Source organism: Mumia sp. ZJ430 (assembly GCF_011751845.1).
In the GTDB taxonomy this organism is placed as follows: domain Bacteria; phylum Actinomycetota; class Actinomycetes; order Propionibacteriales; family Nocardioidaceae; genus Mumia.
This window is the reverse complement of record NZ_JAAHFK010000001.1, coordinates 1-56433: the sequence shown is the minus strand read 5'-3', so window position 1 is coordinate 56433 and position 56433 is coordinate 1. Positions and strand designations below refer to the sequence as shown.

Genomic DNA, 56433 nt, shown 5'->3' with positions numbered 1-56433 from the left:
ACGTGGCAGAACTTCGGGTCGTGGATCTCGAACGGGTACGCCTCCTGTGCAGCCCGAAGTTCAGCCCCTGTCCGCGCGACCGCATCGGTCGTGACGCCCATCTGGTCGGCGATCCCCTTCGCCAGCGCGGTGCCGAAGTCGTCTGCGTCCCCGGGCGGGACGCAGACGAGGTTGCCGCTGTTCACGTACGTCGCGACGTCTTCGGCGCCGAGGTCGGACGCGAGCGTACGGAGCTCGGCCATCGGGACCTTGTTGCCGCCGACGTTCACGGCTCTGAGGAGGTAGGCGACCTTCTCAGAAGTCGAAGCCGCCACCGAAGTCGAACCCTCCGCCGTCACCGCCGCCGCCGAAGTCGAACCCGCCGCCGTCTCCGCCAGCATCTCCACCCGCGTCTCCACCGCCGTCGCCACCGGCATCTCCGCCGCCGTCGCCGCCGCTCTCGCTGCCGTCGCCGTACTCGGCCGCGTCGAGGCCCGCGTCCGAGGCGAACATGCCGCCGAGCATGGTGCCCATGAACAGTGCGGGCATGAACGCGAAGGCCGAGAAGTAGCCGGCGGCGTACGGCGCGTAGGCCGGGCCGGCCTGCCAGTAGGGGAGGCGCTGCGGGCCGACCATCACCTTGCGGGTGTCGGGCTCAGCGCCGGCCTTGACGCGCTCGGCGTCGAGGGCGCAGGCAGGGACCTCGCGAACGGTGCCGCCGTCGGGGGAGAACTGGACGTCCTCCACGGACAGGCCGTGCCGCGGGTCGAAGAAGCACATCGCCCGCTTCGCAGGAAGCGGGCTGTTGGTCACACGGGCCTCGACGCACGCGATGGCGTAGCGCCCGTCTTCGAGGATCTCGGTAACGTGCCGGACGTCCTCGGGCTTCTGGAGGGCGTCGACCGCGGACTTCGCGGACTCGTACGCGTCGAGCGCCCGTTGGTAGTCGGCCTGCGCGCCCTCGTCGAGGGGGGCACCGACCAGGTCTGCGTCGAGCTTCTGGAGCTCCTCGCCGAGGGCGGTGACGTCCTCGAACGCGGTCTTGCGAACCGCCTGCACCTGGTCAGCGAGCTCAGACTGCTCGCGTGCCTTCGTCTTGCGACGGTCGCTGACCAGGTACAGGGCAATCGCGGCGATGACGACGAGGATCACGAGCTCCATGCCGCCAGCCTACGGGTTCTTTGGTTAGCCGAACACGCTCACGCCGCCCGGGCCGACAAGAAGGCCGACGACGATGAGGACGATGCCCCAGAGCATCTGCTTGCGAACAAGGGCGACAATTCCCGACACCACGAGGATGACGGCAAGGATCCAGAGCAAGAACGTCATTGCTTCACTCCGTTCTCCGGGCGGGGGGCCCGGCTCATGTGCAACACACAGTCGTCACACGTTTGTGACCGTAGTACAGGTGCCCTGCGTCAGCGGGTTCAAACGCCGTTTAGCGACCTATTGCGATGACTGGTTGCCTGTCGGGCCGTAGACGTTTCAGGACGTATCGGATGAAGCGGGAGGGAGCGGACACACATCCGGCGGTCGCGCCCTTGCCGTTCGCGTGCAAGAAGATGCCCGAGCCGCGATAGCGGACCGCGCGGGGCGGGCGGTTGAAATCGACGACGACCGACCACACGTACTGCTTGCGGTAGTCGCGCAGTCGCTCCGAGGCGTTGCGGTGCGACGCCGGCAGCCACCAGCGGAAGCCGCCGGACGCCTTGTTGCGCAGCGTGTTGTAGTACGCCGAGCGGTTGTCCTGCACCCAGTAGTCACCGCGACGCACCTTCCGGTACGGCAGCCGGCTACCGGTCGGCTTCGCCCGGAGACCGAACGCCTCCGTCATCGTGAAGGTCCCGAGGGGCGTCGTCCCGGTCGACTGCTTGCGCTTCGACGCGGCGACCAGCCCGCCGTACCCGATCCGACCGTTGGTCGACCGGCGCTTGGCGACCCACTGGCTGTCACGGCGGACCCAGTACGTGACGCGTGCGCGGTACGAGCGCGTGCGGTTGACGGTCACGACCTGCGTCGTGCCCGCGCGAAGGTGGACGGTGACGCCGTCGAGGCGCACGGTGTCCGCGGCACGGGCGGTGCTCGCCGCGGCGGTCGTGGCCGGGACCGCCGCAAAGAGGGCGGTGACGGCGACGAGCGTGACGGCGCGGGGGGTCATCACCCCACGATGCGCCCGTCGGGCGAGCCGCGCCACCCCTCTCCAGGACGGGCCACCAGCACCCGGGCGTCGCCGACGAGGCGCCACGGGCCGAAGGCGGCGGGGACGACGAGCGACTGGCCGCCGCCGACCGGGAGGGAGCCGGCGCCCTCGATCACCCCGGTCCCCGAGAGCACGACCAGCGCAGCGAAGCCGGCAGCGATCTGAGAAGACTCGCCCGGGGGTGGGGCGAGAAGGTGGAGCCGGAAGTACGGGTCGCCCGCCTCCGGCAGCAGCGGGACGGGAGCTCCCGTACGGGCGGTGAGGTCGTGACGGACGGTGAGTCGCGCCAGGTCGTCTGCCCCGAGCGCGGTCGTCGACACCGCGTCCATCGCGAGGTCGAAGCCGAGCCCGAGGTGCGACTCGTCGCGCGTCGAGGTCGTGATCGACCACTCCAGCAGGATCGAGAAGTCGGTCGGCTCCTGCACCTCGGCGACGAACACGCCGGCGCCGATCGCGTGCGGGGTGCCCGCCGGGACCACGAAGCCGTCGCCGGGTCGTACGGGGATGCGGTTGAGGTGGCTCAGCAGCCAGTCTCCGTCCTGCGCGTCGCGGCGCGCGGCGAGCTCGTCAGGATCGACGTCGCCGCTCCAGCCGAGGTAGACCACCGCGTCGTCGGCGGTCTCGAGCACGAGCCACGCCTCGGTCTTGCCGTACGGGCAGTCGAGGTGCTGGGCCGCGAACGCGCGGTCGGGGTGGACGTGGACGGGGAGCCGCTGGCCGGCGTCGAGGAGCTTGAGGAGGATGCCGGTGTCGCCGCCCCGTACGGAGTCGGTGCCGACCCAGCCGACGGGATCGGCTTCGACGAGGTCGCTGAAGAGCGCACCGGCAGCCGTACGGGCGAGTCCGACCGTCGGGGAGTCCGCACGCGACACGGTCGCGCCGACCCACTCCTCAGGGCAACGCTCGACCGGCGGGAGCCCGCGGAGGGCGGCGATGCGTGCGCCGCCTGCATAGAAGTGGTGCACGAGGTTCGGCTGGAGGAGCTGGGGGGTCGCGGTCACGGCACCGGCTTATCACGCGCGGCGGTCCACAGGGACCACCACTGGCGGCGGGTCATCGCGTCGGCGACCTGCTCCGCGTCGGCGCACGCGCGGATGCGGCCGGGGTCGGTCGTGCCGATCACCGCGACGATGTCGGCCGGGTGCTTGAGGAGCCAGCCGAGGACGACGGCCTCCGGAGTGGTGCCGAGCGCGTCGGCGTACCGGCGCACCAGCACCGCCGTCGCCTCGTCCTCCGGGCCGCGCGGACGTCCGGTGTAGCGGCCCTGGGCGAGTGCGCCGTACGCCTGGACCGTGATGCCGAGGTCGATGCAGCGCTCGAGCGTCCCGGCGACCGGCGTGTACGACGTCGCGTCCGGGTGGTTCACGAGGACGCCGGCCTCGATCAGGTCGCGGTGGTGCAGCCCGAGCTCGAGCTGGTTCACGTCGAGCGGCTGTCGTACGGCCGTGCGCAGGTGTCCGATCTGGGTCGCGTCCATGTTGGAGACGCCGAACGCCGCGACCTTGCCTTCGGCGACGAGCGTGTCGAAGGCGTCCGCGATCTCGGCAGGACGGGCGAGCGGGTCCGGTCGATGGAGGAGGAGGCGGTCGACATGGTCGGTGCCGAGGCGCGCGAGGCTGTCGTCGACGGAGCGCAGGAGGTGCTCGCGCGAGAGGTCGTACGCGTTGCCGCCCTCCGCGCCGCCGAGCACGATCCCGCACTTCGTCTGGATCTCGATCTCGTCGCGCAGCCCGGGGTGGCGGGCGAGCACCTCCCCGAACACCGACTCGGACGTGCCGCCGCCGTAGATGTCGGCGTGGTCGAACAGCCGGATGCCGATCTCGTACGCCGTCGTCACCGCCGCGTCGGCACGCTCGAGGTCGGCGAGCCCCATGCAGCCGTACGCGAGTCTCATGCCCCCATCTTCACCGCTTGGGGCCCGCTGCGCGCAGCGCCACGTCACTCAGGGATGTTGCCGTCCCCGCCGAGGTTCGTGACGACGCGGCGCAGCACGTTGATCATCGTCACGTAGTCCTCCTCCGAGATGCCGTCGAGCGTCTGTTCATGGACCCGCGCGTTGCGCTCGCGGGCGCGTTCGAGTCCGGCCACGCCGGCGTCGGTCAGCGTCATGGCGCCGCCGTCCTCGCGGAGCCATCCGCGCGCGACCAGGTCGTCGTACACCTCGTCGAAGTCGATCCCGAGGTCCTCGTACGGCGTGAGCCGCTCGGTCAGGGTGGGGCGCGTCCAGCGGCCGGGGTCGCCGGCGGCGTGGTTGAGCGTCCACCAGTGCGGCTGCGTCAGGTCCTCGGTCGCGAGGGCGTCGCGAAGCCCGCCGACGACGCGGCGGTACGCGTCACCGGTCCAGGCGCCGATCGGCTGCTTCGCGATCACGTCGGCGGGGTAGTCCCGCAGGTCGTCTTGCGTGCTCGTCGTCATGCCGTCAACGTAGAACCTCAAGCGCACTTGAGATCAATTCAGAGTCGCGCGGCGAGTTCCGTGGCCTGGCGGATCGCGCGTTTGGCGTCGAGCTCGGCCGCGACGTCGGCGCCCCCGATCACGTGCACGCTCACGCCGGCTGCACGCAGCGGCTCCGCGAGATCGGTCACCGACTCCTGCCCCGCGCACACGACGACCGTGTCGACCTCGAGGACGTGCGCGGTGCCGTGCTCGTCGCGGATGTGCAGCCCGGCGTCGTCGACGAAGTCGTACGTGATGCCGCCGAGCATGTGCACGCCGGAGTCCTTGAGCGTGGCGCGGTGCACCCAGCCTGAGGTCTTGCCGAGGCCCTTGCCGAGCGGTGCGGGCTTGCGCTGGAGCAGCCACACCTCGCGCGGCGGGACGGGCGTGACCTTCGTGCCGACGCCGCCCGGCTCGAGCGCCGGATCAGTGACGCCCCAGCGGGCCATCCACGCGTCGAGCGGCTCGTCCGCCTGATGGAGCAGGAACTCCGCGACGTCGAACCCGATGCCGCCGGCGCCGATGATCGCGACCTTCGCGCCGGCCTCGACGCGGCCGTCGATGACGTCGGCGTACGAGGCGACGCTGGCGTGGTCCATGCCCTTGATCTCCGGCACCCGCGGTACGACGCCGGTGGCGATCACGACGTCGTCGTACGCGCGCAGGTCGTCGGCGGTCGCCCGCGCCCCGAGCCGCACGTCGACGCCGGTGACCTCGAGGCGTCGCGCGTAGTAGCGCAGCGTCTCCGCGAACTCCTCCTTGCCCGGGATCAGACGTGCCAGCCGGAACTGGCCGCCGATCTGGCCGTCGGCCTCGTACAGCGTGACGCCATGTCCGCGCCCGGCGAGCTCGGTCGCGGCGGCGAGGCCCGCGGGGCCGGCACCGACGACGGCGATCTGCTTGCGGCGCAGCCGGGGGACGGGCAGCAGTCGCAGCTCTGTCTCGTACCCGGCACGGGGGTTCACCAGGCAGGTGCAGCGCTGGTTCTTGAACGTGTGGTCGAGGCAGGCCTGGTTGCAGCCGATGCAGGTGTTGATCTCGTCGGCGCGGCCCTGCGCGGCCTTGGTGACGAACTCGGGGTCGGCAAGCATCGGGCGTGCGAGCGAGACCATGTCGGCCTGGCCCTCGGCGAGGATCTGCTCGGCGATTTCCGGGGTGTTGATCCGGTTCGAGGCGATGACGGGGATGCCGACCTGGGGGCGCAGCTTGCCGGTCACCCACGCGAACGCGCCGCGCGGGACGGACGTGACGATCGTCGGAATGCGCGCCTCGTGCCAGCCGATGCCGGTGTTGAGCAGCGAGGCGCCCGCCGCCTCGATCCTGTGGGCGAGCTCGAGCGTCTCGTCCCAGGTCTGGGAGTCGTCGACGAGGTCGAGCAGCGAGATGCGGTACTGGACGATGAAGTGCGCGCCGACCTCCTCGCGGATGCGGCGCACGACCTCGACGGGGAAGCGCATCCGCTTCTCTGCGCTGCCTCCCCAGGCGTCCGTACGGTCGTTGGTGCGGGCCGCGAGGAACTGGTTGATGAGGTAGCCCTCGGACCCCATCACCTCGACACCGTCGTACCCGGCACGCTGCGCCAGCTTGGCCGCGCGCACGAAGTCGTCGACGGTCCCCTCGACCTCGCGGGTGCTCATCGCGCTCGGCTTGAACGGGGTGATCGGCGACTGCTTCGACGAGACACCCTTGGAGAACGGCGAGTAGCCGTACCGGCCGGCGTGCAGCACCTGCATGAGGATGCGGCTGTCGTGCTCGTGCACCGCCTCGGTGACCGTACGGTGCTTGTCGGCCATCCGCCGGCTCGCCATGGTCGAGCCCATCGGCGACAGCCAGCCGCGCCAGCTCGGGGCGTACCCGCCGGTGACGAGGAGCGCGGCGCCGCCCTTGGCGCGCTCGGCGAAGAACGCGGCGAGCTTGGGGATGTCACTGGCTCGGTCCTCGAGCTTGGTGTGCATCGAGCCCATCATCACGCGGTTGCGCAGCGTGAACCCGGCGACCTCGAGGGGGCGCAGGAGGTGCGGGTACGGGGTGGTCGGCTGCTCAGGGCTGCGTTCAATCATCGGGGACCTCTGGTGTCTACTGGAGGGGTGATCTCTCGACGCGCTGCGTGGTTCCTGGTGCTCGCCGGGCTGTTCAACATCGTGATCTGGCCGCGGTTCGGCATGGCCATCTGGAACGACGAGCGGGCGTGGGAAGGCGCGATCGGTGACAGCACACCGACCGGGTTCTTGTGGGTGCACGCGGTGCTCATCGTCGCGGCGGTCTCGATCGCGGTCGGCGTGCTGTGGGTCGCGGTCACGGCGCTGCGCTCCCGCCGCCGGTAGCCCCGCCCTCCGCTGCTTCCGCCGGTCGAGCCGCCTCCGCCGGTCGAGCCGCCTCCGCCGGTCGAGCCTGTCGAGACCCCGCAGCCTGTCGAGACCCCAGCAGCTCCGCGACCTCCTCGCACCACGCGAGCCCGGCCTCCTCGAGAAGGATGCCGCCGCGCAGCACCGCGTACTGCGCCCGCTGCCCCTCGTCGAGCGCCGCGACGTCGGGGAACGTGCGAGCCGCGTCGGCGCGGTAGAAGGCCAGCCGCTCGCGATGCGCGTCGGCGCGGCGGGCGATGTCGGCGAGAATCGCGTCGCGGTCGCCGAACGGGAGCCCGCGCAGCTTGACCGCGAAGTCGCTGCGCGCGGTCTCGATCGGGCTCGGCTCGCGTGACCACTCGCGCAGGGCGTCGCGCCCCTCGTCGGTGATCACGTAGATCTTCTTGTCAGGGCGGCCCTCCTGCGGCACCGCCGTCGAGGCGACCAGGCCGCCGGTCTCCATGCGACCGAGCACCTTGTAGATCTGCTGGTGGCTCGCCCTCCAGAAGTGGCCGATCGACTTGTCGAAGCGGCGCGTCAGGTCGTACCCGCTCGCCCAACGCTCGGCGAGCGAGACGAGGATCGCGTGCTCCAGGGCCATGGCGAGGAGTATATGCATCTCGATGCACTGCGTCGAGATGCACCCATGTCACATCCCCCGACCGGCAAACTCAGGCGGCGGCCCGGGCGCTCACCGTACGGAGGGCGGCGCGGGCGGCGACGCGTCCGGCACGGTTGGCGCCGATGGTCGACGCCGACGGTCCGTACCCGACGAGCTGCACCCGGTGGTCGCGCGCCGCTGTCGTCGGGGTGTGGGCGTCCACACGGGCGACGAGCCGCACGCCGCCCGTGTCCTCGCGCAGGTGCAACGGCGCGAGGTGCCCGAGCACGGCACGGAATCCCGTCGCCCACACGATCACGTCGGCGCGCTGGAGCGATCCGTCGGCCATCCGGACGCCGTCGGGCTCGATCCGCGTGAACATCGGGTGGCGCTCGTACGCCCCGAAGGTGGCGGCCCGCTGCTCCTGCGGACGAAGCAACAGCCCGGTCACGCTCACGACGCTCTGCGGCGGCAGGCCGCGTGTCACCCGGTCCTCGACGAGCGCGACCGCCGCCCGCCCGGCCTCGGGGTCGAAGTCGTCGCCACGCCAGATCGGCTCCCGCCGGGTCACCCAGGTCGTCGATGCGGCGAGCGGCGCGACCTCCCCGAGGATCTGCACCGCCGACGCGCCACCCCCGACCACCACGATGTCGAGGTCGGCCAGGTCCTCCGGCCCCGCGTAGTCGACGGTGTGCAGCTGTCGCCCGCGGAAGGTCCCGGCCCCCGGATAGCTCGGCCAGAACGGTCGCTCCCAGGTCCCGGTCGCGTTGACGAGCGCACGCGTACGCCACGTGCCCGCATCGGTGACGACGAGGAGGTCGCCGTGGGAGTCGCCGGGGACGGCGTCGCGGACGGAGCGGACCCGCACCGGTCTGACCACGGGCAGCGCGAACCGTTCCTCGTACGCCGCGTAGTACGCCGGGACGAACGCCTGCGCCGGCGCCTCGCCGTCGGCGTCCGGGACGTCGAGCCCGGGAAGCATCGCGATCCCGTGGACGTCGCGCATCGTCAGGGTGCGCCACCGGTGCTGCCAGGCGCCTCCCGGCGCAGCGTTCGCGTCGAGGACGACGAAGCGGGCTCCGAAGCGGGCTAGGTGGTACGCCGCGGACAGTCCCGCCTGTCCCGCCCCCACGACCACGACGTCGACCGTACGGGCGTCACCGGGTCGAGACGGTACGACGGCAGCGGGGGAGGTGGTCACGTACGGGTCAACCGCGACACGGCGGCCGGTGTTCCGAGGCCCCCGTCACGGCTAGCGTGGACCGCATGACGGACCCCCACTCCGACCCGGACCACCTCGCGTTCGTCCACCTCCACCACGTCCAGCTGGCGATCCCGCGAGGCGGGGAGGCGGAGTGCCGGGCGTTCTGGCGCGACGTGCTCGGCATGCACGAGCTCGAGAAGCCGCCGGTCCTTGCCGCGCGTGGCGGCTGCTGGTTCCGTTTGGGCGGCGTCGAGGTCCACCTCGGGGTCGAGGACGACTTCGAGCCGGCACGCAAGGCCCACCCTGGCATCCTCGTCGCGCGCATCGACGACGTCGCGGCCCGACTGGTCGCCTCCGGCACCGACGTGACGTGGGACGACGGGTTCCCGGGGCACCGGCGCTTCTATGCCGCGGACCCCTTCGGCAACCGGCTCGAGTTCTTGCAGCCCGACGCCTGAAGCCCGCGTGCTCAGCGGTCGCGCGCGGCGATGCCCTGGGCAGCGAGCCGGACGACCTCGGCGATGCGCGCCTCGCGCGTGGCCGCACGCTTGGCGTCGACGAGCCAACGGAGGATCTCCTTGCGCCGCCCGGGCGTGAACGCGTCGAACTGACGCCGCGCCTCGGGGTCGGCGTCGAGCGCAGCGGCAAGGTCGTCAGGGACCTCCATCGCCTCCACGCTGTCGAGGTGCGACCACGACCCGTCCGCCTTTGCGCGGTCGATCGCCGCCTGACCCGCCGGGGTCATGCGTCCGGAGGCGACGACGCGGTCGACACGCTCCTTGGACAGGCGGCTCCACACCGAGCCCGGCCGCCGGCGGGTCATCCACAGCATCGAGTGGTCGTCGTCGAGCCCTTTGGCCTGGCCGTCGATCCAGCCGAACGCCAGCGCCTCCTCGACCAGCGCCTCGTACGACAGCTCCGGCCGCTCGGTCTCGCGCCGTCGCCAGACGATCCACACGCCGGGGTCGGGGTCGTCGTGGTGCTCGGACAGCCAGGAGCGCCACTCCTCTGCGGAGTCCATCGGCAGCCGGGGTGCGTCGCTGAAGCTGCTCATCTCTGCGGCAGCTCTGCGAGGAAGGCCAGCACCCGCTCGCGCAGGAGCGCAGCCGCATCGGCGTCGTGGTCGACGTTGCCGACCTCGGCGAACACGTGCCCCGAGCCGGGATAGCGGAACACCTCGGCGCCCGACGCGGCAGCGAACGGCGCGACCTCCGCGTCCCAGTCCATCCACGGGTCGTCGGCCATGCCGTGCACCTGGACAGGGAGTCCGTCGGGCCACGGCGTTTCGAACGCCTCGACCGGCAGCGCTGCGTACAAGAGGAGCGCGCCTCGTGCGCCCGGTCGGGTCTGTGCGTACTCCTGGGCGAACACGACACCGAGGGACGCGCCGGCCCAGACCACGTCGGGCGGCAGCCCGGCGACCCCCTCCGCGGCACGCCGGCGCAACTCGGGACGTCCGACCTCGTCACCGTGCGCCACTCCCTCGTCGACCGTCGGGAACGTCCGGCCGGCGAAGACGTCAGGAGTGTGCACGAGCGAGCCAGTCGCGCGAAGATCGTCGGCGAACGCGAGAAAGCCGTCGGTCTGCCCCAGGGCGTGGTGGAAGAGCACGATCTCGGTCATGCCGTCACGCTAGACCTCCGCACCGACAACTGTCAGCGCTCGTCCGTAGCCTCGAACACATGTCCACCGCGCCTCGTCTGGCTCCCGTGAAGAGCCGTCCCGCTCCCCGCACGCCCGACGCGCTCGGTGCCGAGCTCGTCGACCGCCTGCACGCCCGCGACGTCGACGGTCTGGTCGCCCTGTACGAGCCGTCGGCCGTCCTCGAGCTGCCCGACGGCTCGGTGGCGACGGGTCACGACGAGATCCGGGCGTTCTACGAGCGGACGCTCTCGAGGCACGCGGCCGTACGGGCGGGGGTTCAGCGCCGTCCCCTCGTGCAGGGCGACCTCGCGCTCACGACCACCGTGCTCCCGCGCAGCGCCGGGGCCGGTGGTGCGACGTGCGAGGTCGCACGCCGGCAGCCCGACGGCACGTGGCGGTGGATCATCGACCGCCCGAGCGTGCGGTGAGGCTCACCCGACGAAGCGATAGCCGAGACCGGGCTCGGTGATGAAGTACGCCGGGTGTGCCGGGTCGTCCTCGAGCTTGCGGCGGATCTGCGCGAGATACACCCGCAGATAGTGAGTCTCGCGCTCGTACGCGGGTCCCCACACCTCACGGAGCAGCTCGGCCTGCCGGACGAGTCGGCCCCTCCGGCGCAGCAGCGCAGCCACGATCCGCCACTCGGTGGGCGTGAGGTGAACCTCGACGCCGTCCTTCGTGGCGGTCCCGTCGTCGACATCCAGGACGAGGTCACCGACCGCGACACGTTCGGTCGACGACGGCGTGGGCGCGCCCCGGCGGACCGCGGCGCGCAGCCGCGCCAGCAGCTCCTCCATCCCGAACGGCTTCGTGACGTAGTCGTCGGCTCCGGCGTCGAGCGCCTCGACCTTGTCGTCGGACTCGTGCCGTGCCGACAGGACGACGATCGGGACCGCGCTGGCCGCACGGATCCGGCGGATCACCGCCACGCCGCCGAGGTCGGGGAGCCCGAGGTCCAGCAGCACGACGTCGGGCTCGCGCTCGGCCGCGATCTGCAGCGCGGACCGTCCGTCCCCGGCCGTCTCGACCTCGTAGTCGCGGGCACGCAGGTTGATCCGCAGGGTGCGCAGGATCGCGGGGTCGTCGTCGACCGCCAGCACGAACGTCATCGCGTCTCCTCCTCGGGGGTCGCCGGGCTGCGCACCACGGCCTGGGGGAGCGTCAGGACGAACGTGAGTCCACCGCCCGGTGTCTCCTCCGCCTCCAACCTTCCCGACATCGCCTCGGTGAGGCCACGCGCCACAGCGAGCCCGAGGCCGACGCCGTCGCCCTGCGGGACGTCGCCGAGTCGCTGGAAGGGAGCGAAGAGGCGATCGAGGTCGGAGTCGTCCACGCCCGGGCCGTGGTCGACGACGCGGATACAGGTGCGCGGTGCGCCGTCGGACTCGACGTAGCCCGAGACCTGGACCAGGACACGGCTCGTGGTGTGCTTCAGCGCGTTCTCGCAGAGGTTGGCCAGCACCCGCTCGAGGAGCCCGGGGTCGGCGTAGGCGGGCGGGACGCCCTGCTCGCCCCGCACCTCCACGCGGTCGGCGTCGGCCAACGGGGCGACGGCGATCCGGGCCAGCTCGACCACGTCGACGTCGGTCGCGAGCACGGTGAGCGCGCCGGTGCGCAAGCGGCTCATGTCGAGGAGGTTCGCGACCAGCGCGTCGAGACGGTCCGCGGACTCCTCGATCGTCATCAACAGGTCTGCCTCGTCCTGCTCCGACCACGTGATGTCGTCGTTGCGCAGGCTCGTCACGGCTGCCTTGATCGCGGCCAGCGGACTCCGAAGGTCGTGGGAGACGGCGGCCAGCAGCGCCGTACGGGTCCGGTCCGCCTCGGCCAGCTCGTGGGCCCGCGCGTGCTCCTCGGCGGCGTGGGTGCGCTCGATCACGACGCCGGCGTGCGCCGCGTACGCCGTGACGAGCCGCCGGTCGGAGGCGTCGAGCGTGCGTCCCCGCAGGACGAGGAACGTCGACTCGTCGATCGGCACGTCCACGTCGGCGTCGGCCACACTCTCGGGGGCGTCGCCGTGCGCGACCGTCGTCGCCCAGCCGTCGCCGGTACGGGTGAGGATCGCCGCACCCCTCATCCCGAACACCTCGGTCGCCTGGGCGAGGAGGGCGGGCAGGCTCTCGCCGGCGCGCAGGAGGCTGTGCGAGAGCACCGAGAGGGCGTCGGCCTCCGCGGACGCGCGCCGCGCCTGCGCCGCACGGCCGGCGGCGAGGTCGACCACGGAGGCGACCGCGACCCCGACGACGACGAAGACCGCGATCACGGCGACGTACTGTCCCTGCGCGATCGTGAGCGTGTGGACGGGGGCGACGAAGAACCAGTTGAGAAGGATCGCCGACAGCACCGCCGCCAGCATGGCCGGGACCAGCCCGCCGACCAGCGCCACCACGACGACGACGCTCAGCATGAGCATCGACTCCAGCGTGAGGTCGTGGAGATCGTTGGTCGTGTAGAGCAGGAGGGCGGTCAGCGCCGGCGCGACCAGCCCGAGGACGTAGCCGAGGATCGTGCGCCCCCGCCCGAGGTCGGGGCGCCGGTCACGGTCGCGGGCACCACGCCGTGCCTCATCGTGGCTCACGATGTGCACGTCGATGTCGCCCGATCCCGCGATGACCCGCTCGCCGACACCGGGGCGGAACGCCGCCGACCACCGGGGTCGTCGGGACGCGCCTATGAGGATCTGGGAGGCGTTCTCGGCGCGGGCGAACTCGAGGAGACCGCCCGCGACGTCGTCCGCGACCACCGTGTGGAAGCTGCCTCCCATGTCGTGCACCATCGCGTGCTGGCGTGCGAGCTGGTCGGGGGACGTCCCCGAGAGGCCGTCGCGGCGGGTCACGTAGACCGCCATCCACTCGCCGCGGGTCGTCCGGCCGGCGATGAGCGCTGCTCGACGCAGGAGCGTCGGTGACTCGGGCCCGCCGGTCACGGCCACGACGATGCGTTCACGGGTGGGCCAGGTCGCGTCGATCCGGTGCTGCTGGCGATAGCGCGCCAGCCCCTCGTCGACCTGGTCGGCGACCCAGAGCAGGGCGAGCTCGCGCAGCGCCGACAGGTTGCCCTCGCGGAAGTAGCGGGAGAGCGCCGCGTCGACCTTGTCGGCGGCGTATACGTTGCCGTGGGCCAGACGTCGTCGCAGCGCCTGCGGGCTCATGTCGACGAGCTCGACCGCGTCGGCGCTGCGGACGACCTGGTCGGGGACGGTCTCGCGCTGGCGGATGCCGGTGATCGACTCGACGACGTCGTTGAGCGACTCGAGGTGCTGCACGTTGACGGTCGTCACGACGTCGATGCCGGCGTCGAGGAGCGCCTCGACGTCCTCCCACCGCTTGACGTGGCCGGCGCCGGCGACGTTGGTGTGCGCGAGCTCGTCGACCAGCGCGACCTCGGGGCGGCGGGCGAGCACCGCAGCGAGGTCCATCTCCTCGTACGTGGAGCCGCCGTAGGCGAGACGTTGTCGGGGGACGACCTCGAGGCCGTCGAGCTGCTCGGCTGTGTGTACCCGCCCGTGCGTGTCGACGTAGCCGACCACGACGTCGGTGCCGCGGGCGGCGCGGCGCTGTCCTTCGTCGAGCATCTTGTAGGTCTTGCCCACGCCAGGAGCGGCTCCGAGATAGACCCGGAGCCGCCCGCGGCGCGTGGGCGGGTGGTCCATGCCCGCCATCCTGTCAGCCCTTCGCGGCGTCGAGGATCGCAAGGTTGAGCAGCAGGACGTTGACGCCCTCCTCGCCGAGGAAGCCGAGCGTGCGCCCGGCGGTGTGCTCGGCGACGAGGTCACGCACGGTCGACGGCTCGAGGCCGTGGGCCTCGGCGACGCGCGCCACCTGGAGGTCGGCGTACGCGGTCGAGATGTGCGGGTCGAGCCCGGAGCCTGAGGCGGTGAGGGCGTCGGGCGGGACGTCGGACGGCGCGACACCCTCCTCCTCGGCGACGGCGGCCCTCCGCTCCTCGATCAGGGCGAGGAGGTCCGGGTTCGACGGGCCGAGGTTGCTGGCGGCGCTGGCGAGCCCGTCGTACTCGGTGGCCGACGGGCGGGTGTGGAACAGCGTCGGGTCGTCGAACGTCTGCCCGATGATCGCGGAGCCGACAGGGCTGCCATCGACCTCGACGATCTGCCCGTTCGCCTGGTCATGAGCGACGACCAGGCCCACGGCCCAGACGGCGGCGGGATAGCCGATCCCGAGGATCACCGTGAGGACGAGCAGGATGCGCAACCCGGTGGCGGTCTGGCGCAGGAGTCCGGTGCCGAGCGGGACGCGGGCGGGTGCTGGGTCGGAGTCGCGGTCCGGGGAGGTGGTGGTCGTGGTGGTGGTCATGCGTGTGTCCTTCTATGGGCTCAGTCGTACGGGCTCAGAGTGCGGAGCCGAAGAGGCTCGCGAGGAGGAGGTCGATGATCTTGATCCCGAGGAAGGGCGCGATCAGGCCGCCGAGTCCGTAGACCAGGAGGTTGCGGCGCAGCAGCCCGGCCGCCGTGGTCACGCGGTACTTCACGCCCTTGAGCGACAGCGGGATCAGCGCGACGATGATGAGCGCGTTGAAGACGACCGCCGAGAGGATCGCCGACTCGGGGCTGTGCAGCCGCATGATGTCGAGACTCTCGAGGCTCGGGTACGCCGCGACGAACATCGCAGGGATGATCGCGAAGTACTTGGCGACGTCATTCGCGACCGAGAAGGTCGTGAGCGCACCGCGCGTGATGAGCAGCTGCTTGCCGATCTCGACGATGTCGATGAGCTTCGTCGGGTCGGAGTCGAGGTCGACCATGTTGCCGGCCTCTTTGGCGGCCGACGTACCCGAGCTCATCGCGACGCCGACGTCGGCTGCGGCCAGCGCGGGGGCGTCGTTCGTGCCGTCACCCGTCATCGCGACCAGGCGGCCGCCGGCCTGCTCCTGACGGATGAAGGCCATCTTCTCCTCGGGCGTCGCCTCGGCGAGGACGTCGTCCACACCGGCCTCCGCGGCGATCGCCTTCGCGGTGATCGCGTTGTCGCCGGTCACCATGACCGTACGGATGCCCATCCGGCGCAGCTCGGCGAACCGTTCGGCCATGCCGGGCTTCACGATGTCCTTGAGGTGGACCACACCGAGGACCTGTCCCGCACCGTGCGGGGGACGGACGGCGACGACCAGCGGCGTGCCGCCGTCCGCGCTGATCCGCTCGACGGCCGACTCGACGCTGGGCGGCAGTGCGGTCTGGTCGAGCCAGGCGAGGACGGCCGACGCGGCGCCCTTGCGGACCACCGTCCTGTCGGCGAGGTCGACCCCGGACATGCGGGTCGATGCGGAGAACTCGACGACCTGCGCCCCGGCCGGGAGCGGCACGTCAGGAGCACCCTGCGTGAGGGCGAGCTCCACGATCGAACGACCTTCGGGCGTGGGGTCGGCGAGGCTCGAGAGCCGTGCCGTGTCCCGCAGGACCTCGCGGTCCAGACCCGCCTGCGGGACGAAGGACGTCGCGCGCCGGTTGCCGTACGTGATCGTGCCGGTCTTGTCGAGCAGCAGCGTGCCGACGTCGCCCGCGGCCTCGACCGCACGCCCCGACATCGCGAGGACGTTGACGCGGACGAGCCGGTCCATGCCGGCGATGCCGATCGCCGAGAGCAGCGCCCCGATCGTGGTCGGGATCAGGCAGACGAGCAGCGCGACGAGGACGAGCGTGCGTTGCGGCGCACCGGCGTAGTCGGCCATCGGCGCCAGCGTCGCCACGGCGAGCAGGAAGACGATCGTGAGGCTGGAGAGGAGGATCGTCAGCGCGTTCTCGTTGGGGGTCTTGCGCCGCGATGTGCCCTCCACAAGCGCGATCATCGTGTCGAGGAACGTGCTGCCGGGGGCCGCGGTGATCTTCACGACGATCCGGTCGGACAGCACGGTGGTGCCGCCGGTCACCGCAGATCGGTCTCCGCCGGCCTCGCGGATCACGGGTGCGGACTCGCCGGTGATCGCGGACTCGTCGACCGACGCGATGCCCTCGACGACGTCGCCGTCGCCGGGGATGACCTCGCCGGCCTCGACGACCACCCGGTCGCCGATCTTGAGGTCGGTGCCGGGCACCTCGGTCTCGATGCCGTCGCGCTCGAGGCGGCGCGCGACGGTGTCCTTGCGGGCAGCGCGCAGCGACGCGGCCTGCGCCTTGCCGCGCCCCTCGGCGACGGCCTCGGCGAGGTTGCCGAAGATCACCGTCAACCACAGCCAGACCGCGATCGCGATCGTGAAGAAGTCGGGGTCGGCGAGCGCGAGGACGGTGGTGAGGACGGACCCGACGAGCACCACGAACATCACCGGGTTGCGCCACATGTGGCGCGGGTCGAGCTTGGCCAGGGCCGTGGGCACCTGGCTCACGAGCTGGGAGAGGGTCATGCGAGGGCCTCCGCGATCGGACCGAGGGCGAGCGCGGGGAAGTAGGTCAGTCCGGTCATCACGAGGATGACCCCGACCAGCAGGCCCGCGAACAGGGGAGTGTGGGTGGGAAGGGTGCCGGCGGTCGCGGGGACCTTTCCCTGGCGCGCGAGCGAGCCGGCCAGGGCGAGGACGAACAGGATGGGCACGAACCGGCCGAGCAGCATCGCCGCGGCGAGCATCAGCTGGAAGAACGTGGACGTGACCGTGATGCCGCCGAACGCGCTGCCGTTGTTGTTCGCCGCCGACGTGAAGGCGTAGACGACCTCGGAGAAGCCGTGGCCTCCCGGGTTGCCCATCGCCGCCGCGGTGCTGGGCAGCGCGATCGCGATCCCGACACCGACGAGGACGAGGGTCGGCGTGGTCAGCGTGTAGAGCGCGACGTAGCGCATCTCGGTCGACCGGATCTTCTTGCCGAGCAGCTCGGGCGTACGACCGACCATGAGGCCCGCGACGAAGACCGCGAGGATCGCCATCACGAGGACGCCGTAGATCCCGGCGCCGACACCGCCCGGCGTGACCTCGCCGAGCATCATGTTCACGAGGACGGCGCCGCCGCCGGTCGGCGTGTACGAGTCGTGGGCGGAGTTGACCGCGCCGGTGGACGTTCCGGTCGTCACCGTGGCGAAGAGGGCCGACGCCCATTCCCCGATCCTGGTCTCCTTGCCCTCCATCGCGGCGCCCGCAGCCTGGGCGGAGTCGCCGTGCGCGCCGACCTCGGCCCACGTGGTGATCGCGAGCGAGGTGAAGAAGAGGCCGGCCATCGCGCCCAGCACCGCGTACCCCTGCTTGCGGTTGCCGAGCATCGTGCCCAGCGTCCGGGTGAGGGCGACGGGGATCAGCAGCATGAGGAAGATCTCCAGCAGGTTCGAGAAGCCGTTCGGATTCTCGAAGGGGTGCGCCGAGTTGGCGTTGTAGAACCCTCCGCCGTTGGTGCCGAGCTCCTTGATCGCCTCCTGGCTCGCCGCCGGGCCGGTCGTGATCGTCTGCTGCCCACCGGTGATCGTGTCCACGACCTGGTCGGCACCGAAGCTCTGCACGGTGCCCGCGATCACGAGCAGCACGGCTCCGATGAAGGCGATCGGGAGGAGGACCCGCAGGCTCACGCGGACGAGATCGACCCAGAAGTTGCCGAGCTGGTCCGAACGGTTTCTCGTGAAACCACGGATGAGCGCGACGGCGACGGCGATGCCGACGGCAGCCGAGACGAAGTTCTGCACGGCGAGGCCGGCGGTCTGGGCCGTCCAGCCGAGCGTCGACTCACCGGCGTACGACTGCCAGTTCGTGTTGGCCACGAAGGAGGCGGCCGTGTTGAGTGCCATCTCCCACGGCATGCCGTCCATGTCGCGCGAGTACGGCAGGAAGGACTGCAGCACCAGCAGGAGAGAGAGGAGGACCAGGCTCACGACGGAGAACCCGATGACGGCGAGCGCGTACGCGCGGGTGCTCTGCGTCGCGTCCGGGTTGACGCCGGCGAGCCGGTACAGCGGGCGCTCGACGCGGCTGTGCCGCGGGCTCTCGAGCGTCCGGGCGATGTAGTCGCCGAGGGGTCGGTAGGCAAGGGCCAGCAGGCCGACCACGGTGAGCAGGCTCAGCACGCCTGCGAGACCGTCGCTCATCAGAACCGCTCCGGGTGGATGAGGGAGGCGACCAGATAGCCGATCAGAAGGGCCACCAGGGTGATCAGGAGGCCGGTGTCAAGACTCATGAGGTCGAGTCAACGTCGCCGTCTCGGCGATCGGTGCGGCCTTGACGTGACCTTGACCGGCGTTGACGCGATCTTGATGCGCGGCGCCACGGCGCCTCACCCGGCTGCCGACGGGACCTTGCGGGGTCCCTAATGTGGACGGCGTGCCTGTGACCGCCGACGACATCGAAGCCGCGTACGCACCCGTCTCGCGGGTCGCGATCCGGACCCCGCTCGAGCGCGCCACCCGGCTCGGCGAGCGGACGGGGGCCGACGTGTGGGTCAAGCGCGAGGACCTGCAGGCCGTTCGTTCGTACAAGCTGCGCGGCGCGTTCCACATGATCTCCCGCCTCACCGCCGAGGAGCGTGGACGTGGCCTCGTCGCCGCGAGCGCCGGCAACCACGCGCAGGGCGTCGCCTACGCGGCGCGGGCTCTCGGCGCCACCGCCCGCATCTACCTGCCCCGCACCACGCCGCGCCAGAAGCGCGAGCGCATCGCCGTCCTCGGTGGCGAGCACGTCGAGGTCATCGTCGGGGGCGACACGTACGACGCGGCGAGCGCGGCCGCGTCCGCCGATGCGGCGCGCAGCGGAGCCACCGTGGTCCCGGCCTTCGACCACCCGCACGTGATCGCGGGACAGGGCACCGTGGCCATGGAGGTCGTGACGCAGTACGAGGCGCAGGCGGCGTCGGGGTCCGCGCCGGACGTGGTCGTGGTCCCGGTCGGCGGCGGCGGCCTGATCGCGGGGATGGCGGCGTGGCTCGCCGCGCGCCACCCGCAGACCCGTGTCGTGGGGGTGGAGCCGTCAGGCGCGGCGAGCATGGCTGCCGCGGTGCAGCACGGTGGTCCGGTGACGTTGGACGAGGTGGACGCGTTCGTCGACGGCGCCGCGGTCCGGCGCGTGGGCGACCACGCCTATGCCGTGCTCGCGGCGCTGGCGCGCGACGGGCACCCGGTCGAGCTCGTGTCGGTGGACCCGGGGCGCGTGAGCGAGGAGATGCTCGACATGTTCGAGGTCGATGGCGTAATCGCGGAGCCTGCGGGCGCGCTGGCGGCCGCGGCCCTCCGGCTCCCCGGAGTCGTGGCGCCGGGCGAGTCCGCCGTCGTCGTGGTGTCCGGCGGCAACCATGACGTGAGCCGCTACGCCGAGGTGATCGAGCGGGCACTCGTGTCCAAGGGCGTCAAGCACTACTGGCTCGTCGACTTCCCGCAGGAGCCGGGCGCGCTGCGTCGCTTCCTCGACGTGGTGCTGGGGCCGGACGACGACATCACGCTCTTCGAGTACGTGAAGCGGCACAACCGTGAGACGGGGCCGGCGCTCGTCGGCATCGAGCTCGGCTCGCCCGCAGAGCTGCCGGGGCTCGTCCAGCGCCTCGCGGAGTCGCCGCTGCGCGCCCAGAAGCTGTCGCCGGACGACCCGGCCTTCCAGTTCCTCGTCTGAGACGCGCCGCCACCCACCGCCCTGCCTGGAACTATGTTCCAGGCACGACACCCGTTGACCCCTGCACGCCCTTCGAGACGTGTGCAGGCAGGTTGACGGCGATCCGCGCGCGCCCCTACGCTGTCTGAAACAGCGTTCCATTTTGTGGAACGTCCGGGTGGAAGGATGCTCACGGATGTCGGACGGCCCGCTCACCGGACTTCGCGTCATCGACGCGTCGTCGATCCTCGCAGGACCGCTCTGCTGCCAGATCCTCGGCGACTTCGGTGCCGAGGTGATCAAGATCGAGCACCCCGAGCGCGGCGACAGCATGCGAGGGCACGGCGAGAGCAAGGACGGCGTGCCGCTGTGGTGGAAGGAGATCTCGCGCAACAAGCGCACGATCGGCCTGAGCCTCTCGGCACGCGAGGGCGCCGAGGTGTTCGAGCGGCTGGTCGCGACCGCCGACGTCGTCGTCGAGAACTTCCGCCCCGGCACGCTGGAGCGCTGGGGCATCGGTCCCGAGCGGCTCCTCGAGATCAACCCGGGGCTGATCCTCACCCGCATCACCGGGTTCGGGCAGACCGGTCCGTACGCGTCGCGCGCGGGCTTCGGCACGCTCGCCGAGGCGATGAGCGGCTTCGCGCACCTCACGGGTCAGCCTGACGGTCCGCCCACCCTCCCGGCCTTCGGGCTCGCCGACTCGATCTGCGGCATCGCCGCGTCGTCGGCGGTTTCGATGGCGCTGCTCGAGCGCGAGCGCAACGGCGGTCGTGGCCAGGTGATCGACCTCAGCCTGCTCGAGCCGATCATGGCGGCCGTCGGCCCCGGACCCACCGTCTTCCAGCAGCTGGGCACCGTCGGCCGCAGGAACGGCAACCGCTCGCACCACAACTCCCCACGCAACACCTACCAGACCAAGGACGGGCACTGGGTCGCGATCTCCACCAGCGCCCAAGCGATCGCCGAGCGCGTGCTCCGGCTGGTCGGACACCCCGAGGTGCTGGACGAGCCGTGGTTCGCCTCCGGCCACAGCCGCGCCGAGCACGCGGACCTGCTCGACGGCTACGTCGGCGGGTGGATCGGTGCACGCACCCGCGACGAGGTCGTCACGGCGTTCACCGAGGCCGGTGCCGCCGTGGCGCCGATCTACTCGGCGAAGGACCTCGCCGAGGACGTCCACGTCCGCGAGACCGAGATGCTCGTCGAGGTCGACGACGCCGACCTCGGTCCCGTCCTGCAGCACAACGTCATGTGGCGCATGTCCGAGACCGCAGGTCGGATCCGCTTCACCGGACGTTCCCCGGGCGCCGACACCGACGCCATCTTGTGCGACGAGCTCGGCGTCGACGCCGACCACGTCGCCGAACTCCGTAGCCGCGGCGTCGTGCGATGACGCCGCGCCCCGTACTCGACGAGGAGCACATGACCACCACTCCGGGCACCGCCTCGACCACCGACCGCCTGCTCGACGTGCTGCAGAGCGGCGTCCGGGTCATCGACCTCGGCCGTCAGCTGACTGTGGGCATGCCGCAGTCGCCGAACCACCCCGCCTACTGGCACGCCCACCCGCGTCGCCATGGCGACATGGTGCGCGCGGACGGCGGGTCGGCGGCCAACGACATCATCTCGATGGGCACCCACGTCGGCACCCACATCGACGCGCTCGTGCACGTGTCGCAAGACGGCAAGCTCTACGGCGACATCGACGTCGCTGACGCACTCGAGGGGGGTCGCTACGTCGAGCTCGGTGCGCACACGATCGCCCCGATGGTGCGTCGTGGGGTGCTCCTCGACGTGCCGCGGACCGTGGGCGTCGGACGGCTGGAGCCTGGCTACGAGATCACGGTCGCCGACCTCGAGGCGACCGTCGCGGCGCAGCAGACGCCGATCAACGAGGGCGACGTCGTGCTCGTGCGCAGCGGCTGGGGGCAGCACTTCGACTCCGGCGACGGCGCGATGTACCGCGGTCTGGACGCCGGCGTGCCGGGAGTGGGTGCGGCGGGCGCGCAGTGGCTCGCCGATCACAAGGTGCACGCCACCGGCGCCGACACCATCGCGTACGAGTGCCTGCCGCCGGGTGCCGGGCACGCCACGCTGCCGGCGCACCGCGTCCTGCTCGTGCAGAACGGCATCTACATCATCGAGGCGATGGACCTCGAGCAGCTTGCCGCCGAGCAGGTCACGAGCTTCATGTTCGTGCTCGCCCCGCTGCCGCTGTTCGGTGCGACCGGGTCCCCCGTACGCCCGCTGGCGGTGGTCGGTCGTGACTGAGGCGCCGGCACGACCCGCGCAGGCCACGCCCGCGCAGGCGACGACCGAAGCCGAGACGCTCGGCCAGGAGATCGCGCGCTTCGCCGTCTCGGCAGCACGCGACAGCATCCCCGCCGCGGTGACCGCGAGCGCGAAGCAGCGGATCCTCGACGTCCTCGGGCTCTGCGTCGCCGCGCACCGGCTCGACACCAGCGCCGCGATCGTGGCGTACGTCGCCGACCAGGGCGGCCACGCGCAGGCGAGCGCCGTCGGTGTGCCCGATCGCGTCACGGCCGCGCAGGCCGCGCTCGTCAACGGCGTCCTCGCGCACTCCCTCGACTACGACGACACCCACCTGCCGTCCGTGCTGCACCCCAGCGCGAGCGTCGTCCCGGCGACGCTCGCCGCGGCCGAGCACGCCGGCGCCGACGGGGCGCTCGCCGTCCGTGCGGCCGCGGTCGGGATCGAGGTGGCCGTCCGTCTCGGCATGGCCGGCTACGACCACGAGCTCGGCAACTCCGTCTTCTTCGAGCACGGCCAGCACGCCACCTCGATCACCGGGGCGATGGGCAGCGCCGTGGCGGCCTCGCTCGCGTACGGGGCCGACGAGCAGGGCGTCCTCGACGCACTCGGCATCGCGGCGTCGATGGCGGCGGGCATCATCGAGGCCAACCGCACCGGTGGCACCGTCAAGCGCCTGCACTGCGGGTTCGCCGCCCAGGCCGGCGTGAGCGCGGCGCAGCTCGTCCGGCACGGCTTCACCGGACCGCCGACGGTCATCGAGGGACGCTTCGGCTTCCTCGAGGCGTGGCTGCACGGCAGCCGCCCCAACCTGGACGCGGTCACCGAGGGGCTCGGGACGAGCTGGGCGGTCCCGGACATCTTCTTCAAGCCGTACCCGGCCAACCACTTCACGCACACCTCCGTCGACGCCGGGCTCGCGCTGCGCGCCCGTGGCGTGCGCCCCGAAGACGTCGCGAGCATCACGATCGGTGCACCCACCGCGGTGATCCGGACGATCGGTGCGCCGCTGGAGACCAAGCGTGCTCCGCAGACCGGCTACCAGGCGCAGTTCAGCGGCCCGTACGCGGTCGTCGCCGGCCTGCTCGGCGGTGGCGGTCTGGGCACCGGCCTCGACGACTACACCGACGCGCTCGCCCAGGACCCGGTGCGCCGTGCCCTGATGGCGAAGGTCGACGTCGTGCCGGACGCACGGTGCGACGCGATCTATCCGCACCAGTTCCCCGCCGTCGTGACCGTGACGACGACGTCCGGCGAGACGCTGGTCGAGGAGGTCCTCACCAACCGGGGCGGCCCGGCCCGCCCGCTGACCGGCGACGAGCTGGCCCGCAAGTTCCGTGACAACGTCGAGGGTCGCCTCGACGAAGACGCCGCGAACCGCGTACGCGCGCTCGTGGAGACGCTCGACGAGCAGCCTGCCGTCGCGTCCGTCCTGCAGCCCCTGACCGCCCTAACCTTCTCCTCGTGAGACGACGAGACCTTCGGAGGACCCCATGACCGACCTGGACCTGGTCATCAAGAATGCCGATGTCGTACTGAGCGGCGAGTCGGCCCCGCAGCGGGTCGACATCGGCATCGCCGGCGGGCGGATCGTCCGCCTCGAGCCCGACCTCCCGACCGAGGGCGCCCGCGTCGTCGATGCGACGGGACGCACGGTCTTCCCCGGCGTCGTCGACGCCCACCAGCACTGGGGCATTTACAACCCGCTGCGCGAAGATGCGGCGAGCGAGAGCCGAGCGTGCGCACAGGGCGGCGTCACGACGGCGCTGAACTACATGCGCACGGGGCAGTACTACCTCAACAAGGGAGGGACGTACGCCGACTTCTTCCCCGAGGTGCTCGAGCAGACCAAGGACAGCGCGATCGTCGACTACGCGTTCCACCTCGCCCCGATGACGAAGGGGCACATCGACGAGATCCCGTCGCTCATCAAGGAGCACGGGGTGACGTCGTTCAAGATCTTCATGTTCTACGGCAGCCACGGTCTGCACGGTCGCTCGACCGACCAGAGCGAGTTTCTGATGACCCCGGAGGGGGAGCGGTACGACTACGCCCACTTCGAGTTCATCATGCGCGGCATCCAGGCGGCGCGTGAGCAGTTTCCCGACATCGCCGACGAGATCTCGCTGTCCCTGCACTGCGAGACCGCCGAGATCATGAGCGCCTACACCAAGCTCGTCGAGGAGGACGGCTCGCTCTCCGGGCTCGAGGCCTATCACGCGTCGCGGCCGCCGCACTCCGAAGGCCTCGCCGTGTCAATCGCCTCGTACCTCGCGCACGAGACCGGCCTGCCGACGATCAACCTGCTCCACCTCACCTCGCGCAAGGCGGTCGAGGCCGCCGTGCTCATGGCCAAGACGTTCCCGCACATCGACTTCCGCCGTGAGGTCACCGTCGGCCACCTGGTCGCCGACTGCCACACCGCGCACGGCGTCGGCGGCAAGGTCAACCCGCCGCTGCGTCCGCGCGAGGACGTCGAGGCGCTGTGGGACTACATCGCCGACGGGACGATCGACTGGGTCGTGAGCGACCACGCGTGCTGCCGCGACGAGCAGAAGTTCGGCGCCGACCGTGACGACGTGTTCCTCGCCAAGTCCGGCTTCGGCGGAGCCGAGTACCTCCTCGCCGGCATGCTGACCGAGGGCCGCAAGCGCGGCATCGGGTTCGACCGCATCGCGCAGCTGACCGCGACCAACCCGGCTCAGCGCTATGGCCTGGGCGGCCGGAAGGGCGCGATCGCCGTCGGCATGGACGCCGACCTCGCGCTCGTCGACCTCGACCGTACGTGGACGGTGCGTGCCGAGGACTCGGAGTCGACGCAGGAGTACACGCCGTTCGAGGGCGTCGAGCTCACCGCGAAGGTCACCGACACGTTCGTGCGCGGCCAGCAGGTCTTCACCGACGGCGTGGTGACGGCGCAGGGCGGCGGTCAGTACCTGTCGCGTCCGGCACGCTGATCCGAGCGGCTGGGCTGCGGTCATCGCTGACGGCGACGACCGCAGCCCAGCCCGGCTCCACTTCTCAGTGGTGCGTCGGCTGAGCGACCTCGACCACGACCTTGCCGATGTTCTCGCCGGCCATCAGGCGTGCGAACGCCTCGGGTGCGTGCTCGAGCCCGTGCACGCGGTCCTCGAGCACCGTGAACGATCCGTCCTGGATCATCGCCGACACGGCCGCGACCTGGTCCGCGATCAGGTCGGTGTGGTCGTAGACGACCATCCCGTGGACGACGGCTCGGGCGGCCATGACGGCGCCCGCCCGCAGGCGCGTCGGGCTCGCCCCGTTGGTCTGGTCGATCAGCCCGATGAGCGAGACGCGCGCACCTCGCGCGAGGTGCTCGGCGACGCCGTCCAGCGTCGCCTGGTCAGCCATGTGCAGGTAGCCGTCGATCCCGGAGGGGCACGCCTCGTGCAGCGCGTCGAGCCAGCCGTCGCGGCGACCGACGACCGCGGCGTCATACCCGAGCCGCTCGAGGGCGACCGTCGCTTTCGCGTCGCTGCCGACCACGGCGACCGTGCGGGCGCCGGCGCCGCGGGCGAGCGCGGCGGCCACCGCGCCGACCCCGCCGGTCGCCGCGGTGACGACGACGGTCTCGCCGGGCTGGGGGCGCACGTGGCGGACATGGGCGGCGTACGCGGTGAGTCCGGGCATCCCCAGCGGTCCGAGGACGGCCGACAGCGGGACGCCTGCGGTCGCCCGTACGGGGACGAGCCCGCTCGCCGAGACCACCGCCTCGGCGGCCCACCCGGTGCTGGCCATCACGAGGTCGCCGATGGCCAGGCCGCTGTCTCCGGGATCGACGATCTCGGCCACCGCCGTGCCCGGCACCACGCCGCCGATCGGCAGTGCGGGCTCGGCGAGGTGGCCGTCGCCGAGGACGGACCGGATGTACGGGTCGAGCGAGAGGTCGAGCGCGCGGACGCGGACCTCGCCCGGTCCCGGTGTGCGTACGGAGGTCGTCGTGACGGCGAAGTCCTCGGGACGAGGGACTCCGTCCGGGCGTCGCGCCAGCGTGACGGCGGGGACATGTGCTCCGGTCGCGGTCGTGATCGACACGTGGGCTCCTCTGTGGGGCGCAAAAGGTGGGGGACTCCGCTCTGAAACGGCGTTCCAGACAGGGTAGTGCCATTGACGGCGGCTGGTGATCCGTCTAATCTCGGAACAGCGTTTCGGCCAGCGAAACCCGCGAGTGGCACCCCGGACGGTGACAGCGCGACATCCCGGTGAAGGAGAGTAATGACCCTGCTCGGTATCCGTGAGGCCGTCGTCGCCACCGCCGACCTCCCTGCCGCCGTCGCGTTCCTCCGTCGCGCCTTCGGGTTCGAGGTCGTCGAGGAGACCGACGGCGGGGCGCTTCTCGCTGCGGCCGGTGCGCCCGCGGGTCGGCTGCGCCTCATCGCGCAGCCCGGGGCCGTGCCGCAGGACGCCGCCGTGTGGGACCTGGGCGTCCGCCTCCTGGGCATCTACAGCCGCGACCTCGAGCAGACCGTCGAAGCGATCGAGTCGGCCGGTGGAGCGTCGCGACGCCCGGTGAGCTATCCGTACGGAGCGGCCACGCTGTCCGAGCTGGTCGGCTACGGCCGCGACGGCGTCTGGTGGACCGTCCCGCAGGCCGTCACCGGCGCCCACCGCCCCAGCGACGCGTACGCGGCGGACCCGCAGCGTCTCCACTCCGAGCTCCACAGCGTGGTCCTGGTCGTCGACGACCACGACGACGCCGTGGCCTTCTTCGAGGCCGGTGGCCTCGGCACGGTCTTCGACGGCACGATGGCCGGCTCGGAGTTCGAGGAGCTGGTCGGGATGCCGGCCGGGGCTGAGCTGCGCCTGACCTTCATGGGTGGACCCGAGCACCGGCCGGCGCGGCTCGAGATCATGTCGTTCACCGGTGTCGCAGGGCAGCGGACGGACGCCGGGGGTGGCGTCCAGCGCATCGTCTACTTCTGCGACGACGTCGCGGCGACGCGTGAGGCACTGATCGCCGCCGGCGCGGAGCAGGCCGACGACGGCACGCTGCGTGGCCCTGCCGGGCTCGAGATCGCCCTCGTCCAGGAGGAGAACCGATGAGCAGCACCCTGGTCGGCGGCGTCAACGCCGCGTTCCTCGGCGTCAACGACCTGCAGGCGCACCTCGACCTGTACGTCGGTCAGCTCGGTTGGGAGATCGCGTCCGAGGGGACGCTCCTGGCCGACGAGGCCGAGCGCCTGTGGGGCGAGGGCGTCGGCGCCCTGCCGTACACCGAGCTGAGGGCCGCCGGAGCGGGCCACGGCCGCCTGATCCTCCTGCGGGTCCCCGACCAGGACGCGCCGGAGCACCCGATGCAGGCCGACACCGGGCTGATCGCGATCAACACCTATACCCGTGACATCACGCAGAGCCATAGCGACCTCACCGGGGCCGGTCTGCGGTTCCGTACGCCCCCGGCCACCTGGGCGGTGCCCCTGGGAGACACGCTCGTCTCGGTGACCCAGGGCTTCCTGCTGGCGCCCGAGGGCGTCGACGTGGTCTTCGTCGAGCCGGCCGCCGCGCGCGGCACGGCCGCGTGGGACGCCGATCCGGACCGTCACTACACCGAGCTCACCTCCGTCGTGTGCCACGTGCCCGACTTCGAGGCGGAGGCGGCCTTCTGGGGCCCGGACGGTCTCGGGCTCGACAGCTGGTACGACGTCTCGTTCACCCACCCGGGCCTCGACGAGATGGCGCAGCTGCCGCCCGGGTCGACGATGCGCCTGTCGTTCCTGGCGGGACCGACGACGGCACGCGTGGAGGTCACCCGGCTGGACGATCAGACGCTGGGGGTGGACCGCCGTGCCGTCCAGCGCACCGGACAGCACCTGGGCCACACCGGGTGGCTGCTCGTGGTGGGCGATTTGGACGAAACACTGTTCCAAGTGCGCCGCCTCGGCGGTAGCGTGCTCTCCGAGGCGCACCGCGCAGCGGGGGCGATCTTCGGTGGTGGACGAGTCGCGTTCGTCGACACCCCGAACGGGCTCCCCGTCACCTTCGTCGAGGAGACGGGGTAGGTCCCGGTCCCTCCGGCCCGGCACGGGCGACCCGAACCGAGAAGAGCGAGAGAGAAGGAAAGACTGTGCGACCTCATGTTGAGCTGATTCAGGAAGACGACTACGTCTGGCACGCCGCGGAGCTGCCCGGTGGCGAAGGGCGGGCCAGCGAGCGGCGGCTGTCGGTCGACGAGGAGGACGGTTCGTCCTCGCTGCGCGTCGACTTCCACACCGACTGGGGCCGTGGTCCGGGCATCCACCACGCCAACACCGAGTACTACGTGCTCGAGGGCGAGATCGACTACGGCGGCCGCAAGATCGGCAAGGGCGGCTACGTGTACGCGCCCAAGGGTGTGCCGATCGACTACCTGCGGATCGCCGAGGGCACCAAGATCCTGCACTACCGCGAGTACGGTGACGCCGGGTTCGACCCGGTCGAGGCGCTGGCCGGTGCGCCGCGCTGGGCCGACGCCCGCGAGGACGTCATCGTCATCGACTCCGACGCGATGCAGTGGGACGCGGTGCCGAACCCCGGCCCGATGCCCGGCCTGTTCATCAAGTACCTCCACGTCGATCCGACGACCGGGTTCTACACCCGGCTCGTGCACGCGCAGGAGGGCTGGGCAGACCACCGTCTCGCGCACCACCCGTGCTATGAGGAGGCGTACACGACCCAGGGCCACATGGAGTACAACTTCGGCACCCTGGATCTCGGCACCTACTTCTTCCGCCCCGCGCGGGTCAAGCACGGTCACTTCACCACCATGGAGGGTGGCGCGACCTGGCTGCTGCGCTCGGACGGCGAGCTGGCCAACTGGTACACCCAGAACGAATGGGTGATGTGGGGTGGCGAGGGCGTCAACTACGGTCCCGAGGGACTGGACGAGACGCCGCACCCGGCGACCCGGTGGGCGCACTCGACGCACGCGATGGCGCAGCCGTGGCGCACCGATGAGGACATGCGTCAGCTGACCGCCTCGTGGCAGTTCCAGAAGGACCAGGGCCAGTACGACGCGCCGGTCGCGCACCACGGCTCGGGCGTCGACAAGGCCGCGATCGCGATCGCCAAGGCGATGGACGCCTACAACCTGCAGGGCGGCCACGACGGCCACGGCGACGGTCACAGCCACGACCACGACCACAGCCACGACCACGAGCACGACCACGAGCACGACCACGACCACGAGCACGCCGAGCCGGCGCGTGAGTCGATCAACCTCGACTGGGGCTGGGTCGGCAAGGCCACCGAGCACGCCGACGAGCGCACCGACACCCAGGCGCACAACTGGGGCGCGGGACGGGTCTGGAAGGCCGGCGACCCGATCCCGGCGCCGATCCTGTCGAGCATGCCCGTCCGCAGCCGCTCGCGCGGCCGCTGGGACGGCGACGGCATGTGAGCGTGTGGTCCGCCCCGCGCTTCGGCGCGGGGCGGACCACGCCCTTTACGGACCGCGCGAATGACGATCTGCCGACTCTTGCTCGGCGTCTACGAGGAGTGAGTTCCATCAGCACCGAGTCCCGCTTCGATGTCGTGGTGGTGGGTGCCGGCACCGCAGGCATCCCGTGCGCCATCCACGCCGCGCAGGGGGGAGCACGTGTGCTCCTCGTCGACAAGGACGCCCGTGTCGGGGGGACGTTGCACGTCACCGGTGGCCACATGGCCGCCGGAGGGACGCGCCGCCAGGCGGAGAAGGGTGTCGAGGACTCCGCCGAGGCCCACCTGGCCGACATCCGCCGCATCACCCGCGGCACGGCCCGCGACGACCTGATCAGCATCGTGGCCATGAACGCCGCCGACACGATCGAGTGGCTGCAGGACCGCGACTTCCCCTTCGCTCCAGAGACGCCGAGGCTCGTGTACGGCCACGAGCCGTACACGGTCGCACGGACGTACTACGGCAAGGACGAAGGGCTCTCGGTCTTCGAGGTGCTCAAGGAGGAGCTCGACCGTACGGTCGCCGAGCACGACCTGACCGTCTGGACCAAGACCCCGGTCGTGGAGCTGCGTCAGGACGAGACCGGTGCCGTCGTCGGCGTCAGCGTGCTGCGCGGCAGTGACGAGATCGCCGTCGACGCCGACGCGGTCGTGCTCGCGACCGGTGGCTACGCCGCCGAGCCGGAGCTCTTCGAGGAGCTCGAGGGGGCGCCGCTGGTGTCGGCCGCAGCCAAGACCTCGACCGGCGACGGGTTGCAGCTCGGCCTGGCAGCCGGTGCCGGACTGCAGGGTGCGGGCACCCACCTGCCGACGTTCGGTGGTCTCCCGGACCCGCAGAACCCCACGCGCGCCAACTGGAACGACCGTCAGCGCCTCACCAGCGAGCGGCCGCCGCGCGAGATCTACGTCGACCTGCACGGCAAGCGCTGGGTGCGCGAGGACGAGGAGTCCATCGACGAGAAAGAACGGGCGCTGGCGACGATCGCGGACCAGACCTTCTGGACGATCTTCGACGACGCGGCGCTGGCGCTGTCCACGGGCGACCTCAACGAGATGATCGTCGGCAAGGATCCCGACCAGGTGCGCGCGGTCGTCGACACCCGTCCGGGGCTCCACTCGGCGGACACGCTGGCCGAGCTTGCGGACAAGGCGGGGATCGACGTCGAGGGGCTTGCGACGACGGTGTCCGACTACAACGCGTACGTCGCCGCGCAGGACGATCCTGAGTTCGGGCGCACCTATCTGCCCGCCCCGATCGAGAAGGGCCCGTTCTACGCGCTTCGCAACCACGCGATCACGTTGGTGACGTTCCAGGGCCTCGACATCGACGACTCGTTCGCGGTGCGCTCCAACGGTGGCGACCCGATCCCGGGTCTCTATGCCGTCGGCGAGGTGATCGGTGCCGGCGCGACATGCGGCAACACCTTCTGCAGCGGCATGCTCATGACTCCCGCACTGACGTTCGGTCGCCTGCTCGGTTCGCGGCTCGCCGAGCGCTGATGTCGGTCGGCGAGGGCCCGCAGGCAGCTAGGCGGTCTGCGGGCCATTGCCATGCCCTGCAAGAGATCGTCGTCGCCCCGTCACGGGCGAATTACCTGACATATCGCGGAAACCTTCCCCTCGGAGCCCCTTGTTGTCAAGGATGAGCACATCGATTTGAAATGGCGTTTCGCTCACCGGAAAGGGGATATCGGCATGTTTGAGCACGCCGCGATGCAGGAGGCGTCGCTGACGGCGACGCCGATCGGCCAGGCGGTCGACGAGGCGAAGGCACTGGTGTGACAGACGCCCCGCGCTACCGCGCGCTCGCCCTGCAGACGGCGTGCCACTCGGTCAACGACTGCCCCGACACCGCGTCCGCGCGGTCGACGATCCGGGCAGGCATCGACCGGCTGCACCGCGAGATCACCGCCTCGGTGGCGACCTCCGGCGCCGACACCAGGCTCGTCGTCCTCCCGGAGTACGTCCTCACCGGGCCCCCGCGCGGGGAGTCGGTCCCGCAGTGGGCGGAGCGTGCCGCGCTCGCGGTGGACGGGACGGAGTACGCGCGGCTCGGTGAGGTGGCCGCCGACGTCGGGGTCTATCTGTCGGTCAACGCCTACGAGCTCGACGAGCACTTCCCCGACCTCTACTTCCAGGCATGCGTGATCTTCGACCCGGCGGGCGAGGTCGTGCTGCGCTACCGGCGGCTGAACTCGATGTGGTCGGTGACGCCGCACGACGTGCTCGACCGCTACCTAGAGCTGTACGGTCCGGACTCGCTGTTCCCGGTCGCCGACACGCCGATCGGGCGGCTGGCGCCGATGGCGTCGGAGGAGATCTTGTATCCCGAGGTCGCACGGTGCTTCGCGGTGCGCGGCGCGGAGGTCTTCGTGCACAACTCGTCCGAAGTCGCCTCGGCGCTGCTGTCGCCCAAGAACATCGCCAAGCTCGCGCGCGCGGTGGAGAACAGCGCGTACGTGGTGTCGGCGAACACGGCCGGCCTGTACGGCAGCGGGCTGCCGGAGATGTCGGGCGACGGGTCGAGCAAGGTCGTCGACCACCGAGGCCTCGTCCTCGCGGAGGCGGCGTCCGGTGCGTCGATGGCGGCGAACGCGGAGATCGATCTCGGCGGGCTGCGGGCCTTCCGGCGGCGGGTCGCGATGGAGAACGTGCTGGCGAGGCAACGGTTCGAGCTGTACGCGCCGACGTACGCGGGAACGGTCGTCCACCCCGCGAACCAGCTCGACGGAGTGCCGTCACGCCAGGACTTCCGGGCGACCCAGCAGCGCGTGATCACCGACCTGGTCGACCGGGGAGTCATCTGATGACGATCAACGACATCCTGCGCGAGAAGGTCGCCGGGGTGTGGGCCGGGACCTACACGGTGCTGCAGCCGGACGGCACCGTGCTCGAGCGCTTCGACAGCCGGCAGGAAGGCCGGATGGAGGGAACGGCCTGGACCGAGCGTGTGACCTACCTGCGCGAGGGTGAGGACCCGTACGAGCACTGGTACTCCGCGACCGTGGATGGTGACGAGGTGGCGTTCCGCAACACGAATATGTGGGGCGAGACCAGCCGGGTGGGTGCCGAGGCCGTGATCTTCTCGTTCGGCCGGCACGAGCGACCCGACGAACGCATCATAGAGGAGCGTCGCGTCCCCGGGGCCCTAGCGGTCGAGTGGGATCCGAGCGCCGCCGGCGTATGAGCACCGACGACGGGCGTCGCAGCCTCGCTCGGTGACCGGGTGCACGTCGCGGGACGGCCAGCGGGCTCGATCCCGCGGACTGGGACGAGACCCTGGCGATCAACGTCAACTCGGGTGCCGGCCTCACCGGCTATCGCGACGGGTGCGGCCTACGCGGCCTCGAAGTTCGGCCTGAGGGGCCTCTCCGACGCCCTCCGGCAGGAGGTGGCTCCGCTGGGGGTGAGACGGCCGTCGCCGTCGCCGCAAGGTTTGCCCAATCGGTCGCGTCATGAGGACGCGACCGCTGAAGAGAGGAACGAACGATGAATCCCTGGGACGAGGAGTTCCCGCTGCTGACCCGTCACCTTGGTGAGTGGGAGGGCGAGTACGTCCACCTGGATCCCGATGGCAACGAGGTTGATCGTCATGCGTCGCATCTGCGGATGTGGGTGCCGGAGGACGGTTCGTGTGACATCAAGCAGATCAACACGTACACGTGGCCTGATGGTCGTCAGGAGGCGGTGGAGTTTCCTGGGATCCTGAAGGGGAAGGATGTGTTCTTCTCGACCGATCGGATCGAGGGGCACATGCACCAGTCCGATGAGCTGACGATCTTGTTGACGTGGACGTACAACGAGCTGTTGAAGCCGGGGAACTATCTGTACGAGCTGATCCAGCTGAGTCGTGATGGTCAGCAGAAGGTGCGTACGTGGCACTGGATGGAGGAGGACCGTCTGGTGCGCCGCACGGTCATCCGCGAGCGCAAGAAGGCGTGATCTTGTGAGTGAAGTCCGCGATCAGGTAGACGCGCTTCGCGCGGAGGCTGCCGCGTGGGAGGCCCGCGGCCTCGCCGAACGGACGCAGATCCTGCGCCGATGGGCCGACGAGCTTCGGGCGCGACGGACCGTCGTCCGCGACGCGCTCGCGCGAGACACCGGCCGTGTCGCGCTGTCCGACATGGAGATCGACGCCGTGCTCGGCTCGATCGAGCGCCACAGCGGCTGGTCCGCCGACGTGCTCGGTGCCGAGCAGGCCCGTGAGAGCTCCGACCCCGACGTCCGCATCACCGAGGCGTCGGTGCCGATGGGCGTGGTGGGCGTGATCTCGCCGTGGAACTTCCCGTTGCAGCTGGCGTTGATCGATGCCGTCCCCGCCTTGCTCATGGGGTGCCCCACCCTCATCAAGCCCACGGAGCTGTGTCCCCAGTTCGTCGGGCCGCTGCGTGAGAGCATCGCCGCGGTGCCGGAGCTCGCCGCGGTCCTCCGGCTGGTCGAGGGCGGACCCGAGGTCGGGAGCGAGATCGTGCGCAGCGTCGACGTCGTGTGCTTCACCGGCAGCGTCGCGACGGGGCGGAAGGTCGCTGCCGCAGCGGCCGAGGCCTTCGTCCCCGCCTTCCTCGAGCTCGGTGGCAAGGACGCCGCCATCGTCGCCGAGGGGGCCGACCTCGAGGTCGCCGCCGCAGCGCTGCTGTGGGGCGGCACGGCCAACACGGGGCAGTCGTGCATGTCGATCGAGCGGATCTACGCCGAGCAGGCGGTCGCCGACGACCTGGTCGGTCGCTTGGTGGCACGTGCGGAAAAGGTGGGGCTCGTCGGGGTCGACGCCGGCGGGCAGGTCGGCCCGTTCATCGATCCTCGCCAGGCGGACGTCGTGAAGGCACAGCTCGACGACGCGGTCGCCAAGGGGGCGACCATCCAGACGGGCGGGACGATCGAGGTCCACGACGGGCGGTCGTACCTGCGTCCCACCGTGGTGACGGGCGTCGACCACACGATGGCGCTGATGACCGAGGAGACGTTCGGACCGGTGCTCCCGGTGATGGCGGTCGGAGACCTTGACGAGGCGGTCCGCCTCGCGAACGCCACCCGCTACGGGCTGTCCGGCGCGGTGTTCGGGCCGGAGCAGGTGGCGCTCGACGTCGCGCGTCGGATCGATGCCGGCGGCATCAGCATCAACGACGTCCTCCTCACGGGCATCGTTCCCGAGGGGCAGAAGCAGGCGTTCAAGGACTCCGGCATGGGGCCGAGCCGGATGGGCCCGGCCGCCTTGCGGCGCTTCCGTCGCCAGCGCGTGCTGCTCTCCCGCCAGACGCCTGCCCTGCAGCCGTACTGGTACGCCTGACCAGCGCGCCGAAGGAGACGACCATGATCGGTTCACCCGAGCGAAGCCCGGTGGAGACCGCGGCGCTGATGCTCGACTCGCTGTCGAAGGGCCGCGCTGGACCAACGAGGTCGGCGACTGGCCACGGTGTGCGGGGTCGTCGAGTACGCCTTCGAGGGCGCGGGTGAACCCCGGCCGCTGGCGAACGGGTCGCAGCCCCTGGAGGACCCCTATGGGACGGGAACGACGAAAGGGGCCCGCCGACCGGCGAACCCCCTTTTCGTCGTTCCCGCACCGGTCAGACGTTGGCGCCCGGCTTGAAGACTCCCAGGAACGCGGCGACCAGGACGAGGGCCCAGATCGAGTACACCCAGGGCACTGCGCGCTTCATCGCTCCGCCGATGGCGGACTCGACCTCCGGGGTGGAGCCCGAAGCCATCAGCTGCCCGAACGCGGGGCCGAACGGCCGCAGGCTCACGCGGATCATCATTCCGCACAGGATGCACAGCGCGTACGCCGCGACCTTGGCCGCCAGCCACTTCGGGTTCGTCTCCACCCCGAACGGCTCGGCGACGACGAACGCGTAGCCGGCCGAGAGGAGCAGGCCGACTGTCAGGGCGCCGCGGACGATCCAGTCCGTGCGCTCAGCGAGCCCGGCGTGGCGCGCGGGGGACTTGAAGAACGAGACGAGCATGACCGCGAGCCAGCACAAGCCGCCGATCCAAGCCAACGCGAGCGGCCAGCCGAGGAAGAGGTCGCGCCCGAAGTCGCTCGCCGCCATCAGGGTGACGCCGCTGGGGAGCATGAGGATGAGGCAGACCCGCGGCGCGAGGTCGACCATGTGCATCACCTTCATCGCGACTGCCCGCCCCGCCGGGGAGACGTCAGGGTCCACCACGAACTTGGAGGAGTAGAAGACCCCGATGTCGCTCCCGAGCCAGTAGGTGAGAAGCAGGATGTGCAGGAAGATGGCAGCGCTGTGCAGGTCGAACCCGGCCACGGGCTCGAGGGCGGCAGCAAGGTGCATGGTCGCTCCGTTCGGGGTGCAGGGGCGTTCGGGTGACCCGGATGCCCTGCGACTATGGTGATCCGATCTGCGAAACAGTGTTCCATTGCGTGGCGCGGTCGTCCAGTCTCGAATGCCGTCGGTTCGTCTCCGTTCGAGGTTTGCATCGCACCCCACGACGTGGGAGAAAGGGCGTTACGGTGTGCGGAACACGCATTCGGCGTGGTCTCCGTGACGCGACGTACCTCGGGGTGCAAACTCGGTTTCCGGGTGGGCGCGGGCCCACTTCGCCTGTCCATACGACCAGACCAGGAGTTCAACGATGTCGCCTCGTATCAGCAAGAGGGGCCCGGTGTCCGACGCTTCCCCCGCAACGCCGGCCCGTCAGCCGGCCGGCTCGTCCGGCGCGACGATCGCGACCGTCGAGCGGGCGGTCGACCTCTTGCTCCACATCGCGAGTGCTCCCGGCCCCGACTTCGGGATCACCGAGCTCGCCGAGGACCTGTCGATGTCCAAGGCAGCGGTCCATCGTGTGCTCGCCTCGTTGAAGGGGCGCGGTCTCATCGAGGTCGACGAGCGCTCACGGCGATACTCGCTCGGGGTGGGTGCGCTGCGGATCGGACTTGCCTACCTCGACCGCATCGACGTCCGGCGTCTCGGTCGCCCGGCGCTGGAACAGCTCTCCGAGCAGACGGGCGAGACTGCGACGCTCTCGGTCCTCCTCGGGCAGCACGAGCGCATCTACGTCGACCAGGTGACTCCTGATCGTGAGGTCATCATGTCGGTCAGCCTGGGTGAGCCCTACCCGTTGCACGCGGGTGCGTCCGGCCGCGCGTTCCTCGCCTTCATGTCTCCCGAGGTGCGCGAGAAGTATCTCGACGACGGCTCGCTCCAGGCGCTCACCGACCGCACGCTCGTCGACGTCGACGAGCTGCGCAAGGTCCTCGAGGACGTGCGCAGTCAAGGGTGGTCGTCGTCCGGCGGCGAGCGCAAGACGGGTGCGGCGGCGGTCGCAGCTCCGGTCCTCAGCCACGACGGGTTCCCGGTGGCCGTCGTCAGCGTGTGCGGTCCGGAGGAGCGGTTCCGGTCGCACGTCGATGAGTGCCGTGAGGAGCTCGTCGCGACCGCGCGGGTGATGTCGCGCAGCTTCGGCTGGGAGGGCTGAGTGCTTGAACGTCCGACCTGATCGCACGACTGGTCGCCGACGGCCTGCCTGTCCTCGACGAGGACCTGCGGGACGAGCTGCTGACCCGCTACTACATCGACCTCACGCCGCAGACGCACGGCGAGCATCTCGTCCATGCCTGGCACGTCATCCGTGACGTCTTCCTGTGGTGGCCGTGGTGTCGCGCGACGGCCGACGCCGCGCGCCCCACCGTGCCGCCGCCGGTCGACGAGCTGCACGAGGTCGTCAAGGAGTTCCTCAAGAGCGGTCCGAGCTATCGCCACTCCTCTGCGGAGGCGTTCCGCTTCGCGACGCAGGCGCGGCTCGCTGCGGCCGCACGGGGTGCCGGTGTCAGGGGGCCGGAACCGCGGGCGGCGTCAGGGCGCGCTTGAGGATCTTGCCTCCCGCATTGCGGGGGAGCGCCTCGATCGCGTACCAGCGGCGCGGAAGCTTGTAGCCCGCCAGCTGGGCCCGGCAGTGCGCCTCCAGGCCAGCCGAGTCGAGCGAGGCTCCGGAGGTGAGCACGACGTGCGCCACCACGCGCTCGCCCCACTCCTCGTCGGGCTCGCCCACGACTGCGCACTCCACGACCGCTGCGTGACTTGCCAGCACCTCTTCGATCTCGCGCGGGTAGACGTTCGTCCCGCCCGAGATGATCAGGTCCTTCTTGCGGTCGACGATGGAGATGTAGCCCTCCTCGTCGACCGTGACGATATCGCCGCAGGTGACGAACCCGTCCTCGGTCGTGCACGCCGCGGTGGCCTCAGGGTCGTTGAGATAGCCGTTCATCAGGTACGGCGACCGGCTGAACAGCTCGCCGGGCTCGCCGGGGCCGACGGGGTTGCCCGCGTCGTCGACGACCCGCACTTCCGTCATGAACCACGGGTGACCCACCGACCCGGGCTTGCGCCGCATGTCGGCCGGCCGCAGGTTGGTGACGATGCCGGCCTCGGTCGAGCCGTACAGCTCGTGGACGCCGCACTGCGCGAAGGTCTCCATGACCCACTGCTTGAGCGCCCACGGCAGCGCGGCCGCGTTGAAGTAGAGGGTGTCGAGGCTGGTCAGGTCGCGCGCGGCGATCGCGTCGGGTCCGAGCGCGCGCAAGCCCTGGGCGTGGGTCGGGATGAGGAACGCCGATTGCACGCCGTCGCGCTCGACCAGGTCGAGGAAGGCCGCGGGGTCCCAGCGGTTGAGCATGGTCACCGTGCCGCCGGTGAAGACCGGCGCGTAGCCGAACGCGAAGCCCGCGCCGTGGTACATCGGTGCGACGGCAGCCGAGACGCGGCCGGTCCCCAGGCCCCACTCCAGCGCGCTCATGTAGATGGTGAGCACGCGGCTGCGGTGCGAGATGAGCACACCCTTGGGCTTGCCCGTGGTCCCGGAGGTGTAGGTGATGCAGAACGGGTCGCGCTCGTCGACCCGGATCTCGGGGTCGGACGGGTCGGCGGCAGCCAGCGCGTCCTCGTACGACGTCCCGAGCGGTCCCGCGTCGAGCGTGAGCACGGACAGGTCGCGGCTCGTCGCGACGGGCTCGACGATCGGGCTGAGCGCGCCGTCGAGCACGACCGTCCGCACGTCGCTGTGCTCGACGATGTACGTCGCCTCGGCGGCGGTCAGGCGCGGGTTCAGCGGAACCATCACGAGGCCCGCCTTTGCGAGGCCGGCCGCGATCTCCGGGAACTCCAGGCGGTTGCCCAGCAGCACGGCGACCTTGTCCCCGATCGCGTGCCCGGAGCTCAGCAGGTGCTGAGCGAGGCGGCTCGACCGCTCGTGGAGCTCGGCGTACGTCTGCCTGCGGTCGCGGTCGATCACTGCGGTTGCGGCCGGGGTGGCGTGAGCGAACTCCCGGATCCCGTGGGCGATGGACAGCGGGGCACCGCCGGACTGGATGGCCATGCATCCTCCTGTGCTGGGATCTCGACGAACTGGAACAGTGTTCCATAGAGTGCAATGGTCAGACCAGAGGTGCCGAGACATCGCCGCGGCGCCGGACGACTCGCACGAAGGAGCACCCGTGCCCATCCTCGACCTCGACCAGCAGGATCTTTCCTGGTTCGACCTCGTTCCGGCTGGCGCCGACCAGTCGACGAGGATGTGCGCGCTGTGGAGCGACGACGAGCGCGGACTGCGCACGGTGCTCGTCGACTTCCCGGACGGTTGGCACCGTGACGCGACCGGCAACCAGCCGGCGCAGGAGGAGATGGTCGCGCTGTCGGGCGCGATGAGGGTGAGCGGACTGCGTGCCGGTGTGGGAGAGCTGCTCGTCGGGCCTCCGCGCGCCACGCGTGCGGAGACCTCGAACGAGGACGGCACGAGGGTGATCGTCTGGTTCTCCGGACAGTCCGGCGGCTGGAGCGAGGGGCCGGCCGACCCTCCGCGTGAGATGCGCGTCGTCGACCTCGCGCCAGGCGTGGTGCGTCCCGCCGAGCCCGGCCTGAACGGCTCCATCGAGGTGCGCGAGGAGGTGGCGGGTGCGGTGTTCGACGTCGATGTGGACCTGCTCTGGGCGTCTCAGCAGCGGTGGGTCCACCTCGCCGCGGGTGAGGTGGCGCCGGCCGTTCCTGGCCAGGTCGTCGTCAAGCGCTGGGCCTGAGCGCCGGCCGGGGCCTTGACCTGAATACATCGGACATTTATCGTCGCTGCAGCGGTGGCACCGTCGCCGTTCCGCCTCTTGCACCGGAGACCTGACATGCCACGTCCGGCCAGCACTTCCCTGACGCGCGAGCGACCGTCGTGGCGTCCGGTGCCGATGCCGGGCGCCAACGGCCCGATCGACGCGGTGGCGCTGGCCGGCGCCAGCGCGCCGTTCGCCCTGCGTGGGCGGTTCCCGGCCGGGTTCGCGAGGACGGCCGAGGGCGGGTACGCCGCGGCCGAGGAGTTCGTGGTCCTCTCCGGCGGGCTGGTGCTCGACGGGATCGAGATCGGCGCCGGCTCCCTGGTCCACGTCGGCGCGCGCAGGCTTCGCCGGGAGCTCGTGGCGCCGCGAGCGTGCGAGGTGCTGGTCTGGTTCGGCGGCGCGCCGGACTTCGTGCACGCGGAGCGGTTCGACGCCGACCCGGATGCCGGGCTGGACGTCTGGACGCTGGCCGAGGCCCTGCCTGTCCGTACCCCGGTCGCCCAGTGGTCCGCCGGCTCCGTCTCGCGATGGCCCGCCGGCTCGGACGGGTTCGACCGGCGGTGGTGGTCCTCCTCGCGCGAGCAGTGGCCCGGAGGGTCGGCGGACGAGGTGGTGTGGCGGACGGCCGTCGCGCCGGAGGGGAGCGTGCTCTCGTGAGCGAGCCAGGCGAGGAGAAGCGGTTGCCGGCCGCGGCTCTGGCGGTGAACCGGGTCAAGCCTGCCTACCAGCAGGTTGCCGACCAGCTGCGCACGCTCGTCCTGCGCGGCGAGCTGGTGTCGGGCGACCGGTTGCCCAGCGAGGCCGAGATGGTCGTGCACTTCGGCGTGAGCCGCAGCACCGTGCGCGAGGCGCTGCGCGTGCTGTCCTCGCAAGGCCTCGTCGAGACCCGTCGCGGGGTCACCGGGGGGACGTTCGTCAGCGACGTCGTCGCCGAGCACGTGTCCGCGCTGCTGGAGGCGAGCCTCGGGCTGATGACCGGCCGCGACCGCCTCTCGCTGCACGACATGCTCGAGGCGCGCGAGATCCTCGAGGTGCCGTCGGCCCGGCTGGCGGCCAGCCGGCGCAAGGACGCGCACCTGGCTGCGCTGCGCGATGCGCTCGACCGCGAACTCGTGTCGCGCGGCCGCGAGGGGCGTTTCGTCGAGCACCGCACGTTCCACCAGGTGATCGTCGAGGCGGCCCAGAACCCGATGCTGTCGATCGTCGCCGAGCCAGTGTTCCGGGTCCTGCGGGCGCAGTTTCTCGAGCCCGGAGTCGTCGAGGACGCGTACGCCGGGGTCGACGAGGACCACGAGGCGATCTTCGTGGCGATCGCCGAGCAGGACGCCGAGGAGGCGGCCCGGCTGATGGCGGAGCACCTCATCAGGCTGCGCGGCGTCTACCGATCGCACTGAAACGGCGTTCCAAAATCTGGCCGCAAGCATTGACGCCTATATGTCTGATCTTTACAGTGAGGCGCGAAGGCAGACGTTGAAGGGAGTGCGCCGTGGGCGTGAAGACGGGTTGGACCGGACGATTCTTCGAGGACTTCGAGATCGGAGACGTCTACCAGCACCCGCTGGGGCGGACGGTGACCGAGCACGACAACATCTCGTTCTCGTTGATGACGATGAACACGAACCAGATGCACTTCAACTCCGAGTACGCGAAGAAGTCGGAGTTCGGCAAGCCCCTGGTGGTCTCGACGCTGACGGTCGCGATCGCCGTGGGGCAGAGCGTCACCGACATCACTCAGAACGCATTCGCCAACCTGGGCTGGGACGAGATCCGGATGACGCACCCCGTCTTCGCCGGTGACACGCTCTACAGCGAGTCGCTCGTCCTGGAGAAGCGCGAGTCGGCCTCGCGGCCGCACGCCGGGATCGTCACGGTGAAGACGCGGACGGTGAACCAGGACGGCGACGAGGTCTGCTCGTTCAAGCGGACGTTCTACGTCTACCGGCGCGGCGTCGAGCAGCTCGAAGGGGTCTTCCCTGAGGGCAAGGTCGCGCTGACCGACAACACGCCGTTCGCCGGCGCGTGAGTCGGATGCGGATCACGTACGCCCCGTGGGGCGAGACCCTCGACGAGCTGGCCGATGCTGCGCGGCGGGCCGAGCAGGCTGGGGCAGAGGCACTGTGGGTCCCCGAGCTGCACCGCTCGGCGACCGTGAGCGCGGCCGCGATCGCCGCAGCGACCGAGACGGCCCAGATCGGCACGGCGATCGCGCTGGCGTTCACCCGCAGCCCGATGGTCACCGCGCTCGAGGCGCTCGACCTCGACGAGCTGTCGGGAGGACGGTTCGTCCTCGGGCTCGGCACGGGCGTGCAGCGGCTCAACGAGGACTGGCACCACGCCCGCTGGGGCAAGCCGGTGGGTCACCTCCGCGAGACCGTCCGCAACATCCGCCACTTCTGGGCGACCGCGACGACCGGGGAGCCGATCGACCTCGAGGGCGAGTGGGAGCCGATGCGGATCCGCGGCTACGAGCGCCCGTACCCGATCGTGCGCCCGGACATCCCCATCTATCTCGCGGCCATGGGTCCGGCGATGACCCGCCTTGCCGGCCGGATCGGCGACGGGTGGATCAGCCACGAGCTGTGCTCCCCGTCCTACCTCGCCGAGCGCATCCTGCCCGAGATCGAGGCCGGGATCGACGCGGTCGAGGGACGCACGCGCAAGGACATCGAGCTCGTCGTGTCGGCCTGCTGCTCGGTCGACCCCGACCACCAGGTCGCGACGCGGCGGGTGGCGGGACTCGTCGGGTTCTACGCGAGCGTGCGGACGTACGCCGACTTCTTCGCCTTCCATGGGCTCGCCGACGAGCAGCAGCAGGTGATCGACGCCTTCCGCTCCGGCAAGGGCGCCGACTACCTGGCCGACGCGGTCGATGACCAGATGGTCGACGCGCTGACCCTCACCGGTGACGTCGAGCGGGTCGCCGAGCGGATCCACGCGTACGACGGGCTCGCCGACGCGGTCAAGCTCAGCCCGCCGACCCACGGCATCGCGGCGGCGGAGACCCGTGCGGCCCAGGACCGGATCATCGAACTCATCGCGCACATCACCGGAGGTCGTTCGTGAAGCCGCTGCAGGACGTCAGGATCATCTCGCTCGAGCAGTACGGCGCCGGCCCCTTCGGCAGCGTCCACCTCGCCGACCTCGGCGCCGAGGTCATCAAGATCGAGGACCCGCGGGTCGGCGGCGACGTCGGCCGCTACGTCCCGCCGTACGCCGAGGAGGAGGACTCGCTCTTCTTCGAGACCTTCAACCGCAACAAGCGCTCGCTGTCGCTCGACATCTCCACGCCCGCCGGGCGGGAGGTCTTCGAGGAGCTGGTGAAGGTCGCCGACGTCGTCTACTCCAACCTGCGCGGCGACGTGCCGGAAAAGATCGGCATCACGTACGACCAGCTCAAGCACCTCAACCCGGCGATCGTCTGCTGCTCGCTGACCGGATTCGGCATGACCGGTCCCCGCCAGAAGGAGCCCGGCTACGACTACGTGCTGCAGGGTCTGGCCGGCTGGATGGACCTGACCGGTGAGCCCGACGGCCCACCGACGAAGTCAGGCCTGTCGCTCGTCGACTTCTCCGGTGGCTACGTCGCCGCGCTGTCGATGATGGTCGGTCTGCACGCGGCTCGCCGTGACGGTGTCGGCATGGACTGCGACGTCAGCCTGTACGACACGGCGATGTCGATGCTCACCTATCCGGCCACGTGGCACCTCAACGCGGGCTTCGAGCCGGTGCGGACGCGCCACTCGGCGCACCCGTCGCTGGTGCCGTTCCAGGCGTTCGAGGCCTCCGACGGCTGGTTCGTCGTGGGCTGCGCCAAGGAGAAGTTCTGGGCCCGTCTCGCGGTCGTCGTCGGCCACCCCGACTGGGCCGAGGAGGGGTCGCCGTACGCGACGTTCGCGCTGCGCCAGCAGCACAAGGACGAGGTGGTCGGGGCGCTCGAGGAGATCTTCAAGACTCGCACGATCGACGAGTGGCTCGGCGAGTGCTACGCGGCGTCCATCCCGTGCGGGCCGATCAACGACGTGGCGGCGGCACTGAAGGAGCCGCACACCGTGGCGCGCAACCTGCTGGTCGAGACCGAGCACCCGCGCTACGGCACCGTGACCCAGCTGTCGTCGCCCGTGCGCGTGGGCTCGGAGATCCCCGACTACGTCCGGGCGCCGCAGCGCAACGAGCACTTCGACGACGTGGTCGGCGGCCTGCTCGGTCTGTCGGCCGACAAGGTCGCCGAGCTGGCCGCCGCGGGCGCGTTCGGCGCCCCCGGGACCGACTGATGATCGCCCCCGAGCTGGCCCGCTGGGTGGTCGCGCCGCTAGACGCGCCCGCCGAGGTTGACGCGGCGGCGCTGCGCCACCTCCTCGACGGTCTCGGCAACGCGATCGCGGCCGCGCGCACCGGCGCGGCGCGTCCTGCCGTCGAGGTGGCTCGCGGGCTGGGCGGGCCGCCCGAGGCGACCATCCTCGGGACGTCGACGCGGGTGTCCGCTCCGGCGGCGGCGCTCGCGGACGGGACGCTCGTCCACGCCCTCGACTTCGACGACACCCACGCAGGCGGGCTCGTGCACGCCACGGCCGTCGTCCTCCCGGCGGCGCTCGCCGTCGGCGAGGAGCGCGGCGCCACCGGTCGCGCGGTGCTCGACGCCGCGATCGTCGGCTACGAGGTCGCCTGCCGCGTCGCCGCGGCGGCCCCGCACGGGTTCCACCGGCGCGGGCTGCACGCGACGATGGTCGCCGGCGTGTTCTCCTCCGCGGCGGTGGCCTCCCGGCTCATGGGCCTGGACGCGACGACCACGTGCCACGCGCTGGGCATCGCCGGCAGTCAGGCGGGAGGGCTGCTGGCCTTCCTCGCGACGGGGGCCAGCACCAAGCAGCTCCACCCCGGCCTCGCCTCGCAGGCCGGCATCCTCGCGGCACGGCTGGCAGCCGCCGGCGCGACCGGCCCCGAGACCGTCTTCGACGGCCCGGACGGCGTCTTCGACGCCCTGAGCGAAGGCGTCGCGACACCGTCGTCGATCGTCGACGCGCTGGGGGAGCGGTGGGAGACGACCCAGATCGGGATCAAGCCCTGGCCGACCTGCCAGCTCGCGCACGCCACGATGGCGGCCGCGCAGGACGCGCTCGCGCGGGCAGGGGCGAGCGTGGACGAGATCGTCGCCGTACGGGCGGGCGTCCACCCCGACTCGGCCTCGGTCGTGTGCGCTCCCGACCGAGACCTCACCCGCCCGGCAAGCCCGTACGCGGCGAAGTTCAGCCTGCCGTGGAGCGTGGCCGTGATGCTCCTCGATGGCCGCGTCGGCACCGACACGTACGACCCCGACAACCTGGACCGTGCCGACATCACCGGACTCGCGGCGCGCGTCACCTGGGACCTCACACCGGGCGACGGGGTCGCGGCGGACGCCGCCGGCGACGTCGTCCTCACCCTCGCCGACGGCCGTACGGTCGCCGGTCACGTCGACCGCAGCCCCGGGGGCGGCTCCGCCCCGCTCAGTGACGAGGCGTTGTTCGCCAAGCTCGAGGGCAACGTCGGCCCGGGCGCCGAGCGCCTCGCTGCTGCCGTGCAAGCGCTGCCGCAGGCGCCTGACTTCTCCACACTGCTTTCCCTGGCGGCCGAGACGGCCGCCGTACCCGCATCGTCCGAGGAGGGCGCCCCATGACCCTGTCCGCTATCCGACCCGAGCACTTCCCCTGGTTCCCGTACGAGGGCTTCACCTTCTGTCTGGGACTCAGCGAAGGGGATGCCGCGTGGACCTCGGGTCACACCTCGGCCCGGCACGATCCCGCCGTCGGCAAGATGACCGTCCAGGGCACGATGGAGCAGCAGGCGCGGATCGCGTACGAGAAGTGCCTCGCGATCCTCGACGCGGCCGGCTTCGGTCCGGCCGACGTCACGCGGGTGAGCGAGAACGTGACGATCGCCGGTCTGCCCGAGTACGAGACGGCGGCCGGGGTGCGGCGCGAGCTGCTGGGCGAGCACGCGACCGTGCGGACGGTCGTGGTGGAGCGGTTGGTCCGACGCGCGGCGTGGCTCGAGGTCGAGTTGCACGCGGTCAAGGGCGGCGGCGAGCAGCTGCGGGTCGCGAGCGAGGCGCGTGAGGCCGGCACCTGGCAGGCGTCGAGCATCACCGAGGGCCACGACGGCACCGTCTACCTGCCGACCGTGGTGCCGGTCGACGAGCACGGCGACCTCGTTGCGCCTGGCGACTTCGCCGCTCAGTACCGCTACTGCCTGGAGAAGGCGGACGGCCTGCTCCGCGGGGTCGGGCTCTCGCTCGACAACGCCGTCACGACCTTCGACTATTCGACGCCGGAGACGCGTGACGTCTACCGGTCGACGCACCGGGTCCGCAAGGAGCTGCTGGGAGGCGCGGGCGTCTACCCCGGCGCCGGCGGCATCCTGATGAGCCGGCTGCACCAGGACGGCCAGCTGGTGGCGATCGACGTCACGGCGTCGCGCCACCCGCTGGAGCTGGTGAACCCGGGCTGGGACCGCTACGACACCCTCACCTACGCGCCGGGCGTGCGGGCGGGACGCACGCTGTTCATGTCGGGGTTCGCCGCGCTGGACATGAAGACGCAGGAGGCGCTCCACCCGGGCGACATCGGCGCGCAGGCGGAGGTCACGTACGGGGCCATCCTCGAGCTCCTCGCCCACGCCGGGCTCGGACCGACCGACCTGCTGGAGACGACGGAGTACTGCGTCGAGTCCGCGTTGGGCGACTACCGTGCGGTCGCGGGTGTGCGCGAGCGGCTCCTCTCCCCGCCGTGGCCGTCCTCGACCGGGGCGATCTGCCAGGGGCTGCTGCGTCCGGAGTTCCTGCTCGAGGTGTTCCCGACCGCGCTCTACCCCGAGGCGCACGACGGCGAGGAGGCCTGACGTGGGTCTGCTCACCGACGAGATCCGCGCGCTGGTCGGGACCCGGCGCGTCTACACGGCGCCTGAGGCCTTCGGGGCTGCGGCCGGCCGCTACTTCGGGCTCGCGATCGGAGACGACAACCCTTTGTACTCCGATCCCGAGTTCGCGCGAAGCCACGGATTGGCGGGAGTGACCCTCCCGCCGACCCTGGTGTGCGAGACCAACCAGTACGCCGCGCTGCCCGCCGACGCCGAGGGCTACGCCGGGCACACGTGGGGGTTGGAGCTCCCGGGGACGCGGCAGGTGCGCGGTGGCAACCGGTATGTGTTCGGGCGCCGGATCCGTCCCGACGACGTCGTCACCGCCACGTGGGAGATCACCGACGCGACCGAGAAGACCAACCGCGCGGGCGCTGACATGCTGGTCGTCGGCTCGCGTGCGACGTACACGAACCAGGACGGCGAGTTCCTGGCCGAGAACGAGGAGACGCTCATCTTCATCTCGTTGGGAGGCGCAGCGTGAGCGCGAGTCCGGATCGGCCGGCGGTGGGCGACGCGATCGCCCCGCTGGAGCGCACGATCACGCTGACCGACATGGTCGCGTACGCCGGCGCCACCTGGGACTGGCACCGCCTTCACTACGACCCCGAGTACGCGGCGGCCAAGGGCCTGCCGGGTCCGATCGTCGACGGTCAGGTCTTCGGTGCGTACCTGGTCGAGATGCTGCAGGACGGGCTCGGACCGGACTGCTTCGTCCAGACGCTCGACTTCTCGTTCCGCAACCTGATGTTCGCCGGCGAGACGATCCGTTGTGAGGGCGAGGTCGTCGCGGTCGACGACGCAGACCCGACCGCACCGACGGTCGACGTGACGATGACGGTCACCATCCTCGGGGTCGGCGGCGCCGACGACCGGTATGCGGTCAAGCCCGCCTCGGCTCGGGTGCTGCTCGGCCGCACCGACGGGACCGGGCGCCCGTGAGCGGGGTCGCGATCGTCGGTGCCGCCGAGTCCGACCTCGGGGTGACCGACCTGTCGATCCTCGGCCTCCAGACCCAGGCGGTCACGCGCGCGCTCGCTGACGCCGGCCTGAGCCTGTTCGACGTGGACGGGATCGCGACCACCGGGATCTCGCGGTTCTCCGCCACGCAGCTGGCCGACTACCTCGGGATCGTGCCGACGTGGACGGACTCGACGTTCGCCGGCGGATCGGCCTTCGAGATGTTCGTCGCCCGCGCAGCCCAGGCGATCGAGGCCGGGCAGTGCGAGGTCGTGGTGATCTCGTTCGCGTCCAACCAACGCTCGGCGCGCTCGCGCAAGCTCGGCGGCGTCCACGAGCCGTGGATCCCTGAGGCGCAGTTCGAGGAGCCGTACGACATCCTCTATCCGCTGTCGTACTACGCGATGGCCGCCCGGCAGTACCTCGACCGCTACGGCAAGACCCGTGAGCAGCTCGCCGAGATCGCGGTCGCCGCCCGCGAGTGGGCACTGCTCAACCCGAAGGCGTTCCGCTACGGCAAGGGCTCGCTCACCGTCGACGACGTCGTCGGTTCCACGATGATCTCCTCGCCGCTGACCGCCGCGGACTGCTGCTTGGTCACCGACGGCGGCGGCGCGGTGGTGCTGACCTCGCTGGAGCGTGCCCGCGACCTTCGCCAGAAGCCGGTGCAGGTGCTCGGCTACGGCGAGCGCACCACCAACACGTCGTTCACCGCGGTCGACGACCTCACTCGTCCCGGTGCCGCCGGAGCAGGCGCGGACGCGTTCGCCCGCGCGGGGATCACCGCTGCCGACGTCGACGTGCTCGAGGTGTACGACTCGTTCACGATCACCGCGGCGCTGTCGGTCGAGGCGCTCGGCTTCTGCGGCCCGGGCGAGGTGCTCGACTTCATCGCCGACGGCACGATCCGTCCCGGCGGCTCGCTCCCGCTGAACACCAGCGGTGGCGGGCTGTCGTACTGCCACCCGGGCCAGTACGGAGTCCTGCTGCTCGTCGAGGCCGTCCGCCAGTTGCGCGGCGAGTGCGGTGAACGGCAGGTGCCGGACGCCGAGATCGCGGTCGCGCACGGCACCGGCGGCATCCTGTCCACCCACGCCACCGTCGTCCTGGGAGGCGATCGATGACCACGCCGAGCAGCTGGGTCCCCGGTGACGTCCCGCCCGCGGACGAGGTCACCGCGGCCTACTGGGACGCCACGCGCGAGCACCGCCTCACCGTCCAGCGGTGCGGGACCTGCGGCCACCATCAGCACCCGCCGCGTGCGCTGTGCACCGGGTGCGGCGGCACCGACGCGCTCGCCCAGGTCGACACCTCAGGTGCCGGCAGCGTCGACACCTTCACCGTCGTCCACCGTGCCCCGCGCCCGGACGTCCCGGTGCCGTACGTGCTCGCGCGGGTGCGGCTGGCCGAGGGGCCACTCGTGCTCACGCGCCTCGACGGCCACGACGATCCCGAGTCGTGGGCCCTCGGGGACGCGGTCACCGTCGCCTGGACCGACCTTCCCGACGGCCGTGCCCTTGCCCGCTTCGTGACCGAGGGCGGCGCCCCCACCATCCCGACCGAGGAGACCCGATGAAGTTCGAGCTCGACGAGGACCAGCGCGAGTTCAAGGCGCTGCTGCGGCAGTTCGTCGACAACGAGATCGTTCCGGTGGCCCGCGACTGGGAGCAGTCCGGCCGGTACCCGACCGAGATCGTCGCCGGGATGGCCGACATGGGCCTGTTCGGCATCACGGTCCCTGAGCAGTACGGCGGCCTCGACCTGGACCCCGTCTCCTTCGCGCTGGTGTTCGAGGAGATCGCGCGCGGCTGGATGGGCATCGCCGGCATCCTCGGCAGCCACTCCCTGGCGTGCCGGCTGATCGCGATGCACGCCACCGACGCGCAGAAGGAGAAGTACCTACCCGACCTCGCGACCGGGAAGCGTCGCTCCGGCATCGGGCTGACCGAGCCCGATGCCGGCACGGACCTGCAGGGCATCCGCACCACCGCCCGCCTGGTCACCCCCGACGACGGCAGCGAGCCGTACTACGTGGTCAACGGCGCGAAGATGTGGATCACCAACGCCCGATACGCCGACCCGCTCCCGGTACTGGTCAAGACCGACCCGACCGCGACGCCGGCGCACAAGGGCATGAGCGTGCTGCTCATCGAGGCCGACACCCCCGGCTTCACCGTCACCAAGGACATCCCCAAGCTCGGCTACAAGGGCACGGAGTCCTGCGAGATCCTGCTCGACGACGTCCACGTGCCGGTGAGCCAGCTCGTCGGCGGCATCGAGGGTCGCGGCATGCAGCAGGTCCTGTCGGCGCTGGAGTGGGGCCGGGTCAACATCGCGGCGCGCTCGGTCGGCATCGCCCAACGCGCCCACGACGAAGCCCTCGCCTACGCGCAGCAGCGGCACGCCTTCGGCAAGCCGATCTCCGAGTTCCAGGCGATCCAGCTCAAGCTCGGCGAGCTCGGCACCCAGGTCCAGGCTGCCCGCCTCATGGCGTACTGGGCCGCCGACGCCGTCCGCAACGGGCGCGCCGACGGCGCCACCGGGATGGCCAAGATCTTCTGCTCCGAGGTCGCCCTCCAGGCTGCGATCGACGCCATGAAGGTCCATGGCGGCTACGGCTACTCCACCGAGTTCGAGGTCGAGCGGCTCTACCGCGACGCGATCCTCATGAGCATCGGCGAGGGCACGAACGACATCCTTCGGATCGTCGTCGCGAAGTCCCTCACCACCGGCGAGACCGTCGTCGGTTAGCCGACCGCGGAGCTGTTCGCCGCCATACCGACAGCAACGTTCACGCGCCCTCGAGTCGGCCGCACACGGCGGTCGTCCCGGGGGCGCGTGCGTCGTCTTCGGCGGCCCCGGCGGGAGGCGCCCCGCTTTTGTCTGACTTTATTCCGAACCGGTCCCGCCGACCTTAGTGTTACCGAAACAGTATTTCAGACAGCGGAACAAAACCGTGAGAGAGGAGGCCGAATGTTGTCGTACCTGATGCGGCGTATGGGCGGTGCCGTGATCGTTCTCTTCCTCGTCCTGACCCTCGTCTTCCTCATGCTGCATGCCGCGCCCGGCGGCCCGGAAACCGCGTACCTCGGCAACAACCCCACCCCGGAGAAGCGGGCTGCGGTGCTCGAACAGCTCGGCCTCGACCGCCCGCTGTGGGCTCAGTACCTCACGTTCGTCGGCAACATCGTCACGTTCGACCTCGGCGAGTCGCTGACGACGCAGACGCCGGTCTCCGAGCTCCTCGGTGACCGGATGCTGGTGACGCTGGAGCTGGGTCTGACCGCCTTCGTGATCTGGACCGCGATCGGCATGCTGCTCGGCGCCCTGGCCGGCGCGCGCCGCGGAGGCTCCCTCGACGCGATCGTCCGGGTCGGCAGCGTGATCGCCCTCTCCGTGCCCAGCTTCTGGCTCGGCCTCGTGCTCGTCCTCATCTTCGGCCTCTACCTGCCCGGGGTGCTCCCGAGCTCGGGTTGGGCGACGTGGGGTGAGGGGGCCGGACTCCATCTCCAGTCGATGGTGCTCCCCGCCTTCACGCTGGGCCTCGCCGCGTCGGCCGTCATCGCCCGTACGCTGCGCGCGTCCATGATCGAGGCGCTCGACGCCGATCACGTCAGGTTCGGACGCGCGATGGGACTGCGCGAGCGCACGCTGCTCTCGCGGCTCGCGCTCCGCAACGCCGTGATCCCCACCGTCACCGTCGTCGGCATGATGCTCGGGACATTCATCGGTGGTGCGGTCCTCGTCGAGAACGTCTTCAACGTGCCGGGGGTCGGCCAGCTCGTCGTGAGCTCCTTCCTCGCGCACGACTACCCCGTCGCGATCGCCGCGACGGTCTGGACGGCGGGTGCCTTCCTCATCGCCACGCTGGTCGTCGACCTGCTCTACTTCGCGATCGACCCGCGCATCCGCGCCCAGTTCCTCGGAGGCACGGCTCGATGAGTGCGACCACCATGCCCACCCGCGTCAGCCGCCGGCGGATCAGGCTGCGCCTTCCTCAGATGAGCGCGCTCGGCTGGGTCGGCTTCGTCCTCGTCCTCGTCTTCTGCCTGCTCGCGCTCGTCGGCCCGCTGATCTCGCTGCCGCCGAACGAGCGCACCGGCGGCCCGCTGGAGCCCCCGAGCGCTGCGCACTGGTTCGGCACCGACGACCTGGGGCGCGACCTGTTCGCCCGTACGGCGGTGGGTGCACGGCTCTCGCTCATCGTGGCGGTGTGCTCGGTCGTCGCGGGGCTCGTGGTGGCGGTCCCGATCGGGTTGCTCGCCGGCTACCGCGGCGGCACGTGGGTGGACGACCTCCTGATGCGGGTCATGGAAGCCCTCCAGGCGCTGCCCGTGTTCGTCCTCGCCCTCTTCGTGGTCGGCATGACAGGGACCGGATCCAGCGAGATCGGCCCGCTCACGCTCGCGCCCGAGGCCAAGGTCGTGCTGCTCCTCGCCGTGTCCTTCCTCCCGTTCTTCGCCCGCGTCACCCGCGCGGCGACGCTCGTCGAGGTCCAGGAGGAGTACGTCGACGCCCTGCGTGTCGTCGGTGTCTCGCGCCGCCACATCCTCCTCGGGGAGCTGCTGCCCAACGTCGCGCCGCCCGTCCTGGTGCAGGCCTTCCTCTGGGTCGGGATCGCGATCTTCTCCGAGAGCGCACTCAGCTTCCTCGGTCTCGGAATCCAGCCCCCCGAGGCGAGCCTGGGCAACCTGCTCTCGGACGCGACCAGCTCGCTGATGATCGGCGGCTGGTGGCTCTCGGTCGTACCGGGCCTGGCGATCCTGTTCGTCACGATCGGGATCAATCTGCTCGGTGACGAGGTCGAGCGGCTTCTCGGTGGCCGTCGATGAACCCCTGTTCCCCCCACACCCTCCCCTCCATCCCCCAGGAGCTCTCATGAAGTCCCTCTCCTCGCGCCCGCTGCGCCGTCGCGCAGTCGGGGTCGTCGGCGCCACCGCCGTCGCCCTCGCGCTCTGCAGCTGCAGCTCCGGCTCCGGCGATGCCGTGGCCGGCAAGCCCGTCGACGGCGGCACCGTGGTGGTCGGCATGCCGTCGATCTCCGACTACCTCAACCCCCTCGTGGCCACGACCAACCCCCTCGCGTGGGTGACGGCGCCTATCGCCGAGACGCTCTACACGTACGACGACAAGGGCACCTCGGTGCCGCAGCTCGCGGCCGCCGAGCCGGTGATCTCCGCCGACGGTCTGACCTGGACCGTCACGCTGGCCGAGGGCGTCACGTTTTCGAACGGCGACCCGCTGACCGCGGACCACGTCGCCGCGGTGATCAACAAGGTCTCCGACCCGAAGGCGTACACCGACTGGACCAGCTACTTCGCGTACTTCGTGAAGGGGGCGAAGGCGAAGGACGACAAGACGGTCGAGATCTCGCTCGCCCAGCCGTACGGCGTCCTCCGCTCGCACCTGAACAACCTGCCGATCATCCACAGCTCCACGCTGGAGAAGAACGACACGACGATTGGCACCGGCCCGTACGTCATCGACAAGGTGACGCAGGGTCAGTCGGTCACCCTCGCCCGCAACGAGGCGTATCGCGAGGAGTTCGAGGGTGCGGACACCCTCGAGTTCCGCGCGGTCCCCGACGCCGGGACCCGACTGGTCAACCTGCGCGAGGGCAAGATCGACGTGATGACCGACGTGCCCGCCAGCAACGTCGGCGTCGTGGAGAAGGACGACTCGCTGTCGGTCGACGTGGTCGATGCCCCGATCTCCATCCTCACCTTCTTCAACCTCAAGAAGGCGCCGTTCGACGACGAGCGGGTGCGGCAGGCGCTCGCGTACTCGATGGATCGTGACGGCGTCTCCGAGCTGGTCTACGCCGGCACGGCGGACACCGCCCAGGGACCGGCCGGACCGGCGCTCGAGGCGTACGACAAGGACCTGGACCTCTACCCGACCACGCCGGACGTCGACAAGGCCAAGGAGCTGCTCGCCGAGGCCGGGCACGCGGACGGGATCGACTTCACGCTGTCCATCAGCAGCTCCTCGGAGTCGACCGTGAAGATGGCGGAGGCGCTGGCGCAGGGCTGGGAGAAGGCCGGCATCCGCGTCAAGATCGAGAGCACCGACGCAGGCACCTGGGCGACCAAGTGGATGCAGGGTGACTACCAGCTGTCGATGACGACCTTCGTCACCGGTGTCAGCGCGGGCGACAGCGCGTTCCCGCTGTTCACCTCGTACGCCTCCACCAACCCGATGAACTTCGGGTACGCCAACGACCAGCTCGACAAGCTGCTCAACGAGGCGTGGACGACCACCGACGCCAAGGAGCGTGGTGATCTCACGCGCCAGGCCAACACGATCCTCGCCGAGGACGCGGTCGCGATCCCGCCGGTCTACCCGAAGCTGATCGTCGCCCAGCGCAACGACGTGAGCGAGCTCGACCCGGAGCAGCTCGCGCTCGGTCGCCTCGACGTGGCATCGCTGCAGCGGCTGGAGTGAGCATGAACACCACCGTCGCGCGTCCTGGTGACGCCCTCGCCGAAGACAGCGAGACCACCCCGCTGCTGCGGGTCGAGGGGCTGAACGTCACCTACCGGCTCGCCGGTGGTCAGCTCCGGGCGGTGCGGGACGCGTCGTTCGACGTCGCCCGCGGTGAGATCTTCGGCCTCGTGGGGGAGTCGGGTTCGGGCAAGAGCACACTGCTCACCGCCCTGATGCGCCTGCTTCCCCACGGGACCGGGGTCACCGCCGACCGTCTGGAGCTCAACGGGACGGACCTGCTCGGCATGTCCGAGGGACGGCTGCGCAAGCTGCGCGGCCGCGAGATCGGGCTCGTCCCCCAACGTCCGATGACCTCCCTCTCGCCGGTGACGCCGGTCGCAGCCCAGCTGCGCCGGCTCACCGGCGGGGAGGTCGACGACGAGCGGATGCACGAGCTGCTGACCGACGTCGGGCTGGGCGGGCTGAAGCGGCGGCTCGGCGACTACCCGTTCCAGTTCTCGGGCGGTCAGCTGCAGCGGATGCTGATCGCGGTCGCCATCCTCGCCAGGGAGCCGGGCCTCGTCCTCGCCGACGAGCCCACCACCACCCTGGACGCGACGGTGCAGGCGCAGGTGCTGCGGCTGATGGTCGACCTGCGGGAGCGCCTCGGGAACACCGTCGTGCTCGTCACCCACGACCTCGGCGTCGTGGCGCAGGTGTGCGACCGGGTCGGGGTCATGTACGGAGGCCGTCTGGTCGAGGTCGCCCGGACACAGGACCTGTTCGACAACCCTCAGCATCCGTACACGCAGGCGCTGCTGGCGGCGATGCCGAGCAACCGTCCGGCCGGCGCCCGGTTGAACCCGATCCCTGGTTCGGTGAGCGGCGCTCACGCGCTCCCGGGCTGCCCCTTCGCGCCGCGTTGCGCGCGTGCGGACCACGTCTGCCGCGAGGTCGACCCCCTTCCGGTGGAGTCGGCCGCGGCGACGGTGCGCTGCCATCATCCGGGAGGTACGGAATGAGCGCGCAGACGGCGCCGTTCGTCGAGGTCGAGGGTCTCGTCAAGCACTACCGGCTGTCCGGCCAGCGGGCCCGCGGCGCAGAGGTGGAGGTCGTCCACGCGGTCGACGGGGTCGACCTCCAGGTGAAGAAGGGCGGCGCGCTCGCGCTGGTCGGCGAGTCCGGGTGCGGGAAGTCCACGATCGCGAAGGCGCTGGTCGGGCTCGTGGAGCCGACGTCGGGACGCGTCCGCATCGGCGGGCACGACGTCGTGCCCGTGACCCGCAACGACCTGGCGGCACGGCGACGTGTGCAGCTGGTGTCGCAGAACCCGTGGTCGGCGCTCAACCGCGCCCGAAGCGTCCGGCACATCCTGGCGCAGCCGGTCCGGCTGCACGGGGGAGTGTCGGATCGCGCGGCGGTGAACCAGCGCTGCACCGAGCTGCTCGCGATGGTCGGTCTGCCGACGGACTACCTGTCCCGACGGCCGCGCGACCTCAGCGGCGGCGAGCTCCAGCGCGTCACGATCGCACGGGCGCTCGCCACCGGCCCGGACGTGCTCGTGCTCGACGAGCCCACCGCGAGCCTCGACGTCAGCGTGAAGGCCACGATCGTCAACCTGCTCGCCGACCTGCGGGTCGAGCTCGACCTGACCTATGTGCTGATCACCCACGAGCTGGACATCGCCCGGCACGTGGCGGACGACGTGGCGGTCATGTACCTCGGCGAGGTGGTCGAGAGCGGCCCCATCGAGAAGGTCTTCACCGCGCCCGAGCACCCCTACTCCCGCGCGCTGCTCGACGCCGCACCGACCGAGCTGGTCGTCGGTCGCCTCTCCAGCGGCGGCCTGACGGGGGAGGTCCCCTCTGCGATCGACGTCCCGACGGGGTGCAGGTTCCACACCCGCTGCCCCGTCGCGGTCGACGACTGCTCCCACGAATCACCCGCGCTCCGCGGGCGCCCCGAGGGCCGAGCCGCGGCATGCCTGCGGCTCGACGAGCTTCTCGGCGACATCAGTAGCAGCACCATGACAGGAAGGAACCCGGCATGAGCGCCTGGGACAAGGATTTTCCGATTCTCGACCGTCACCTTGGTGAGTGGGAGGGCGAGTACGTCCACCTGGATCCCGATGGCAACGAGGTTGATCGTCATGCGTCGCATCTGCGGATGTGGGTGCCGGAGGACGGTTCGTGTGACATCAAGCAGATCAACACGTACACGTGGCCTGATGGTCGTCAGGAGGCGGTGGAGTTTCCTGGGATCCTGAAGGGGAAGGATGTGTTCTTCTCGACCGATCGGATCGAGGGGCACATGCACCAGTCCGATGAGCTGACGATCTTGTTGACGTGGACGTACAACGAGCTGTTGAAGCCGGGGAACTATCTGTACGAGCTGATCCAGCTGAGTCGTGATGGTCAGCAGAAGGTGCGTACGTGGCACTGGATGGAGGAGGACCGTCTGGTGCGCCGCACGGTCATCCGCGAG

The 56433-nt window shown here is 70.9% G+C and carries 58 protein-coding genes (1 of these 58 only partly in view); 37 read left to right on the top strand and 21 right to left on the bottom strand.

What is annotated here, in order from left to right; genetic code table 11:
- The 8 genes from HCT63_RS00290 to HCT63_RS00255 form a co-directional block, all read right to left on the bottom strand.
- On the bottom strand, positions 1-314 hold the 5' portion of the coding sequence (locus tag HCT63_RS00290; RefSeq protein WP_208322200.1) for a DUF1697 domain-containing protein. Its footprint begins 226 nt before the window's first position; only the first 314 of its 540 coding nucleotides appear in the window; it begins with the start codon at positions 312-314; the stop codon falls past the left edge of the window.
- Positions 295-1140 (bottom strand): hypothetical protein, encoded by an 846-nt coding sequence (locus HCT63_RS00285; RefSeq protein ID WP_167000495.1) that lies wholly within the window; start codon positions 1138-1140, stop codon positions 295-297. Before HCT63_RS00285 ends, HCT63_RS00290 begins: the two co-directional genes overlap by 20 nt.
- Before the next feature lie 24 nt (positions 1141-1164).
- A complete protein-coding gene (locus HCT63_RS00280; RefSeq protein ID WP_167000493.1) occupies positions 1165-1308 on the bottom strand; it encodes a GPGG-motif small membrane protein in 144 nt (47 codons plus the stop codon).
- Between the two features lie 109 nt (positions 1309-1417).
- Positions 1418-2137 carry a L,D-transpeptidase family protein gene (locus HCT63_RS00275; protein WP_167000491.1) on the bottom strand — a complete coding sequence of 240 codons (720 nt, stop codon included), beginning with the start codon at positions 2135-2137 and terminating at the stop codon, positions 1418-1420.
- Entirely contained in the window at positions 2137-3180 is a 1044-nt protein-coding gene (locus HCT63_RS00270; RefSeq protein WP_167000489.1) for a class I mannose-6-phosphate isomerase, read from the bottom strand. The genes HCT63_RS00275 and HCT63_RS00270 overlap by 1 nt, the downstream gene beginning before the upstream one ends.
- Positions 3177-4073 carry an aldo/keto reductase gene (locus tag HCT63_RS00265; RefSeq protein WP_167000487.1) on the bottom strand — a complete coding sequence of 299 codons (897 nt, stop codon included), beginning with the start codon at positions 4071-4073 and terminating at the stop codon, positions 3177-3179. The genes HCT63_RS00270 and HCT63_RS00265 overlap by 4 nt, the downstream gene beginning before the upstream one ends.
- A gap of 44 nt (positions 4074-4117) precedes the next feature.
- Positions 4118-4594 (bottom strand): MarR family transcriptional regulator, encoded by a 477-nt coding sequence (locus HCT63_RS00260; protein WP_167000486.1) that lies wholly within the window; start codon positions 4592-4594, stop codon positions 4118-4120.
- A gap of 38 nt (positions 4595-4632) precedes the next feature.
- On the bottom strand, positions 4633-6675 hold the full coding sequence (locus HCT63_RS00255; protein ID WP_167000484.1) for an NADPH-dependent 2,4-dienoyl-CoA reductase: 2043 nt from the start codon (positions 6673-6675) through the stop codon (positions 4633-4635).
- Positions 6676-6702: 27 nt separating this feature from the next.
- On the opposite strand from HCT63_RS00255, the gene HCT63_RS00250 reads away from it, so the two are divergent.
- Positions 6703-6939, top strand: coding sequence for a hypothetical protein (locus tag HCT63_RS00250; RefSeq protein WP_167000482.1), 237 nt, complete (start codon positions 6703-6705; stop codon positions 6937-6939).
- On the opposite strand, the gene HCT63_RS00245 is transcribed toward HCT63_RS00250, so the two are convergent.
- A complete protein-coding gene (locus HCT63_RS00245; RefSeq protein WP_167000480.1) occupies positions 6911-7561 on the bottom strand; it encodes a PadR family transcriptional regulator in 651 nt (216 codons plus the stop codon). The two genes, HCT63_RS00250 and HCT63_RS00245, sit on opposite strands and share 29 nt — an antisense overlap.
- Positions 7562-7631: 70 nt before the next feature.
- Positions 7632-8762 (bottom strand): FAD-dependent oxidoreductase, encoded by a 1131-nt coding sequence (locus tag HCT63_RS00240; protein ID WP_167000478.1) that lies wholly within the window; start codon positions 8760-8762, stop codon positions 7632-7634.
- Between the two features lie 65 nt (positions 8763-8827).
- Here HCT63_RS00240 and HCT63_RS00235 point away from each other — a divergent pair, with 65 nt between their 5' ends.
- Positions 8828-9223, top strand: a complete 396-nt coding sequence (locus tag HCT63_RS00235) for a VOC family protein (RefSeq protein ID WP_167000476.1) — start codon at positions 8828-8830, stop codon at positions 9221-9223.
- Positions 9224-9234: 11 nt separating this feature from the next.
- On the opposite strand, the gene HCT63_RS00230 is transcribed toward HCT63_RS00235, so the two are convergent.
- Complete coding sequence (locus tag HCT63_RS00230; RefSeq protein WP_167000474.1) at positions 9235-9819, bottom strand: YdeI/OmpD-associated family protein; 585 nt, start codon at positions 9817-9819, stop codon at positions 9235-9237.
- The gene (locus HCT63_RS00225; RefSeq protein ID WP_167000472.1) at positions 9816-10388 is read right to left on the bottom strand and encodes a dienelactone hydrolase family protein; all 573 of its coding nucleotides are present in this window, start codon (positions 10386-10388) and stop codon (positions 9816-9818) included. The genes HCT63_RS00230 and HCT63_RS00225 overlap by 4 nt, the downstream gene beginning before the upstream one ends.
- A gap of 59 nt (positions 10389-10447) precedes the next feature.
- Here HCT63_RS00225 and HCT63_RS00220 point away from each other — a divergent pair, with 59 nt between their 5' ends.
- Positions 10448-10837 (top strand): nuclear transport factor 2 family protein, encoded by a 390-nt coding sequence (locus tag HCT63_RS00220; protein WP_167000470.1) that lies wholly within the window; start codon positions 10448-10450, stop codon positions 10835-10837.
- A 3-nt stretch (positions 10838-10840) separates the two neighbouring features.
- Here the strand turns inward: HCT63_RS00220 and HCT63_RS00215 are convergent, their stop codons facing one another.
- The 6 genes from HCT63_RS00215 to kdpF are packed head-to-tail and all read right to left on the bottom strand — an operon-like array spanning position 10841 to position 18510.
- The gene (locus HCT63_RS00215; protein WP_167000469.1) at positions 10841-11518 is read right to left on the bottom strand and encodes a response regulator; all 678 of its coding nucleotides are present in this window, start codon (positions 11516-11518) and stop codon (positions 10841-10843) included.
- Entirely contained in the window at positions 11515-14061 is a 2547-nt protein-coding gene (locus HCT63_RS00210; protein WP_243842815.1) for an ATP-binding protein, read from the bottom strand. The genes HCT63_RS00215 and HCT63_RS00210 overlap by 4 nt, the downstream gene beginning before the upstream one ends.
- 13 nt (positions 14062-14074) lie before the next feature.
- Positions 14075-14722: a potassium-transporting ATPase subunit KdpC gene (gene kdpC, locus HCT63_RS00205; protein WP_167000465.1), complete on the bottom strand. Its 648-nt coding sequence runs from the start codon at positions 14720-14722 to the stop codon at positions 14075-14077.
- 34 nt (positions 14723-14756) lie between these two features.
- Positions 14757-16763: a potassium-transporting ATPase subunit KdpB gene (gene kdpB, locus HCT63_RS00200; protein WP_167000463.1), complete on the bottom strand. Its 2007-nt coding sequence runs from the start codon at positions 16761-16763 to the stop codon at positions 14757-14759.
- Entirely contained in the window at positions 16760-18421 is a 1662-nt protein-coding gene (kdpA, locus tag HCT63_RS00195; RefSeq protein ID WP_167000461.1) for a potassium-transporting ATPase subunit KdpA, read from the bottom strand. The genes kdpB and kdpA overlap by 4 nt, the downstream gene beginning before the upstream one ends.
- Positions 18421-18510: a K(+)-transporting ATPase subunit F gene (gene kdpF, locus HCT63_RS00190; RefSeq protein WP_167000460.1), complete on the bottom strand. Its 90-nt coding sequence runs from the start codon at positions 18508-18510 to the stop codon at positions 18421-18423. Before kdpF ends, kdpA begins: the two co-directional genes overlap by 1 nt.
- A 143-nt stretch (positions 18511-18653) precedes the next feature.
- On the opposite strand from kdpF, the gene ilvA reads away from it, so the two are divergent.
- From ilvA to HCT63_RS00165, 5 genes are all read left to right on the top strand, one after another.
- Positions 18654-19931 (top strand): threonine ammonia-lyase IlvA, encoded by a 1278-nt coding sequence (ilvA, locus tag HCT63_RS00185; protein ID WP_243842814.1) that lies wholly within the window; start codon positions 18654-18656, stop codon positions 19929-19931.
- Positions 19932-20106: 175 nt separating this feature from the next.
- Positions 20107-21306, top strand: a complete 1200-nt coding sequence (locus tag HCT63_RS00180; RefSeq protein WP_167000458.1) for a CoA transferase — start codon at positions 20107-20109, stop codon at positions 21304-21306.
- 29 nt (positions 21307-21335) lie between these two features.
- Positions 21336-22184 (top strand): cyclase family protein, encoded by an 849-nt coding sequence (locus HCT63_RS00175; protein WP_167000456.1) that lies wholly within the window; start codon positions 21336-21338, stop codon positions 22182-22184.
- A complete protein-coding gene (locus HCT63_RS00170) occupies positions 22177-23652 on the top strand; it encodes an MmgE/PrpD family protein (RefSeq protein ID WP_182397118.1) in 1476 nt (491 codons plus the stop codon). Before HCT63_RS00175 ends, HCT63_RS00170 begins: the two co-directional genes overlap by 8 nt.
- 25 nt (positions 23653-23677) lie before the next feature.
- Positions 23678-25141, top strand: coding sequence for a dihydroorotase family protein (locus tag HCT63_RS00165; RefSeq protein WP_167000454.1), 1464 nt, complete (start codon positions 23678-23680; stop codon positions 25139-25141).
- A 64-nt stretch (positions 25142-25205) separates the two neighbouring features.
- On the opposite strand, the gene HCT63_RS00160 is transcribed toward HCT63_RS00165, so the two are convergent.
- Complete coding sequence (locus HCT63_RS00160; RefSeq protein ID WP_167000452.1) at positions 25206-26240, bottom strand: NADP-dependent oxidoreductase; 1035 nt, start codon at positions 26238-26240, stop codon at positions 25206-25208.
- A 180-nt stretch (positions 26241-26420) separates the two neighbouring features.
- Between HCT63_RS00160 and HCT63_RS00155 the strand changes: the two genes are divergently transcribed.
- From HCT63_RS00155 to HCT63_RS00115, 9 genes are all read left to right on the top strand, one after another.
- Positions 26421-27248, top strand: coding sequence for a VOC family protein (locus tag HCT63_RS00155; RefSeq protein WP_167000450.1), 828 nt, complete (start codon positions 26421-26423; stop codon positions 27246-27248).
- The gene (locus HCT63_RS00150; RefSeq protein WP_167000448.1) at positions 27245-28204 is read left to right on the top strand and encodes a hypothetical protein; all 960 of its coding nucleotides are present in this window, start codon (positions 27245-27247) and stop codon (positions 28202-28204) included. Before HCT63_RS00155 ends, HCT63_RS00150 begins: the two co-directional genes overlap by 4 nt.
- A 65-nt stretch (positions 28205-28269) precedes the next feature.
- Entirely contained in the window at positions 28270-29580 is a 1311-nt protein-coding gene (locus HCT63_RS00145) for a DUF4437 domain-containing protein (protein WP_167000446.1), read from the top strand.
- A gap of 98 nt (positions 29581-29678) precedes the next feature.
- Positions 29679-31118: an FAD-dependent oxidoreductase gene (locus HCT63_RS00140; RefSeq protein ID WP_243842813.1), complete on the top strand. Its 1440-nt coding sequence runs from the start codon at positions 29679-29681 to the stop codon at positions 31116-31118.
- Positions 31119-31274: 156 nt separating this feature from the next.
- Entirely contained in the window at positions 31275-31400 is a 126-nt protein-coding gene (locus HCT63_RS20615; protein WP_255490669.1) for a hypothetical protein, read from the top strand.
- Positions 31397-32425 carry a nitrilase-related carbon-nitrogen hydrolase gene (locus HCT63_RS00135; protein WP_167000444.1) on the top strand — a complete coding sequence of 343 codons (1029 nt, stop codon included), beginning with the start codon at positions 31397-31399 and terminating at the stop codon, positions 32423-32425. The genes HCT63_RS20615 and HCT63_RS00135 overlap by 4 nt, the downstream gene beginning before the upstream one ends.
- Complete coding sequence (locus HCT63_RS00130; protein WP_167000442.1) at positions 32425-32805, top strand: hypothetical protein; 381 nt, start codon at positions 32425-32427, stop codon at positions 32803-32805. Before HCT63_RS00135 ends, HCT63_RS00130 begins: the two co-directional genes overlap by 1 nt.
- Positions 32806-33107: 302 nt before the next feature.
- Positions 33108-33560 carry a DUF3598 family protein gene (locus HCT63_RS00120; protein WP_167000441.1) on the top strand — a complete coding sequence of 151 codons (453 nt, stop codon included), beginning with the start codon at positions 33108-33110 and terminating at the stop codon, positions 33558-33560.
- A gap of 4 nt (positions 33561-33564) precedes the next feature.
- Entirely contained in the window at positions 33565-34905 is a 1341-nt protein-coding gene (locus tag HCT63_RS00115) for an aldehyde dehydrogenase family protein (RefSeq protein ID WP_167000440.1), read from the top strand.
- 277 nt (positions 34906-35182) lie between these two features.
- Here HCT63_RS00115 and HCT63_RS00110 read toward each other — a convergent pair whose 3' ends face one another.
- Positions 35183-35911, bottom strand: a complete 729-nt coding sequence (locus HCT63_RS00110; RefSeq protein WP_167000439.1) for a hypothetical protein — start codon at positions 35909-35911, stop codon at positions 35183-35185.
- Positions 35912-36242: 331 nt separating this feature from the next.
- Here HCT63_RS00110 and HCT63_RS00105 point away from each other — a divergent pair, with 331 nt between their 5' ends.
- Positions 36243-37055 carry an IclR family transcriptional regulator gene (locus tag HCT63_RS00105; protein WP_243842812.1) on the top strand — a complete coding sequence of 271 codons (813 nt, stop codon included), beginning with the start codon at positions 36243-36245 and terminating at the stop codon, positions 37053-37055.
- 351 nt (positions 37056-37406) lie between these two features.
- Here the strand turns inward: HCT63_RS00105 and HCT63_RS00100 are convergent, their stop codons facing one another.
- Positions 37407-38951 carry an AMP-binding protein gene (locus HCT63_RS00100; protein ID WP_167000437.1) on the bottom strand — a complete coding sequence of 515 codons (1545 nt, stop codon included), beginning with the start codon at positions 38949-38951 and terminating at the stop codon, positions 37407-37409.
- 118 nt (positions 38952-39069) lie between these two features.
- Here HCT63_RS00100 and HCT63_RS00095 point away from each other — a divergent pair, with 118 nt between their 5' ends.
- The 19 genes from HCT63_RS00095 to HCT63_RS00005 form a co-directional block, all read left to right on the top strand.
- Positions 39070-39648: a hypothetical protein gene (locus tag HCT63_RS00095; RefSeq protein ID WP_167000436.1), complete on the top strand. Its 579-nt coding sequence runs from the start codon at positions 39070-39072 to the stop codon at positions 39646-39648.
- A gap of 96 nt (positions 39649-39744) precedes the next feature.
- Positions 39745-40329: a hypothetical protein gene (locus HCT63_RS00090; protein ID WP_167000435.1), complete on the top strand. Its 585-nt coding sequence runs from the start codon at positions 39745-39747 to the stop codon at positions 40327-40329.
- Complete coding sequence (locus HCT63_RS00085; RefSeq protein ID WP_167000434.1) at positions 40326-41066, top strand: FadR/GntR family transcriptional regulator; 741 nt, start codon at positions 40326-40328, stop codon at positions 41064-41066. Before HCT63_RS00090 ends, HCT63_RS00085 begins: the two co-directional genes overlap by 4 nt.
- Before the next feature lie 92 nt (positions 41067-41158).
- Positions 41159-41695: a MaoC family dehydratase gene (locus HCT63_RS00080; protein WP_167000432.1), complete on the top strand. Its 537-nt coding sequence runs from the start codon at positions 41159-41161 to the stop codon at positions 41693-41695.
- Positions 41696-41700: 5 nt separating this feature from the next.
- Positions 41701-42735 carry an LLM class flavin-dependent oxidoreductase gene (locus tag HCT63_RS00075; protein WP_167000431.1) on the top strand — a complete coding sequence of 345 codons (1035 nt, stop codon included), beginning with the start codon at positions 41701-41703 and terminating at the stop codon, positions 42733-42735.
- A complete protein-coding gene (locus HCT63_RS00070) occupies positions 42732-43943 on the top strand; it encodes a CoA transferase (RefSeq protein WP_167000430.1) in 1212 nt (403 codons plus the stop codon). The genes HCT63_RS00075 and HCT63_RS00070 overlap by 4 nt, the downstream gene beginning before the upstream one ends.
- Positions 43943-45325 carry an MmgE/PrpD family protein gene (locus tag HCT63_RS00065; RefSeq protein ID WP_167000429.1) on the top strand — a complete coding sequence of 461 codons (1383 nt, stop codon included), beginning with the start codon at positions 43943-43945 and terminating at the stop codon, positions 45323-45325. The genes HCT63_RS00070 and HCT63_RS00065 overlap by 1 nt, the downstream gene beginning before the upstream one ends.
- On the top strand, positions 45322-46545 hold the full coding sequence (locus HCT63_RS00060; RefSeq protein WP_167000428.1) for a RidA family protein: 1224 nt from the start codon (positions 45322-45324) through the stop codon (positions 46543-46545). Before HCT63_RS00065 ends, HCT63_RS00060 begins: the two co-directional genes overlap by 4 nt.
- 1 nt (position 46546) lies before the next feature.
- Positions 46547-47047 (top strand): MaoC family dehydratase N-terminal domain-containing protein, encoded by a 501-nt coding sequence (locus HCT63_RS00055; protein WP_167000427.1) that lies wholly within the window; start codon positions 46547-46549, stop codon positions 47045-47047.
- A complete protein-coding gene (locus tag HCT63_RS00050) occupies positions 47044-47505 on the top strand; it encodes a MaoC/PaaZ C-terminal domain-containing protein (RefSeq protein WP_243842811.1) in 462 nt (153 codons plus the stop codon). The genes HCT63_RS00055 and HCT63_RS00050 overlap by 4 nt, the downstream gene beginning before the upstream one ends.
- Positions 47502-48647, top strand: a complete 1146-nt coding sequence (locus HCT63_RS00045) for an acetyl-CoA acetyltransferase (protein ID WP_167000426.1) — start codon at positions 47502-47504, stop codon at positions 48645-48647. The genes HCT63_RS00050 and HCT63_RS00045 overlap by 4 nt, the downstream gene beginning before the upstream one ends.
- Positions 48644-49099, top strand: a complete 456-nt coding sequence (locus tag HCT63_RS00040; protein WP_167000425.1) for an OB-fold domain-containing protein — start codon at positions 48644-48646, stop codon at positions 49097-49099. The genes HCT63_RS00045 and HCT63_RS00040 overlap by 4 nt, the downstream gene beginning before the upstream one ends.
- On the top strand, positions 49096-50274 hold the full coding sequence (locus tag HCT63_RS00035) for an acyl-CoA dehydrogenase family protein (protein ID WP_167000424.1): 1179 nt from the start codon (positions 49096-49098) through the stop codon (positions 50272-50274). The genes HCT63_RS00040 and HCT63_RS00035 overlap by 4 nt, the downstream gene beginning before the upstream one ends.
- Positions 50275-50496: 222 nt before the next feature.
- Entirely contained in the window at positions 50497-51465 is a 969-nt protein-coding gene (locus HCT63_RS00030; protein WP_167000423.1) for an ABC transporter permease, read from the top strand.
- Positions 51462-52355, top strand: coding sequence for an ABC transporter permease (locus HCT63_RS00025; protein ID WP_167000422.1), 894 nt, complete (start codon positions 51462-51464; stop codon positions 52353-52355). The genes HCT63_RS00030 and HCT63_RS00025 overlap by 4 nt, the downstream gene beginning before the upstream one ends.
- A gap of 46 nt (positions 52356-52401) precedes the next feature.
- Positions 52402-53967: an ABC transporter substrate-binding protein gene (locus HCT63_RS00020; protein ID WP_167000421.1), complete on the top strand. Its 1566-nt coding sequence runs from the start codon at positions 52402-52404 to the stop codon at positions 53965-53967.
- Positions 53968-53969: 2 nt separating this feature from the next.
- On the top strand, positions 53970-54971 hold the full coding sequence (locus HCT63_RS00015; RefSeq protein ID WP_167000420.1) for an ABC transporter ATP-binding protein: 1002 nt from the start codon (positions 53970-53972) through the stop codon (positions 54969-54971).
- Positions 54968-55999: an ABC transporter ATP-binding protein gene (locus HCT63_RS00010; RefSeq protein ID WP_167000419.1), complete on the top strand. Its 1032-nt coding sequence runs from the start codon at positions 54968-54970 to the stop codon at positions 55997-55999. The genes HCT63_RS00015 and HCT63_RS00010 overlap by 4 nt, the downstream gene beginning before the upstream one ends.
- Positions 55996-56433 (top strand): DUF3598 family protein (locus HCT63_RS00005; protein ID WP_167000417.1); only part of this gene is annotated, 438 nt, incomplete at its 3' end. The genes HCT63_RS00010 and HCT63_RS00005, both read left to right, overlap by 4 nt.

Coding starts and splice junctions, on each gene's coding strand:
- kdpC (WP_167000465.1), bottom strand. CDS start 14,722: ATGACCACCACCACGACCACCACCTCCCCGGACCGCGACTCCGACCCA.
- HCT63_RS00265 (WP_167000487.1), bottom strand. CDS start 4,073: ATGAGACTCGCGTACGGCTGCATGGGGCTCGCCGACCTCGAGCGTGCC.
- HCT63_RS00075 (WP_167000431.1), top strand. CDS start 41,701: ATGCGGATCACGTACGCCCCGTGGGGCGAGACCCTCGACGAGCTGGCC.
- HCT63_RS00220 (WP_167000470.1), top strand. CDS start 10,448: ATGTCCACCGCGCCTCGTCTGGCTCCCGTGAAGAGCCGTCCCGCTCCC.
- HCT63_RS00175 (WP_167000456.1), top strand. CDS start 21,336: ATGACCACCACTCCGGGCACCGCCTCGACCACCGACCGCCTGCTCGAC.
- kdpB (WP_167000463.1), bottom strand. CDS start 16,763: ATGACCCTCTCCCAGCTCGTGAGCCAGGTGCCCACGGCCCTGGCCAAG.
- HCT63_RS00060 (WP_167000428.1), top strand. CDS start 45,322: ATGACCCTGTCCGCTATCCGACCCGAGCACTTCCCCTGGTTCCCGTAC.
- HCT63_RS00260 (WP_167000486.1), bottom strand. CDS start 4,594: ATGACGACGAGCACGCAAGACGACCTGCGGGACTACCCCGCCGACGTG.
- HCT63_RS00210 (WP_243842815.1), bottom strand. CDS start 14,061: ATGGACCACCCGCCCACGCGCCGCGGGCGGCTCCGGGTCTATCTCGGA.
- HCT63_RS00275 (WP_167000491.1), bottom strand. CDS start 2,137: ATGACCCCCCGCGCCGTCACGCTCGTCGCCGTCACCGCCCTCTTTGCG.
- HCT63_RS00235 (WP_167000476.1), top strand. CDS start 8,828: ATGACGGACCCCCACTCCGACCCGGACCACCTCGCGTTCGTCCACCTC.
- HCT63_RS00065 (WP_167000429.1), top strand. CDS start 43,943: ATGATCGCCCCCGAGCTGGCCCGCTGGGTGGTCGCGCCGCTAGACGCG.
- HCT63_RS00245 (WP_167000480.1), bottom strand. CDS start 7,561: ATGGCCCTGGAGCACGCGATCCTCGTCTCGCTCGCCGAGCGTTGGGCG.
- HCT63_RS00035 (WP_167000424.1), top strand. CDS start 49,096: ATGAAGTTCGAGCTCGACGAGGACCAGCGCGAGTTCAAGGCGCTGCTG.
- HCT63_RS00150 (WP_167000448.1), top strand. CDS start 27,245: ATGAGCAGCACCCTGGTCGGCGGCGTCAACGCCGCGTTCCTCGGCGTC.
- kdpF (WP_167000460.1), bottom strand. CDS start 18,510: ATGAGTCTTGACACCGGCCTCCTGATCACCCTGGTGGCCCTTCTGATC.
- HCT63_RS00285 (WP_167000495.1), bottom strand. CDS start 1,140: ATGGAGCTCGTGATCCTCGTCGTCATCGCCGCGATTGCCCTGTACCTG.
- HCT63_RS00230 (WP_167000474.1), bottom strand. CDS start 9,819: ATGAGCAGCTTCAGCGACGCACCCCGGCTGCCGATGGACTCCGCAGAG.
- HCT63_RS00100 (WP_167000437.1), bottom strand. CDS start 38,951: ATGGCCATCCAGTCCGGCGGTGCCCCGCTGTCCATCGCCCACGGGATC.
- HCT63_RS00155 (WP_167000450.1), top strand. CDS start 26,421: ATGACCCTGCTCGGTATCCGTGAGGCCGTCGTCGCCACCGCCGACCTC.
- HCT63_RS00110 (WP_167000439.1), bottom strand. CDS start 35,911: ATGCACCTTGCTGCCGCCCTCGAGCCCGTGGCCGGGTTCGACCTGCAC.
- HCT63_RS00025 (WP_167000422.1), top strand. CDS start 51,462: ATGAGTGCGACCACCATGCCCACCCGCGTCAGCCGCCGGCGGATCAGG.
- HCT63_RS00165 (WP_167000454.1), top strand. CDS start 23,678: ATGACCGACCTGGACCTGGTCATCAAGAATGCCGATGTCGTACTGAGC.
- HCT63_RS00040 (WP_167000425.1), top strand. CDS start 48,644: ATGACCACGCCGAGCAGCTGGGTCCCCGGTGACGTCCCGCCCGCGGAC.
- kdpA (WP_167000461.1), bottom strand. CDS start 18,421: ATGAGCGACGGTCTCGCAGGCGTGCTGAGCCTGCTCACCGTGGTCGGC.
- HCT63_RS00015 (WP_167000420.1), top strand. CDS start 53,970: ATGAACACCACCGTCGCGCGTCCTGGTGACGCCCTCGCCGAAGACAGC.
- HCT63_RS00030 (WP_167000423.1), top strand. CDS start 50,497: ATGTTGTCGTACCTGATGCGGCGTATGGGCGGTGCCGTGATCGTTCTC.
- HCT63_RS00180 (WP_167000458.1), top strand. CDS start 20,107: ATGTCGGACGGCCCGCTCACCGGACTTCGCGTCATCGACGCGTCGTCG.
- HCT63_RS00130 (WP_167000442.1), top strand. CDS start 32,425: ATGACGATCAACGACATCCTGCGCGAGAAGGTCGCCGGGGTGTGGGCC.
- HCT63_RS00215 (WP_167000469.1), bottom strand. CDS start 11,518: ATGACGTTCGTGCTGGCGGTCGACGACGACCCCGCGATCCTGCGCACC.
- HCT63_RS00225 (WP_167000472.1), bottom strand. CDS start 10,388: ATGACCGAGATCGTGCTCTTCCACCACGCCCTGGGGCAGACCGACGGC.
- HCT63_RS00010 (WP_167000419.1), top strand. CDS start 54,968: ATGAGCGCGCAGACGGCGCCGTTCGTCGAGGTCGAGGGTCTCGTCAAG.
- HCT63_RS00020 (WP_167000421.1), top strand. CDS start 52,402: ATGAAGTCCCTCTCCTCGCGCCCGCTGCGCCGTCGCGCAGTCGGGGTC.
- HCT63_RS00255 (WP_167000484.1), bottom strand. CDS start 6,675: ATGATTGAACGCAGCCCTGAGCAGCCGACCACCCCGTACCCGCACCTC.
- HCT63_RS00120 (WP_167000441.1), top strand. CDS start 33,108: ATGAATCCCTGGGACGAGGAGTTCCCGCTGCTGACCCGTCACCTTGGT.
- HCT63_RS00090 (WP_167000435.1), top strand. CDS start 39,745: ATGCCACGTCCGGCCAGCACTTCCCTGACGCGCGAGCGACCGTCGTGG.
- HCT63_RS00280 (WP_167000493.1), bottom strand. CDS start 1,308: ATGACGTTCTTGCTCTGGATCCTTGCCGTCATCCTCGTGGTGTCGGGA.